Genomic DNA, 41,272 nt, shown 5'->3' on the forward strand with positions numbered 1-41,272 from the left:
GATGAATGTGGGAGGTGTTCGGATAAAGTTGATAATCAAGGGCTGTGACACGCGCCAGTTACCTTTAATGGATATGAGGTGAATGAGGCGATTGTTTTGCTATACTCTCTCCGCACGGGCGATTGGCGCAACGGTTAGCGCAGGTGCTTTACACGCACAAGGCTGGGGGTTCGAATCCCTCATCGCCCACCACTGATTTGATAGGCTCCCAGCAATGGGGGCCTTTCTTTTTTGGGCCCATCGCAGAGGGATTCGAACCCGACAGGGTGCGGAGCTGAGGAAACGCGAAGCGTTTTCCAGCGCAGCACGCGAGGAGCGGAGCGACGAAGCGGGACGCGGGCGGCGCCAGCCGCACGCGGACATCCCTCATCGCCCACCACTGAATTGTTAGGCCTCCAGCGATGGAGGCCTTTCCTTTTTCAGGCCCAGCGCATGGGATTCGAACCCGCCAGCACGTCTGTCACAAAGGCCGTGGTCAAAAAATGGCAAAAATGAGTACTGCTACTTTGTTTGCAACATATAAATAGACAGTATTTGCTTAAGTTACGCAACATATGTCCATTATAAGGACTAACAGTTGGCTCAAAATCGTGCTTTCATCGCCATTTCGACTTGCTATCTGGCCTTATTAGTCCAAAATTGCTGCTACCAAATCGGTAACAGTACTCATATTTGATGTTTTTTGACCAGCAGGTCTCCCTGCCTTAGCAAATCTAAGGCAAAACGGGCTCCAGACCGTTGAATCGTGCCGCATATGGCACACCCGCAGTCCGGAACCCGGTCCAAATTGAGTTATTGCGCCGCGTTAGCCCAAGACACCCGACAGGATCTCGATCAGACTGTCCACGTCGGCTTCCTCGCAGACGAGCGGCGGCAGGAAACGCAGCGTATGGGCACCCGTAGCGTTAATCACGGCACCGGCGGCCAACGCGCGGGCAACAATATCATGCGCATCGCCTGCTGCGTCATCCAAGTCGCAGCCGAGCATCAAGCCGCGACCGCGCACCTCGGTAACGTGCGGTAACTTGGCGAGCTTTGCCTCCATATAGGCGCCTACCTTGGCAGCATGGTCGGCATAATCGCCGCGCACGAGCGCGGAGAGCGTCGCGGCGCACGCCGCGATGGCCAAGCAGCTACCGCCAAAGGTCGAACCGTGATCGCCGGGCTTAAACACGTCGGCGATCTCTTTCTTTGCCACCACGGCGCCCATAGGAACGCCGTCGGCGATGCCCTTGGCAAGACTCATGATGTCGGGCTCCACGCCATAGGTCTGGTAAGCGAACGGTTTGCCGGAGCGGAACAGACCGCACTGGACCTCGTCGGCGATAAGCACGGCGCCCACGTCGTGTGCTAGGTCGCGCGCCGCCGCCATAAACTCCTCGGTCATGGGGTGCACGCCACTCTCACCCTGGATCGGCTCGAGCATCACGGCACAAATTTCGCTCCCCAGCTGCTCAAAGATTGCACACAGTTCATCGACATCGTTGGGCGTGCAGGCCACAAAGCCACCCGGCAGCGGGCGGAAACTATCCTGCAGCCAATCCTGCATGGTGGCGGCAATGGTCTCGAGCGTACGGCCGTGGAAGCCGCCGCGCATGCACACGATAGTGTTGCCGCCGTTACCGGCACGCTTGGCGTACAGGCGCGCAAGCTTCATCGAGCCCTCGTTGGCCTCGGCGCCGGAGTTGGCAAAGAAGGTCTCCCACACCTGCTCGTCCGCAGCCGGGGCACCAAGAGCAGCTGCTGTGGTCTCATCGCCGGCGGCAATGGCATCGGCAAGCACGCGCGCACCATCTACGTCGTCGTTAGCAAGCTTGGACAGCAGCGCCGCGACCTGGCCACGCTGCTCGATGTAGAAGTAGTTAGACACATGCAGAAGCTTTTTGGTCTGTGCCTCGAGCGCCGAGAGCACAGCCGAGTCGCCATGACCCAGGCTGCACACGCCGATGCCGGCAAGAAAGTCGAGGTACTCACGACCATCGTCACCGGTGAGCTTCATACCGTGACCTTCGACAAACTCGACCGGCGAGCGACCAAAGGTATGCATAACGTAATGGGATTCGAGCGATTGTTGAGTTGCAAGTGACATGGGATGCCTTTCGTTGGGCGCCGTACGGCGCAGGGCTATGGATGCAGGGACGCGACAACTGCGGGTCAGCTAGACCGTCTGAAGCTTCTCGACCTCGTCGAGGTTCTCGGTCAGACGCGCAGCAAACGTCGAAAGCGGATGCGGATGCGTATCGAACTCGTAAGCCGTCTCGGTGGAATGAATCACGGTGCCGACGCCGGCATCGGTCAGCAGCTCCAGCAGCAGCGAATGCGGCGTCGTACCGTTGATGATGTGGGCTCGGAACACGCCAGCGGTAAGCGCGTCGACAGCCGCACGAAGCTTGGGGATCATGCCCTTATCGACCTCGCCGCCGTAGAGCATCTCATTGACCTCGTCGAGCGTCAGGTTGGAGATAAGTGAATCCTTGTCGCTAAAGTCCTTGTACAGGCCGTCGACGTCGGTCAAGAAAATCGCCTTGTGCGCGTGGAGCGCTGCCGCAACGGCACCAGCGGCGGTATCGGCGTTGACGTTGAAGAAGCCACCGTCCTCCCCCGCCGCGACCGTGGCGATAACGGGAATGTACTCGCTGTCGAGCAAACGCTCGATATAGTCGGTGTTGACGTGCGTGACCTTGCCTACGCGGCCGAGCTCTGGGTCGAGTGGCTCGGCGATAAGGGTACCGGCGTCGCTGCCCGACACGCCCACGGCCAGGTTGCCATGGTGGTTGAGCGCCGCGACCAGCTCCTGGTTGACCTTACCGCCCAGCACCTCGCGCACGATATCCATGGTGGCAGGCGTGGTCACACGCTGGCCGTTCTTAAACTCGACGGGGATGTCATAGTGGCTGAGCGCCTCGTTGATGGCCTTGCCGCCACCGTGCACGATAACAGGGCGCATGCCGATGATCTTGAGCAGGACGATGTCGCTCATCACGTCACGACGCAGCTGCTCGTCGACCATGGCGGCGCCACCGTACTTGATAACGACCGTCTTACCGGTCAGATTCTTAATCCACGGCAGCGCCTCGAACAGCAGCTGCGCGGTAACTTCGTTGGATTCGCTCGAGCGACAATCGCGTGCGAACTTCATAGTCTGCCTCGTCTTTCGTGTAGCAATCACGCCGCACCTCGTTGCCCGCGATTGCAGCGGGACGCGCGGCACATCGGGAGTCTAGGAACGGTAGTCGCCGTTGATGGAGATGTACTCATGCGTGAGGTCGCAGGTCCACACGGTCGTTGCCGCGTCGCCTGCGCCCAGGTCGGCCGAAATCACGATCTCGGGCGCCTCGAAACGTCGCAAGGCCTCGTCCTCGTCAAAGGGAACAGTCAGGCCATCGCGGCAAACGGGCATACCCATCATGTCGATTGAAACGTCTTCCTGGTCAAACCGCACGCCGCACTTGCCGAGCGCCATGGCAACGCGGCCCCAGTTGCAATCGTGGCCGGCAATGCAAGTCTTAACGAGCGGCGAGTTGGCAACGGCACGGGCGGCGATATCGGCCTCCTCGTCGTTCACGGCGCCGGTAACGTTGACCGTCACGAGCTTGGATGCGCCCTCGCCGTCGGCGGCGATGTTGCGCGCCAGGCTCTCGCACACCTCGTGCACGGCAAATGCCAACTCGTCAAAGGCATCGGAGCCCTCGTCGATAGGCTCGGCATCTGCGGCGGCGCCGGAGGCAAGCATGATACAGGTGTCGTTGGTCGAGGTGTCGGAATCGACCGTTACCTTGTTAAAGGTCTGCTTGACGGTCGAGAGCAGCAGGGCATGAAGTGCCGCCGGCTCAACGGGGGCATCGGTAGTGATGACCGCGATCATGGTGGCCATGTTGGGCATGATCATGCCCGAGCCCTTGCACATTCCTCCTACCGTATAGACATTGTCCTCATGACCCGCAGCCTCACTGACGTAGGACACGGCGTACTCCTTAGAGTGCGTGTCGGTCGTCATGATGGCGCGAGCGGCATCGGCGCCACCGTGGGCGGAGAGCGCCTCGTAGGCAGCAGGAATGGCGGTCTCAAACGTGTCGATCGGCAGAATCTGGCCAATCACACCCGTTGAGGCAACTAGAATCTGCTGGGGCTCGCAGCCGATGACCTGCGATGCGATGCTGCACGTCTCGCGCGCGCATGCAAGGCCGGTCTCACCCGTGGCGGCGTTGGCATTGCCAGAGTTGACCGAAACGCCGGCGATGATGCCGTAGCCCTTGTCGGCACCGCCCAGGTTGGCACGGCTCACCTGCACGGGCGCCGCGCAAAAGCGATTGGTGGTAAACACGCCGGCACCGGGACAGGGTTTATCGGGCACGACGAGGGCGTAATCCAGGCGCTCGGGATTCTTGCGGAACCCAGCGTGGATGCCTGCGGCTTTAAAACCAGCCGCAGCCGTAACGCCACCCTCGATAGCGCGAATCTTGATATCAAACAGCTCGGTATTCATCGTCTTTATGACTCCTTATGTCAAACAAAAAACGGACATCGGTTGGTGCGCCATGCCAGTCGTGATCATGAAACCAGCTTAAGAGTGGCGCCCCACTCGATGCCCGACTACCAAATCGTTAACAATCGAATGTGCTACACCGGGCACGCCACTGTGGGCAAGCCTCGTCGCTCGTCAAAACCAAAGACGATATTGGCGCACTGGACCGCCTGGCCTGCTGCACCCTTACACAGATTGTCGATGGCGCCCGTCGCCACCAGCACGCCCGCGCGCTTGTTGAGCGCGAGGCCGATCTGGGCGGCGTTGGTGCCGACGACCGAAGCCGTCTTGGGCTGCTGACCGGCATCGAATACACGCACGAAGGTGCGACCGGCGTAGAACTGCTTGTAATGGTCGACAACGTCCTCACGGGTCAAGGTATCGATAGCCTGTGGCGTAAGCGGCATCGTTACCGTAGAGAGTAGACCGCGCTTGAGCGGTGCCAGGTGCGGGGTAAAGACGACGCGATCGGTTAGGCCCAAGATCTGCTCAATTTCGGGCGTGTGACGGTGCTTGCCCACGCCATAGGCCTCCAGGTTTTCGTCCGCGCTGCAAAAATGCGTACGGGCGTTACAGGACTTACCGGCACCCGTCACACCGCTGATAGCGTCAACGATCACGGGGCCACTCTGGGCAACCCAGCCGGCGCGCACGGCGGGCGCGGCGGCAAGGCTCGTTGCGGTGGGATAGCAACCGGCACAGGCGACCAGCACGGGTTTGCCGTCGGCATGGTCGGATGCGGCGGTCTCCAAGTCCTGGCAGAACAGCTCGGGCAGACCAAAGGCACGGGTCTTGAGCAGCTCGGGGCTCGTGTGCTCGGCGGCATACCATATCTCAAAGACGGACGGGTCGCTCAGGCGATAATCGGCCGAAAGGTCAAAGCAGGAGACACCCGCGGCGAGCAGCGCAGGCACCTGTGCCATGGCGGCAGTGTGCGGCACGGCAAGAAAGACCGCATCGCAGCTCTTGAGCTCGGGGGCGTCATGCGTGGTAAAAACCAGATCGCTTATGCCAGCAAAGCTCGGGTACACCGCGGACAGCGGCTGGCCAGCATCGGCGTTGGACGTAATGGCAACAAGCTCAAACTCGGGATGGCCGAGAATGAGGCGAATAAGCTCGGCTCCGGCGTATCCCGCCGCACCGACGATTCCAACCTTCAAAGACATTTCAGACTCCTTGTCTGCGATGTAGGCACCGATGCGCATTCCGCAGTCGTCGTTATGAGGTAGGTTGAAACTTTAGCACCAGAGAATACATATTTACGTAAATAGTTTGCGTCTTCATGCATTGAAACACGCCCGACATATTTGCTTGAAGGAATTGACAAATTGGAGCGGGCCCCGTATTGACCGGCACTCCTTACGGCGCCGGGCAATACGGGGCCCGCCCATGCGGATACTAAGTTGTTAAGATGAGCTAGCCTGACTACAGCTCGACCGGCACCCATTCATCGTGGTTGCAGATATACGCCTCGGGATCCTCGACGCTAAAGAAGACGAGCGTGGGGTCGTTAGGCCCCTCATAGTGCTCGCTCAAGCGCTCAAGATGTTTCCATCCTGCCTCGCGCATATCGGGAGCGGCCTGGTCATCCAGACCCGCACGCCCGCGCAAGATCAACCAACCATGGCCCGGCCACCAACTCGTGGCCTCAAAACGCTGATTTTGCAGCAGCTCTTGCCACACATCTTTAGTACGCGCCGTTACAAACCACAGCTTGCCGTCCTGAATCTGTGCAAACGAGAACGGACGCACATGCGGCTGCCCGTCCACACTCGTCGCCAGATACCACGCCGGCACCGACGTTAGATACTCCAACACCGTATTCAATCCGTCCACGGTTCCTCCTGCCACTAGCTAATTTGAGATGGGTAGTTAATTTGGGACGGGGCTATTTTAGCTATCCCTTAACTGCCAATGAATTAGTTGGCCAGGATAATTGTCAACTGGCATATGGGGGTAGCTAAAATAGCCCCGTCCCAAATTAACTACCCCGGAAGCCTGGTTTGTGTGAGCTAGAGCTCCAGGCGCTCCTCGCTGCCGTCGATATCGCAGAAGCGCGCGGCAATGTTGCGGACCGAAAAGAAAGCAAGGCGGCCGTCGTTGGCACTCTCGTGTTCCTCGCCGATGCCCACCATGTGCTTAAAACCCGCTTGACGCACCTTGTCGCTCGCAACTGCGTCGTCCTCAAGTGCGGCCTCGCCGGTCAATACGATCCAACATTCCCCCGGCTTCCAGCCCGAGAGCTCGAACTTGGGATTCGCACTCAGCTCCGCCCACACATCCTTGTCGCGCGACGTGCAAAACCACAGTTTGCCGTCATCGACCATGGCAAACGAAAACGGCCTCACGCGGGGCTGATGTCCGTCGGCCACATCGGTCGTGGCCAGATACCACGCCGGAATGCGCCTGAGATACAAACAGGCGCGCTCAAGCTGAGCCGTGCGGTCGTTGTCGGTCATAGGGACCCCTTTCTTGCGCTCAAATCGCGCCTAAACAAGTTGAAGATTGATGACGATGACGCAGATGAGCAGCAACGCCGTCACCACCGCCGCCAACGCATCGCCGCGGCCAAATGCAAGCGCATGCAGACGTGTGCGGCCCTGCTCGCCATGATAGCAACGGGCATCCATGGCGGCAGACAACGTCTCGGCATGACGGAACACGCCGGTGAACAGCGGAATCGCCACACTGCCGAGCATGCGCACACCGCCGAGCGGACCGCCCGTCACGCGCGCGCCGCGGCTGGCCTGCGCATCGGCCGTCTGTTTCATTTCGGTGGCAAATTGCGGCATAAACCGCAGCGCGATGCCCATAATCATGCCAAGCTCGTGTGCCGGAAGCCCCACACGCGCGAACGGTGCGAGCAGACGCTCAAAGCCCGCGGTGAGGTCGAGCGTCGGTGTGGTGAGCGTAATGGCGCTCATACCGGCCATCATCAAGGTCAGGCGGCACGTCATAAAGGCGGCGGAATGCAGCGAACCCTCGCTTATCTGCAGAAAGCCGAGCTGCCACAGGATGCGCCCGCTCTGATCGGTAAACAAGTTGAGCACCGCGACCACGACGACGATTGCCAGCAGCGGCGCCATCGACGACAGAGCGCGACGAGCCGGCACCCGAGACACGGCATAGATCAGCACAACGAAAATTGCGACCGGGGCCAGTCCGCGGAAGCCACTGACCGTGAGCGTCGTGATCAGAAACACAAAGCCCAAGAGCAACTTGGTTCGCGGGTCCAGGCGGTGGATTGCACTATCGCCGGGATAGTAGCTGCCAAACGAAAACGCCTCCATCAGCAACCCTCCTCTCGCGTGACCGTTTCGGATTTGGCCTTGTCCGAGACGTTAGAAGAACCGTCCGAGCGACCGATCAGCAAATCTGCCAACTCGTCGGCCAACGACTCAACCGTATAGAGCCCGCCGCGACGCAGCGGCACGCCCGCTTCCGCGAGCGCTAACGCCATGCGCTGAGCAGCAGGTACGCCCAAGCCGATCGACTTGAGCTCATCGGCATGCGCAAACACCTGCTCGGGGGTTCCCTCGGCAAACACCGCGCCTTCGTTCATTACGACGATACGGTCGCAGCAATTGGCCAGGTCATCCATGCTGTGCGAAACCATGACAACGGTCAGGCCATCACGGTGAAGTCGATCGATAAGCTCAAGGAAATCCCTGCGCGCAGCCGGATCGAGCCCCGCCATGGGTTCATCGAGCACCAGGACCTCGGGTTCCATGGCAAGCACGCCGGCAAACGCCACGCGGCGCTGCTGGCCGCCCGAAAGCTCAAAGGGACTCTTGTCGCCGACCGTGGAAAGGTCGAGGCCCACGCGCGAGAGCGATGTCTCAACGCGGCGGGCAACCTCGGCCTGCGACAAGCCAAGGTTGTGCGGACCAAACGCCACGTCCTGCGCCACGGTTTCGGCAAACAGCTGACGCTCGGGATATTGAAACACCACGCCGACCTTGGCCTTAACCGCGGCGGCGTCTTTCTTGTTTGACAGATCGAGCCCCAGCGCGCGAACGGATCCCTCCTGAGGGCGAATCAAACCGTTGAGATGCTGGACCAGCGTCGACTTACCCGAACCGGTATGACCTGCCAAGCCCAGGAACTCGCCGCGACGCACCGTCAGCGATACATCGCGCAGCGCCCACGGGCTGCTGGGGTCGTTTCCCCAGAGAGCCTGTTTGCTCGATTTGCCCGCAGTGGCCGAGCGCTTATGCCAGCGGCGGCGCTCGCGCGGACTGAGCGAATAACTGTACGAAACATGGGATAGCTCGATGACGGGCTCCGACGTGTTGCCCTCGTTGTCTACCGGAACAGTGCCGTCAGCGATTTCCAACTGGGATGCGGAAGACTGCCCCGCGATGTCTGCCCCACTTCGCTCGGCATAAGCCTGCGTAATCTCGGCGACCATATCCGCCTCACGCACCTGTGCGCAAACGGGCACGCCCTTCGCACGAAGCGACCTGCCCAGACAGCACGACGCCGGCATATCCAGGTTGAGCTGCGCAAGTTCGTCTGCCCGCGTCAAGATTTCCTCGGGCTTACCGAGCATGGCAACGCGCCCCGCCCGAAACACCGCGACACGATCGGCCTCGGCGGCCTCTTCCATAAAGTGCGTAATCATCACGATGGTCATGCCGCGAGCGTGCAACGCGCGGCAAGCCTTCATGAGGCCCTTGCGTCCACGCGGATCGAGCATCGAGGAAGCCTCGTCCAATATGAGCACGCGCGGTTCCATGGCGAGCACGCCGGCAAGCGCCACGCGCTGCTTTTGGCCACCCGAAAGCGCATGGGTCTCGTGGCACTCAAAGCCCACCAGGCCCACGCCCTTCAGCGCCTCGCGTACGCGCTGCGCAATTTGCGCCGATGGCACGCCAAGGTTTTCGGGACCAAACGCAACGTCATCTTCGACAAGCGTTGCCACCAGCTGATCATCGGGATTCTGGAATACCATGCCCGCGGTCGAACGAATGTCGTAGACCAGCTCGGGGTCGGACGCATCCATGCCGTTGATGCGTACCGTGCCCGCATCGGGCTGCAGTAGCGCGTTCAAATGCTTGGCAAACGTCGACTTGCCCGACCCATTGCCACCGAGGATGCAGAAAAACTCGCCGTCCTCTATGTTCAGATCGACGCCGTCGAGCGCCGGTGCGGCACCGTCATAACTAAAGGAAACGCCCCGACACTCAATCATGCGCGGCCTTTGACCTGGTCCTTTTTAGGCGTGATGAGGTTGGAGACTGCTTTATACACCGCCAGCGTCAACACCGAGTTAAGCACGGTCTTGATAAGGTTAAACGGCAGTACGGCAGGAATCATGAGCGGGGCGATCACATCGACCGAGCCATACCAGAACCAAACGCCAATGGTAAGGTTTGCGACCATAGACAGCGCTGTAGCGGCAACAACACCGAGCACCAGGCCAATCACGGCACCCTTGTAGGTATGCATCTTCTGGTAGACGATAGCCGCGGGGAGAATATAGCCCAACGTAGCAACCAAGTTCATAAGCGCGCCGACCCAGTCACCCGTGGTGAGCGCATGGATAACGATAGCCATAGCGGCAACAGCTGTGCCGGCACCAGGGCCATACGCAAACCCACACACCATCGCCGGCACCAGCGACGGGTCATACGTCAAAAACGGCGCCGAAGGAAGGATGGGTAGCTGCACATACATAAACAATGCGCTCAAGGCACACATCAGCGCCATGGTAACGAGCTGTTTGGTGCTCCACCTATTCGTGTTCTCAAAATGGATATGCTGCGACTGTTCAGACATAAGATCACCTGCCTCTTTCATCCGGACTCTAACCGTTGGTACTGGGATCTCACCAGTTCAGCCGGCATGCGAACCAACGCACACACGGGTCGCGGACTCATCGGCTCGGTCGCAGGCATCTCGCCTGCGCCACGGCGCCCCTTTGACACCGCCCGATTTACCGCCAGTGGGGAATTTCACCCCGCCCTGAAACAGCAATTGCAAGTGTAGCACGAGCGAGTATTCGCGCAAGTATGCCAAGGGTAATTTGTGGCGGGGACCAGTTGTCGCAACAACCACGTCTCCCACTCACCCCAAAGTGGTGCGCTTTTCGCGGCTTTGCCGCGAAACAGCAACCGGGACGCGTATCCCCCACAACCACGTCCTTCTCCGCCCGCCGACCTAAAGGCCGTAAACGCAGGGAATCCGGGGGCGTGACGGGGGCTTCTCTCCGGAACATTCCGCAGGACGCAAAGAGGCTCCGCAGCGCGAAGCGCGATGCGGAGCCTCTTTGCATGTCCGAGGACGTTCCGGAGAGAAGCCCCGTCACGCCCTGCGGATTCCCGGTGGGAGTTCTAGACCTTGTCGGCCTTAGTACATACCGCCGCCCTGCTGACCAGCGGTAGCAGCAGCGATAGCGTCCTCAAGCTGAGTGTTCTTGGGCACATCGGAGACGGTGGCCTCGGTGATGAGGATCAGGCTGGCGACAGAAGCAGCGTTCTGCAGGGTGACGCGGCTGACCTTGACGGGGTCGAGGACGCCCATCTCGATCATGTCGCCCCACTCGCCGTTGGCAGAATTTAGACCCTGGCCAGCGGGCAGCTCGGCAACCTTGTCGACCACGACAGCGCCCTCAAAGCCAGCGTTCTTGGCGATGGTGGCGACCGGAGCGGTCAGAGCCTTCTTGACGATGTCGACGCCGATCTTCTCCTCAGGGTCGTCGATCTCGACAGCATCGAGCGCAGGAGCAGCGTCCATGAAGGCGACGCCGCCACCGGCGACAATGCCCTCCTCGACAGCAGCGCGGGTAGCCTGCAGGGCGTCCTCGACGCGATGCTTGATCTCCTTGAGCTCGGACTCGGTAGCAGCGCCGACCTTGATGACGGCAACGCCACCGGAGAGCTTGGCCAGGCGCTCCTGGAGCTTCTCGCGGTCGAAGTCAGAGGTGGTGTTCTCCATCTCACCCTTGATCTGAGCGATACGGGCGTCGATGGCCTCCTTGGAGCCAGCACCGCCGACGATGACGGTGTTGTCCTTGGAGATGGTGACGGACTTAGCGGTACCGAGCATATCGGCGGTGATATCAGCGACCTTCACGCCCAGCTCGTCCAGAGCGGCCTGGCCACCGGTGAGGACGGCGATGTCCTCGAGGATGCGCTTGCGGCGATCGCCGTAGCCCGGGGCCTTGACGGCGCAGACGTTGAGGGCGCCACGGATCTTGTTGAGGACCAGGGTAGGCAGAGCCTCGCCGTCGATGTCCTCAGCGATGATGAGCAGGCCGCGGCCAGCGCGCTGGACAGCCTCGAGAACGGGCATGATGTCCTGAACGCTGGAGATCTTCTGGTCGGTGATGAGGATGAACGGATCCTTCATCACGGCCTCCATGCGGTCGTTGTCCGTGACGAAGTAAGCGGAGACGTAGCCCTTGTCGAACTGCATGCCCTCGACGGTGTCGATGGTGATGTCGAACGTCTGGGAATCCTCGACGGTGATGACGCCGTCCTTGCCCACGACCTCCATGGCCTCGGCGATCTTCTCGCCGACCTCGGGGTCACCGGCAGAGATGGTACCGACGGAAGCAATCTGCTCCTTGGTCTCGACCGGCTTGGCCTGCTTCTTCATCTCGGCAACGGCGGCGTTGACGGCCTTGTCGATGCCGCGACGGATGGCCAGCGGGTTGGCGCCGGCGGCGACGTTGCGCAGACCGTCGTTGACGATGGCCTGGGCGAGCAGGGTTGCGGTGGTGGTACCGTCACCCACGGTGTCGTTGGTCTTGGTGGCGACCTCCTTCACCAGCTGAGCACCCATGTTCTCGATGTTGTCCTCGAGCTCGATCTCCTTGGCGACGGAAACGCCGTCGTTGGTGATGGTCGGGGCACCGAACGTGCGCTGCAGCGCAACATAGCGACCCTTGGGGCCCATGGTGACGGTAACGGCGTCGGCCAGAGTGTTGACGCCCTTGGCAAGCTTAGCGCGGGCATCGGTGTTAAACGTAATGTTCTTTGCCATGGTAGGTAATCCTCCAAAAGAAATGCGACTCGCGTCGCCGCTTCCGAGTCCTATGCGGCGGGCGCGTTCAAAGACGAATCAGAGATTCTGACGAGACTAGGCCTCGACGACGGCGTAGATGTCGTCGGCGCGCATCAGCAGATACTTCTCGCCGTCGACCTTGACCTCGTTGCCACCGAACTTGCCGTAGATGACAACGTCACCGACCTTGACGTCCATGGGGATGCGCTCACCCTTGTCGTTGACCTTGCCGGCGCCAACGGCAACGATGGTGCCGCGCTGCGGCTTCTCCTGAGCGTTGCTGGCGATATACAGACCAGAAGCGGTCTTCTGCTCGGCCTCGTCGGGCTTGACCAGAACACGATCTGCAAGCGGCTTCAAAGACGACATGCTTGTCTCCTCCTTTTTGGGCCGCGCGGTTATGCCACGCGAATTAACCCTTTTTGTTTGCGTACGCGTTGAATGGTACCCACGAATGGCGGGTTATACAACACGGAGTCAAAAAATCTTATTTTTTGGCACTTAGATTTTCTGAATGCCGGGGGATAACTTAGCAGTGGCTCCCGGGGCGGACCGGAGGGCATGAAGTTTGCTGCTCTACAGTCCTGCGCAAGACGGAAAGCACATTAAGTGCTTTCCTTTGCGTGCGGAACTCGCGACAAACTTCATGCCCTCCGGTCCGCCCCGGGAGCTGGGGTAACTTATCCGGGCCCGGCGTTCAGAAAAGTCAGTGCAGCAAAATGGCGATGCGGATGGGGTTAGTGCTCGTAGATCAGGTTGCCTGCCAGGTAGGTGGCCTGAACCTTGGTGGCTTGGAGTTCTTGGGGGTCGATGGTAAGCGGGTTTTGGTCCAAGACTACCAGGTCGGCATACTTGCCGGGCTCCAAGCTGCCGAGGTTTTGCTCGTCGCCCGCTGCATAGGCGCTGCCCAGGGTGTAGTTGCGCAGAGCCGTGGCCGCATCGATGCGCTCGCTCGGCAGCCAGCCACCCTCGGGCCAGTGGCTTTTGGGGTCCTGGCGCGTGATAGCCGTGTAGAGCACGTTCATGCTGGTAACGGGCGTGATAGGGCTGTCGGTACCGAAGGCTTGGCGAATGCCGCGCTGCTTATAGGTCGCGAACGGCCACATGATGCGGCTGCGTTCCAGGCCCAGGTCGCGCTCCGGACCACCTGGGTCGAGCGTGATGTGGCAGGGTTGGCTCGAGGCAATGATGTTGAGCTTGCGCAGGCGATCGATGTCCTGAGGCAGCAAATTCTCCAGGTGCTCGAGCGTGTTATGGCCGTGCTGGGGCAGGCCGTACAGTTCGGCCGCTTCCTCGAAGATATCGAGCGCGGCATGGATGGCACCGTCGCCGATGACGTGGATGCGCACGGTGTGGCCGCGCTCCGCGGCAGCCAGAACTAGCTTGCGCATGCGCTCGGCGGGAACCGTCAGACGGCCCTGGTCGCCCGGGAAGCGCGGATTGGTATAGGGCTCGGTGAGATATGCCGTGTGTTCGCTCGACACGCCGTCGAAAAACTGCTTAAAACCAGGCGCCGAGAGCAGCGCGTTGTTCGCGTAGCGGGTCTGCAGCTCTTCCAAGCGCGACTGGTCATCCAGCAGCGTGGGGAACAGATGGGCTCGGATGCCCAGCTTGCCGGCTGCCTGTAGTTTGTCGTAGACGTCGTCGCGGATAAAGTCGCAGCCCGGCATGGGCATGAGCGACATATCGCAGATTGAGGTGATGCCTTGCTCTGCCATACGCTTCATTTGGTCGGCGTAAGCGCTCGCGATGCGGTCCTCGCCCAGCCACTCCAGGCAGCGCGGCAGCAGCTGCATGGCAGCCGCCTCGTGCGCAATGCCCGTGAGTTCGCCGTTTGCGTCCTTGTCGTAGTTGCCGCCCGCTGGCGGCTCGCTGTCGCGCGAGACGCCGAGCGCCTCGAGCGCGCGGCTGTTGAGCCACAGCGTGTGCCCGTCGCCCGAATACATAACGCAGGGGCGATCGGGGAATGCCGCATCGAGCGACGCCTTGGTAGGATGCTCGGGCGGGTCCCAACGGTAATCGCGCCAGCCCTGCGTCACAACCCAAGCGTCATCGGGCAGGTCCTGGGAAAACTCGAGCGCGTGCTGTACCAGTGCTGCCTCGGACGTGCCCATATCCATGAGCATGTACGGCGAGGCGCCAACCGAGGTATGGAAGAAGTGCAGATGCGCGTCATGGAAGCCAGGGCAGACAAACTGGTCGCCATAGTCGACGACGGGCGTTGCGGCAGGAGCCGCGGCGATCACATCGTCGGGCTTGCCGACCGCGACGATACGGTCGCCCGCGATGGCAATCGCCAGCTCACGGGCATCATCGATGCCGTCTTGTGCGGTAAAGACGTTCTTGGAGCGGATTATCCGATCGATATGTTGCATGGGCATCCCCATCTCTGGCAGGAAATTCAACACCCCCGAGTGTACTCCCCCACTCTTGTTACTAAACCCCAAGCGGCAAACGGCTGCTTTGCCACGCCAAGTGGCAGGTGGCATACTGGAGGCAGCCTGTACGATTTTGCGATCAACCCAGCAAGGAGCAAATCGATCATGACGAAGACCAAGGCACAGCAGATTATGGCAGCGACCGGGGCGCGAGCGGCTGACGACATCACCGCAGCCATCCAAGATATCGCTACCGAGTTTGAGCCCTATATCATCAAGCAGCGCCGCCACTTCCATAAGCACCCGGAGCTGAGCCTCGCCGAGGAGCGCACGACTTCTGACATCGCCAATCAGCTCGATGCCATGAATATCCCCTATGAGCGCCCCCTTAAGACGGGCCTGGTGGCAACCCTTCGCGGCACCGCGCCCGATGCCTACCGCGAGGACGGCACGCCGCGCCGCCGCATCCTGCTGCGCGCCGACATCGACGCCCTGCCCGTTACCGAGCAGACCGGCGAAGAGTTTGCTAGCGTCAACGAGGGCTGCATGCACGCCTGCGGCCACGACTGCCACATCGCCATGATGCTCGGCACGCTGCAGATTCTGCGCCATATGACCGACGACATCCACGGCGAGGTCCGCATCGTCTTCCAGCCCAGTGAGGAAAACGGCCAGGGCGCCAAGCTCATGATCGGCACAGGTGTGCTCGACGGCGTCGATGGCGCCTACGCCGCGCATATCTGGAGCGAGGTCGATGCCGGCACCGTAAGCTGCGAGCCCGGTCCACGCATGGCCAACACCGACTGGTTCCGCATCGACGTACGCGGCACCTCATGCCACGGCGCCATGCCCCAGCGCGGCCACGACGCCGTTATGGTTGCCGCCGAGATTGTCAACGCCTTGCAGACTATCGTTTCGCGCGAGATTAGCCCCTACGAGCCGGCGGTCATCACCGTCGGCGAGCTGCACGGCGGCACCGCGCGCAACGTTATTGCCGGCACGGCCTACCTCGCCGGCACGGTGCGCACCTACGGCGATTCGACCCACGAGGAAATGCCGGAGCTTATGCGCCGCATCGTGGAGCATACTGCGGCAGCCTTGGGCGCCGAGGCAGAGCTCACCGACTACACCATCGCCAACTACAAGGTCGAAAATGACGCGGCCTCGAGCGAGCGCTGCCGTCAGGCTGTAATTAAATGTCTCGGCCCCGCCGGCCAAGGCCATTATCGCGGCACGCTCTCGGGCGAGGATTTTTCGGAGTACCTGCGCCGCGTACCGGGTGTGCTCGCCTTTGTAGGTACGCGCAACCCCAAGATTGGCGCCACGTACGCCCAACATTCCTGCTTTTACAAGATTGACGAGACCGTACTGGCCAAGGGTTCCATGGTGGCCGCCCAGTATGCCATCGACTTTTTGGCCGAGCCCACGCAAGAGGAGCTCGACGGCCCCACGATCGCCGCGGTTGCCGAGACCAACCCCGACTTGGCCGCCAGGCTGCGCTCTGCCAAGGCGACTGCCGCTGAGGCGCGCGACGCCATGCACGATGCTCGCACCGCCCGCCATGCCGCGATCAAGGGCATCCACGAAGCTCGCGCCGCCGCTCGCCGCGAGGAGAAGCACGACGAGTAGTCGATTCGCGACTATCTCGCAGTCATAGCCGCATCGCGATGTCAAAGCGGGGGCGAACGCTATCTCAACGTTCGCCCCCGCTCATTTGTCAGGCTCTATTTCTACCATTTCTCCCCGTCCCCAAATGGCAGGCGGCAGGGCTACTCGTCCTGAGGGTCCTCGTCGGAACTTGACTCGGGTTCGGGTTCGGGCTCAGGTTCAGGCGTCGGCTCGGTCTCGGGCTCGGGCGCCGGCTCTGGTGCGGGCTCTGGTGCGGGCTCGGAATCAGAGGCGGGCTCAGGCTCAGGCTCGGGCACCGGCGCAGGCTCAGGCTCGGGTGCAGGCGCCGGCTCGGGCGCGGGCGCAGCATCCGGAGCGCTATAGCCCGAAGGAGCGGCCTTCTTCTCAAACGGCAGCACAAACGTCAGGACGTCGTCCTTGTCTTCGTCGGCCCACTCGCTTGCGTAACGCGCCACCCAGTAGCCAACGGCACGGTGCTTGAGCATGCTGCCAAAGACCGTAAGAAATACGGTGACAAAAGCGACCAGCACCAAGAACAGCGCGAGCGTGACGCCACCGCCGGTAACAATTGCCTCAATACCCGTAGGACGATAGTAGTAGCTATACATACCGACAGAGGCAATGGCGCCAAAGACGGCCGTCAAGATCCATGTGATGACGTTGGCGATCAGGCCCGTCAAAAACTCGGGAATAAACGAAGCGCAGAACAGCTTAGTCTTATTGTTCTTAAAGGCCGCCCAGACCTTATCGAGCGAAAACGCGCTCTCAACGCGACCGGTCACCGCAAAGTGCATCACGGCAATGTCGGCGAACATCTTAAAGAAGACGCCCAGGACCGCCGAAGCGATCAGAGCCAGGACAAGCAGGCCCAGCGAGCCAAACAGCGCGGCCTCGAGCGCATAGGAGCCGTAGTAAGAGTACGAACCTGCGGCACCGAGCACAACGCCTTCAATTACCGAGAGCACTACACCAATAACGGGAATGGCAGCAATGACCTTGAGCACGCTCGAGATGACGCCCGAAAAGACTCCGAGACCAAACGACGTGGAGCGCATCAACGGACGGTCGATGCCGTCATCGACCTTGAGAGACAGGTCGCGGCCCCATTCGATGCCAAAGCCAGAACCGCACGCGCTTGCCACACAGGCTGCCAAAAAGCCGATAGCAGCCGCGATACCGCCGATAACGGGAATGAACAGCACGAGCACCGACACGACGCAGATAAGCGCCGGCAAAAAGGCGATCTGGCACACGCGCTGTAGTACGCCCGGCATCTTGGTCATATCCTCAAACGCTTGAGCCACACAGCCCTTGGGCACGTTGACCACGGGCGGCTGCGTCATGACCTGCTGAGGCTGCCCCTGAGGAGCCGCACCGGCCGCTGCATTAGGAGCACCACACGCGCCACAGAACTTGTCGTTATCGCCCATGGGAGCGCCACACTGCGAACAGAACATCGAAATCATCCCTTCGTATCTTGAGCGAATCACCTGGATCGCAAACGATGTCTTGTCATCATTATCACCCAGTGTGAGGACAAATTCTCCTAGATGACGTTTTTGCAACGCGCAGGGCGTTATTTGATTGTTAGACGAGCGCGCTCGCGTTAGTTCGTTCCGCGGAAGCCCTTGCCGACGATCTCGGAGCTGTCAACGATCGTGATAAAGGCACCAGGATCGACCTCGCGCGCGTAGCGACGCAGCTGCACGGCCTCGCGGCGGCTTAGCACGCTCATGATCACCGTCACGCACTTGCCCGAGAAGGCGCCGTAGCCGCGGCTGATGGTCGCCGTACGGTTGAGATGCTTGACGATGAACTCCTCGACCTTAAGGGGTTCGGAGCAAATGATCGTGCAGACCTTACGAAGGTGAATGCTCTCGATGGCCTTGTCGACCACAAGCGTCTTGGCAAACAGGCCGAGCACGCAATACAGGCCGACGCGCGGGCCATACAAAAAGGCCGCGATAGTTACGATGCCGATATCGACCAGCAGCAATGCGCGGCCAATCTCGAGCGTGGTGCGGCGTTTGAGGATCATGGCCAGAATGTCCGTGCCACCCGTCGAGGCGCCAATATCGAAGACGATGGCGCTGCCGAGGGCCGGCAGAATCACGGCAAAGCACAGGTCGAGCCACATATCGCCCGTCATCGAGACATCGGTCGGGATAAAGAGCTCAAACAGCGAAACATAGGCGGAAAGCGCAAACGAGGCGAAGACGCTCCACAGGATTGCCTTACGCTCCAAAAAGATAAAGCCCAAGATGACCAGGACCGCGTTGATAATCCACATAAAGACGCCGACGGGCAGAGTCGGGAACAGCGTAGAAAGAATGACCGACACACCCGAGGTGCCGCCGAAGGCAAAGTGATTGGGCGTTTTGAAAGCCACGATGGCAAAGGCCGTGAGGATCAGGCCCAGGTTGAGCTCGGCAAAAAAGCGCGGAAAGCCTGGTTCCTGGCTGCGCTTGCGGCCGGCGCGTTCGCCTTGCTCAATAACATCGCGATCGACAACGCGCTCCATCGGCACCACCGGAGGACGATGCACCTCCTCGGCAGCACGCGATGCCGCCTCTGCCGCAGCGGCCTCAATCGCCCATGCCTTGCTTTCTGTTTCGTGCTCGTCAGCCATTACGGCAACTCCTCGTTAACAATTTGGAAACAATGCGCCCATTAGGGTAACGCGGAACGCGGCAATTGCAACCCTTAGTTAGACGAGCGGTATGCCCGCATCGGGGGCATACAAAGAACGGCCGGCCGCGCATGTTCCTGCGCGGCCGGCCGTTTGACGTTTTCGCAGATAAAACCTGCCAAAATAAACCTGTCCCTTTTTGGCAGGTTACTCGTGCTGGTTGGTGCGGCGTTCGTACTCCTCGGGGGTGATGACATCCTCGATGCGTAGGTTGACGCCCGCCACCTCAAGGCCGGTCATCGCGGCGAGGCGCTCGGTCACACGCGCCTTAACGTCGTCGAAAATCGCGGGCGCGTAGGCGCCATACTCGATAATGACGGAAATGTTGACGACCACGCGGTTGTCATCGGTGACCTCGACCGTCACGCCCTTGGTCAGGTTCTCGGCACCAAACTGCTCCTGTACAAAGTGCATGAGGTTGCCCTTCATGCCCAAGACGTGCGGCACCTCGCGAGTGGCCATGGCGACGATCTTCTCGATCACGCCGTTAGAATAGGTCAGCGAGTCCTCGGACTCGTCAGCCTCCTCGTCGTCCTCGTCAACCTCGTCTTCGGATTCGGCCTCGACAAGCGCCTCGTCCTCGAGCGTCACGCCTTCGGCCTCGGCGACGACGGTCTCGTCCGCCTCGAGCTCGGTATCGGTCACATCGACCTTCGTGTTAAAAGCCATGGTTCCTCCTTATGCCCACCGCATACGCGGCGGTCGAATACATGCTAGCGACCGCTAAACAGGCGGCCGAAGAAGTTGACGATCCCGTTTTCGCCATCGCGAATCTGGCCGATCACAGCCCCGATCAGCACGAAGAATGCGATGACCAGCGTGTCCCACAGGCCGAGCGTGAGCACCAGCACCGCGAGCACAAAACCCGCGACGGCGCCGAGCGTGGTGTTGGGATGGCGAACGGCATAGCTCCAGATAGCCGCCCCCGTGCCCTTAATGAGACCCATGGCCTCGTCAAAGTCGTCGACGGCCGCGTCACGCGACTCGGTGCCCTCTACCTTGGGATCGACGACCTCGCTTGCCGGCGCGACGCTCTGATCGATAGTCAGGCGCGGGGTGCGGACGGTCTTATCTTGATTGGTATCACTCACCGGAAACCTCCACGGTCTGGACGGTAGTCTTGGACGGCAAAAAACGGACGCGCGTAGTTGTACCCGGCGTGCCGAGCATGGTGTCGCAAGCTTCCTCGATGCGCTGCTGCATCGCGGTAGCCAGAGATGCCACGTCCTTATCGTCAAGCGCGATAGCCTCGACCTTAAAACGGACGTGCGAATCGTCGGAGCCTTGGACGCGGGCCTCGACATGCTCGACCATCACGCGGTCGTCGCGCTCGGCAGCAGCCCTGGCGCACGAAGAAAGCGCCGCGAGGGTAACCTCGATATTGCGCTCCCCCGCCGGATGCACGCAGGACAGTTCGCGACGGGCGAACATCAGGCGGAAGAAGCTTACCAGCACGCCGATCGCCACGACGCCGGCGCACCCCGTGACGACGATGCGCGGCATGGGGTCGCGCATCAGCAACATAAAGCGATACGTATACGGCCCCCAAAACTGGCAGACAAGCGTACCCAGCGCCACGATGGTGGCGGCAAGGTACACGATCGCTAGGGCTCGTTTGAGTACGCGCACGCGGCGCTCCCTTCAAATCTCGGCTCTCGAAATGCAAAACGGTTCGCATCATTATAAAAGAGCCGGGTCCGGTGCTCTACGCACGCGGATCCGGCTCATCTATTCCACGAGGCTTGCATGCTCGCTTCATTATGCCCAGATATGCACGGCTTAACCCGTGCGGGCGCTACTCCTCCTCGAGGGCAGCGATGACCTCGTCGGTCATGTCCATGGTGCTGTAAACATCCTGGACGTCGTCGAGCTCCTCAAGACGGTCGATGAGGCGCTGAACCTTCTTGGCGTCGGCGCCGGAGACCTCGGTCGGGGTGGTCGGGACCATGGTGGTCTCGGAGCCCTTGACCTGGACGCCCTGCTCCTCGAGCGCCTTGGAGACAGCCATAACGTCGTTGGCAGCAGTCCAGACGATCCACTCCTCGCCGGCGTCCTCGTAGTCCTCGCCACCGGCCTCGGCGATGGCCATCATGAACTCATCCTCGTCACCGGCAGCACCGTTGGCGATCATGGTCTCCTTCTTGGCGTTCTCGTCCAGGATCTCCTTGGCGACGACGATCTGGCCCTTGCGCTCAAACTGGAAGGCGACGGAGCCGGAGGTGCCCAGGTTGCCACCAGCGTGGGAGAAGGCGGAACGGACATCAGCGGCAGTACGGTTGCGGTTGTCGGTCAGGCAGTCGACGTAGACGGCGACACCGGCGGGACCGTAGCCCTCGTACACGATGTTCTCGTAGACGGCAGCATCGGCGCCCGAACCAAAAGCCTTGTCGATAGCGGACTTGATCTTGTCCTTAGGCATGGACTGAGCCTTGGCCTTGGCAACGGCAGCGGCGAGGCTGGCGTTGTTCTCGGGCAGCGGGTCACCGCCGAGACGGGCAGCAACGGTGATGTTGCGGCTGAGCTTGGAGAAAAGGGCGGAACGCTTGGCGTCCTGCGCGCCCTTACGATGCTTGGTTGTGGCCCACTTAGAGTGTCCGGACATACGTGTCTCCTATCGGTTTCGACCTAAAGCCCAGCGCAGATGCTCGGGCAATATAAACAAACGTCGTTATGATATACCTACTGGCCTGCGAGATAAACCCCAAAATGAAGGCGTCGTGATGATGCCACCCTTTGGTGCAAAGTAACCTGACCCCAATGCACCAAGTTAGGACCAGAGGAAGTCGCTGCGGGTGACGGTGGCGCCGATGGCGAAGGGCATGCAGGCGATGGCCGGATACAGGTAGCGCATGTAGGTCGAGCCGTTGCACGGGCCAATCAGGCACACAGCGAGCACGCCCAACAGCGGCACCCAGATTGCCAGCGCACGCCATGAATGACGACGCAGCAGGTAGACCACCACGACGATCATGATCCACACATAGGTGGCCGAGCTCATGGTGAGCGAGATAAACGGGATGCGCTGCACCGCCACGCGATACAGGTTGATCAGGTGGTCGCACCAGCGCACAACCTTGCTATCGACCGGATGGAAGTCGAAGTACTTGAGATTATCGGGGCGCGCCATAATCTCGGCACTGCGCGCCGTGCTGTAGACCCACGCATCGCGGGCACTCGGATAAAAGTAGCCGTAATAGTTATTGATGAGCGCCGAGATATAGCACTCAGGATCCTTTTTGAACATCTGGGCCCACACCTCAAAATAGGCCTTGATGTCCTCCTGCGAGGCGTATTCGTTAAAGCAATTTTTGACGGCATCCGACTTATCCGGGTTGTAGCGGCGGCCCAGATTCTCGTACTTGAGCACACGGTCGATCACGGCGCGCTCTTCGTCGGTCACCAAGCCGTCGCAAGGAGCCTCCACGATGGTGCCGTCCTCCTTAACCGTGGGGTTGACGCCCGAGTTGAGGCCGTCGTGCTTTTGGACGAAACGAGCGGTCTGCTGAAACGGAATCGAGAGGATTTCGCGCTTGGAGCCGGGCGTAATGTCGTGCGTCGGCATAAAGACCTTGGTGAAGTACATATTAAAGGCAAGGCAGAGTGCAAGCACCGCAAGAACTCCCACCCAGCGGAAGCGCGAGATGGCGCCCGAAGGCGCAGCACCAGCCTGCTTGGCTGCACGACGAGCCACATGCGCGTCCCATGCGCAAAACGCCGACGCGATTACGCATGCCGCCAGGGGAAACACCAGGCCGCCGTTGCGCAGAAACGTGGAACCCATGGCGCCCAGAGCGAGCAGCAGCCAGTCGTGGCGCGCAAAGAGCACGGGGGCTTTCTCGCCCGCTCGCTCGACATTGGCATCGCGACGGGGCAAGCCACATGCCACGAGCTTGACGGTCTGTACCAGCAGCACCAAAAACGCGTCGGCAAACAGCACATCTTTGGTAAGCAGGGCCGCGTAGTTAGAGAACATCGGCATAAACGCAAAGAACAGCAAGATCACGCCGCGGACCGGCAGGCTCACGCCCAGTTTGCGCAGCGACGAGATGGAATAGGCCATGCAGGCAGCCGTGATGACAAATTGAGTGCAGGTATAGATGATGAGGCCCGCGTTAGCGCTGTTGAACAGCGAAAGCCCCAGCTGAACGCACGAGCCGATAATGGCCGTGTGCACCACGGGGTGATGTCCGTTGAGCAGCACGTTGGGGTTGAGTAGGCGCAGGTAGTCGCTCGTGCCGTTGGGATAGTTGAACCACTGGCGAATCTGCGCACCCGTATCTCCCATAAAAAGGCCGGGCAGCGAAGCGATGAGCGTGGGCGCCCAGGCGATCATAAGCACCAGGAAGGGCCCGGCAAAGGGATGGACCGAGAGTACGGCGTGAGCCACACGCCATATGCGGCCAAAGTGCGCTTCGGAAAACGGAATGCGCCGAGAGCTCAGCCAATCTAGACACTCAAAGGCAAGGTAGAAGGCAACGATCGCCAGGAGCATCCAGCCCGCGCCGCCAATCCAGGCGCAGATGATGCGAGCTTTGTCGCCAAGGACGATCTCGGCCGAGTCGGTGAGGTCGTAGCTGCGGCCGAACACCATGCAGATGGCGAAAAACAGCGACGGCAGAATGATTGATGGGCGCCAGGTGTCGCCGCGGCCAAAGAACACGTAGCGAAACGGCAGCGTGAGCAGGCAGGCAAGTGCAAGCAGCATGACCGCGTCGGTATGGCCGGCAAACGAGAGGAGTACCTCGTAGCACACGTACAGCATGCCCGAGGCTTTGGGGTCAATCGCCAAGACTGCGTTGCTCGACACCGGGGCGGGATCGATGGAAAACGCCGTGGTCGCCAACAGCGCGAGCAAAAATGCGATGAGCGTCTGCTTGGCGGGGTAGCGCTTAAACCAGACGATGCGAGCGGCATCGCGCGCAGCCGTTGTGGAGAGGTCGGAATCCTTCACAGTCCAAAGAGCCTTTCTAGAAACCTATCAAACTCGGCAAAACCACCACAAAGGTGCCTGTCCCCTTTGTGGTGGTATGTGGTGGTTAGGCGTCGAGGTAGATGCGCTGGGGACGGTTGCGGCGGAGGGCAAAGATGACGAGCGCCAGGCCCGCAATCACGAGTGGCAGACTCAACAGCTGACCCATGGTGATGACGCCGCCCAGCAGATAGCCAAGCTGGGCGTCGGGCACGCGCACGAACTCGACGAGGAAGCGGACGATGCCGTAACCCATCACGAACACGCCCATAAACGTGCCTTGGGGCAGTAGCGGCTTTTTGCGGCTGAGCACCTGCAGAATGCAAAAGAGCACGATGCCTTCAAGAAATGCCTCGTAGAGCTGGGAGGGGTGACGCGGCATATCGCCCGCGGTGCCGCCAAAGACCACGCCCCATGGCAGATCGGTCGGCTTGCCCCACAGCTCTCCGTTGACAAAGTTGGCACAACGGCCCAGGCACAGCGCCAGCGGAGCACCGATAACTGCAAGGTCGGCAATGGTCCAGGCGTCGAGCTTATACATGCGGCACACGATGATGCCGCCGATAATGCCGCCGACCAGGCCACCGTGGAAGCTCATGCCGCCCTCGTTGGTGGCAAAGATCTCGAGCGGATGTGCCCAGTAGTAGCCGTCGCCGTAAAAGATGACGTAGAACAGGCGGGCGCCGATGATAAGGCCAAAGACCACACCGACCACGACGCTCGTCAGGTCGTCAATCGTGATGTTAAAGCCCCAGCGACGCTGCGTGCGATACATGACGACCGCCGTGAGCAGAGCTCCGACCACATAGGCCAGACCATACCAGTAAATCGTGATGGGCCCCGCCGAAATCGCGACGGGATCAAGCATATGGTAGAAGTCGTTGAGCATATCGACCCTCCTACTCCCTACATACAAATGCGGCCGCGGGCCTTACGCTCGCAGCCGCATATTTGGGCGTAACGTCTATGCGGAGTATGCCGTCCGCAGCTTTCGCATCTTAGAACGGCGCGTACTCGTCGTACAGGTCGTCGGTCTCGCCGGAGGCATTGACCTGCTCGACACGGGTAACGCCGGGCACATGCTCCTTCAGGATGCGCTCAATACCCATGGACAGGGTCAGCGAGCTCATGGGGCAGCCGGCGCAAGCGCCCTGCAGCTCCAGTTTGACGACGCCCTCGTCGTCAACGCCCACATACTCCATATCGCCGCCGTCGGCCTGCAGGTTGGGGCGAATCTCTTCAAGAACCTTCTTAAGCAGCTCTTCGTTAACAGCCACAGGGGCTCCTTTCTCACAATTACGCGGGCGCGCCCGCGGACAGAAGCTATGTTACTACAGCCGTGTACCCGCTCACGAGCCGTCCATGCGCGCAGACGCGACTTTCACGAGTAGTCAATTTGGGACGGGGCTCTTTTGGCTGCCTTTTGTTGCCAGCTGGCGTTGCCACGCGCTACTGCTGAGCCTGCCCCTCGGTGCCGATGTGAACATCGACGATAACCTGGCGGTAGCTGATGCCGCAGGAGTCGAGGATGCGGCGGCTGATGCGTCCGTCATCGGTGTCGGCGTACTTGTTGTCCAGGTAGACAACCTCGCCCACGCCCACCTGCGCCAAAATCTTGGCGCAGTCGTGGCACGGGAACAGCGTGACGTAGACCGTGGAACCCTCAAGATCTTTGAGCGAGCCACGGTAGTTGAGCACGGCGTTTGCCTCGGCATGCACCACGTAGTTGTGCTTGTCCTGCAACGGGTCGTCGCTCGTGCCCCACGGGAAAAAGTCGTCGTTGAGCGCCGAGGGCGTACCGTTGTAGCCCACCGAAAGGATGCGGTGGTTGGTGCTGGCGATGCACGCGCCCACCTGCGTGTTGGGGTCCTTACTGCGGCGCTGCGCGGCGATGGCCACGCTCATAAAGAACTCGTCCCAGCTAATGACGTCCAGGCGCTTGCCTGACGAAGTTTGATGAAGATCGTCCGACATGGCAGACACCTCCGTAATCGCAATAGTTTGACCCATTGTAGCAGGTGAAAGGTAGGGCGTTTGTCCCACCGGCGCCCTCACATTTACACGCGGCGGGGCTTTTGGTTGATGCGGTACAGCTCGGCGAGACCCCGCAGCGTCAACGCGTCGTCGACCGTCAGGCTGTGGCCGACCAACGCCGCGAGCGGGTCGGCATCGTCGCCGGTGATGACGATGGGCACGTCGCCCTCCCCCGCGGCCTTGGTCGCGCGCATCTCGGCGAGCACCATGTCGAGCATGCCGTCGATGCGGGCCACCTCGCCCAGAACCACGCCCGAACGCATGGCCTCGCGCGTGTTGCGACCGATGACGTGCGTTGGCGCCGAGGGCTCGACCTGTGGCAGACGCGCCGCAGCGGCCGAGAGCGAGCGGGCGCCGAGTGCCAGACCAGGCGCGATGACGCCGCCGACAAAGGTTCCGCGCGCATCGATGACCTCGATATTGGTCGTGGTGCCGAGGTCGATCACGATGCACGGAGAGCCGTAGACGGCACGGGCCGCCACGGCGTCGGCGATGCGGTCGGGACCGATCTCGGCCGGGTCATCGTAGTGCACAGGCATGCCGGTCTTGAGGCCCGGCCCCACGGTGAGCACGCGCCCCGTGCAGGTGCGGGAAAGCGCCGTCTTCCACGGGCGCTCGATCGCCGGCACCACGCAGCTCAGCACGGCAGCCGTGGGCACAAGTGTGCCCGGCATGCCCGCATCGGCCGCCAGCGCGGCCATGACTTGAGCGAGACGCATACGCGCTTCATCGGCCGTAATACGGGTCGGCGTCGTGATCTCGCACGTCGCAAGCGGGCATTCCTGCGCCGCAGCCGAATCCTCGGCAAACAGACCAAAGCGAATGAACGTGTTGCCCACGTCGACCGTCAATATGTATGCGCACCCATTAAGCATCGTCGGCGCTCCTTTCGTCTGCCCAGCAGTATATCGCCTACCCGAACCAGCCATCCCAGGTAGTCATTTTGGGACGGGGCCATTTTAGCTACCCCAATATGTCGGTTGATATTTGCCCCAATCCCAGATAATTCGTCGACTGTCAAAGGGTAGCTAAAATAGCCCCGTCCCAAAATGACTACCTTGCGGCTATACTGATGCGCGGTCGCGCGCGGGCTCACGCGGCGGCCCTTGGTAACCCGACTTCCCGCGCCGTATCCGTAGCGGCGCTCCCGGGGGAAGCGGATATACGCAAAGGAGTTCTATATGAGCAATCCCTCGAACCGCACCTCGATGCGCGGGCAACTCACGCTGCGCGGCGTCGTCATCGGCGTCCTTGGCTGCGTGATCATCACGGCAAGCTCGGCCTATACCGCCCTCAAGATGGGCGCGCTCCCCTGGCCGATCATCTTCGCTGCCGTCATCTCGCTGTTCTTCCTCAAACTCATGGGCAACGCCAGCCTCAACGAGGCCAACGTCACCCACACCATCATGTCCGCGGGCGCCATGGTCGCCGGCGGCCTGGCGTTTACCATCCCGGGCGCTTGGACGCTGGGCTATGCCGACCAGATCAGCTGGCTCGACATGTTTATCGTGGCGCTCGCCGGCACCATCTTGGGCCTTCTGGCAACGGCGCTCATCCATCGCCACTTTATCGTGGACGCCGCGCTGGAGTTTCCCACCGGTAACGCCGCAGCTCAGACACTGCGCGCCACCGAGGCCGGCGGCAAGACCGGCAAGCAGCTCTTTGGCTCCATGGCCATCGCAGGCATCTACAGCGTGCTTCGCGACGCTCTGGGCGTGGTGCCCAGTATGCTGTGCACGCTCAATATCCCCGGCGTGACCTTTGCCATCTATAACTCGCCCATGCTGCTCTCCATCGGCTTTTTGGTGGGCTTCGCCCCGGTTGCCTTCTGGTTTGCCGGTGCGCTGCTAGGTAACTTTGGCATCATCGTGGGCGGCACCGCTGCCGGTCTATTCGACGTTGTGACTGCGCAGGGCATCGTCAAGTCGCTCGGCATGGGCCTCATGATGGGCTTTGGCGTCGCCGTCGTCCTTAAGGACATCCTGCCGCAGGTCACCGGCATCGTCCGCGGTCTTGCCGCCGACAGCTCCACCGACACCGACGAGCAATCGCTCATCTCGGGCTCCCTTAAGCTCGACGCCGGCATCATCGGCCTGGGCGCTGCCGCCATCGCCGTGATCATCGCCATCGTGCTTGACCTTGGTCCCGTTCCGGCCGTCATCGTGACGCTGTTCACCTTTGTCACCACCATCATGAGCGCACAGAGCTGCGGCCAGACGGGCATCGACCCCATGGAGATCTTTGGCCTCATCGTTATGCTCATCGTGGCTGCCTTTGCACAGATTACTCAGGTCAAGCTGTTCTTTATCGCCGGCATCGTAGCCGTGGCGTGCGGCCTTGCGGGCGACGTCATGAACGACTTTAAGGCCGGCGCCGTGCTGGGCACCAACCCGCGTGCGCAGTGGATCGGCCAGGCCATCGGCGGCATCGTGGGCGCCGTGGTCGCTGCCGCCGTCATGGTCGCGCTCGTCACTGCCTATGGTCCGGACGCCTTTGGCCCCGACAAGAGCTTCGTTGCCGCGCAGGCAAGCGTGGTCGCCACCATGGTCTCGGGCATCCCGAGCGTGCCGTGGTTCGCAGGCGGCTTTATCGCCGGCATCGTCATGTACTGGCTCGGCATTCCGGCCATGATGATCGGCCTGGGCGTGTACCTGCCGTTCTATATGTCGCTCACGGCTTTCCTGGGCTCCTGCGTTAAGCTCGCCTACGACAAGTGGGCCGCTCACCGCGACGCCGAGGCCGGTCTTTCGGACGAGGAGAAGGCCGCCAAGGATGCCGCCTTCCAGGAGCAGGGCCTGGTCGTTGCCAGCGGCCTGCTGGGCGGCGAGTCCATCGTCGGCGTTATCCTGGCGTTTGTCTCCGTGGGCTTGAGCCTGCTGGGCTAAGCTGAGCAGCTGCTCGACAGCAACCATATTGCCTACGGCTTGCCCGGCCGGTAGCTTCTGCGGCTGCTGACCGGGCTTTTTGATATCGAAACAAAGAAAGGTCGGCGCGCTGCGTTTAACAGCGCGCCGGCCTTATCGGTTAAGCTATCGAAGCGTTCCTGCTATGAACCGAAGTTCGTTGCAGAATCTACGCTCGAAACGCTACATCTGCTTGCGACGACGATCGCTCAGCGTCACACCAGCGGCCACGAGGGTGATACCGCCGATGACGAACACCTCGCCCGCAAGAGCGGAGTCATCGCCAGTCTGGGCGAGCGCGGCCGACGTGGCCTTCTTCTTGGCGACAGGAGCCTTTGCAGCAGCCTGCGCAACCTGAGGCTTGGCCTGCGGCTCGGCCTTGGGATGATACTTGTCGTACTCGGCCTGCGCGGCAGCCAGGGCATCCTTGGCATCGCCAAGCTCGGCAAGCGCGGCGGCATAGGCGTCGTTGGCATCGGACAGTTTGGCATCGGCATCGCTCAGAGCAGCCTTGAGACCAGCAGCGGCATCGACGGCGGTCTTATAGCGAGCGTAGGCAGCGTTCAGCTTGACCAGCTTCTCGTTGCCCGTCGTGCCCGCGGCAAGGGATGCCTTGTGGTCGACAGCCTCAAGATCGGCCTTGAGTGCCTCATCGCTGGCAAGCTCGGCCTTGGCCTTGACGATCTCGAAGTTCGCATCGACGACGGCTTCGTTGGCGGCCTCGAGCTGCTTCTGGGCATCGGCGACGCCGGCGACGGCGGCGTCATAGGCGACCTTGGCGTCGTCGACCGCTTTCTGGGCTCCAGCGAAGCGCTCAAAGGCCTTGTTCGCGGTGGCCAGCTCGCCCTCGGCGGCCTTGACCTTCTCCTGTGCGTCGGACAGGGCCTGCTTCTTGGCGGCAACTGCCTGCTTGGCGTCCGAAAGAGCGGTCGCGGCGTGCACGTCTGCGGCCTGAGCCTTGTCAACGCCAGCCTGGGCAGCGCCGTCAGCCTTCTTGGCCTCGTCTAGCGTGACCTGCTTGTTCGCAAGGTCCGTCTTGGCGGCATCGCGCTTGGCGGTAAGGTCCTTGACCGAAGCCGTGGCATTGTCATACGCCTCATTGGCCTGTTCGGACTTTGCCTTGGCGGCATCGCGGGCGCTGCGAGCCTTCGCCTTGTGAGCAGCGGCGTCGGCTGCCTTCGTCTTGCTGTCAGCAAGCGTGGCGTTTGCCTTATCGAGAGCCGCCTGGGCAGTAGCGGCCTCGGCCTTGGCGGCATCGAGGTTCTGCTTGAGGGACTCGATGTCGATTCCGCCGAGTGCGTCCTTCGCGGCGTCGTATGCCGTCTTCGCGGCGGCGGTACCGGACTTAGCCTTCTCGTACTCACCCTTGGCGGTGTTCATGTTCACATCTGCTGCGGTGAAAGCGTCCTGGGCGGCATCCTGCCCGTTTACAGCTGCGAAGTAAGCTTCCCTAGTAGTTCCAAAGTTCTTCTGCGCCTCGGCGAGCTTGCCCTGAAGCTCCTTGAGCTGCGCCTTCTGCGCCTGCGTGCCGCCAGCGTTATAGGCAGAGTCGATGTAGTCGTTCACGAGCTTCTTGAACTCGGAGACAGTGAAATCCTTCTGCCCCGTGCTCCCGCTATAGTCGAAAACGGTTACCTCGGAATCGGTATTCTTACCGCTACCGGTCGCGATGCCGATAGCCTTCGCGCCGGCATCGATGATGTTTAGATAGTGCCCGCACTCATGGTAGATGCTGTTGTAGTGCTGGTAGATATAGTAGGAATCATATCGATGGCTTCCAAGTGCGTCACCATACTGCTCGACGTACTTATCGAACGCCTTTTTCTCCTGGGTGTAGAGACCGGTATATGGCCAGCCGAGGGTATCCTCGGTCTCGCCTCCGGTGTATGCCCCGCCGCCGCCTGCAAGATTCTCACCTTGATCGAAATAGCAGTTCGAGTGTCCCCAGATGTTCGATGAATATGATGTATTGAGGGCGGCTGCCGCAGTCATGCGGAGGCTGACGCTAAGCTCAGACTGGCCGTTCGCCTTGCGGAGGTTGTTCTGGGTATCGAGGTAGGTCAGGGCGTTACGCATCTGCTCCAAGGAGAGCGGATTGGTGTCGCGAGACATGTCCTGATCGACGTACTTGTCATACCAGTCCTGTTTCTCTGTCGTCCCCATGAGCATCGACGCGGCGGTACTTGCATTCGACTTCTGCTGGGCGGTGAAATCGCTGCTGTTGCTGATGTAGGCCATAAAGCCGAGCATGCCCTTATTGATGACTTCCTGGTCAACGGTCATGTTGGACTTTAGGTCTGCAATCTGCTGCTCAAGAGCCTCAACCTGGGCATTAGCAGCGTCATAAGCCTTTTCCGCGGCGTTCGAAGCAGCGCAGGCTGCCTCCCACTCACTGCGCTTCTGCTTGCGAACTTCGACAAGCTTATCGTACGCGGTCTTCTTGTCTGCTTCGGCCTGCTGTGCCTTCTCGTATGCGGCCTTGGCGGCGTCGCGCTTGCTGACGGCGGCGTTGTACTCCTTGCTTACCGCATCATATGCAGACTGGGCAGATGCCATGGCAGCGTTGGCGGCGTTGGCCTTCTCCTGTGCGGCGGTGGCGGCAGTCTGCGCGGCCTGCAGGTTCGCCTGTGCGGTGGCGTCTGCAGTCGTCGCGGCTTCGAGCGCGGCCTGCGCGGTCGCGAGCTCGCTGGCGGCAGTGTTCTTGGCGGCCTCAAGCGCACTCAGGTCAACACCCGTACCCGAGACGGCAGCATCGAGCGCGGCCTGCGCCTGGTTGAACTTCTGCTGGGCGTTATCGCGCGCGGTGGTTGCGGCTGCGAGAGCAGCAGCAGTCTCCTGCTTCTTGGCCTGGGCAGTCGTCAAAGCTGCCTCGGTATTCTGCTTTTCCTGCTGGGCGCTGGCCTCGGCAGCCTTGGCCTGGTCCAGATTGGCCTGTGCAGTAGTAACGGCCTTATTGGCGTCATCGAGCTTTGCCTGCGCGTCCTCGACGGCCTTCTTGGCGGCCTCGTACTCGTCCATACCCATGGCCTCGAGCTTAGCCTGGGCATCGTCGAGGGCCTTCTTGGCCTCATCCTGCTTTGCCTTGGCGTCCTTGAGCGCCTGGGTCTTATCCTCGACACTCTTGTTGGCCTGTTCGAGCCGATCGTTCAGGTCGCCCAGCTTCTTCTGCTGCTGCTCGGTCTTTTCGACGGCGGCTTTGAGCTCGTCAATCTTCTCCTGGAGCGCGGCGACTTCTGCTGCGTTCTGCTCGATTTCGTTGTCGCTCACAGCCTGCGAGGCCTGATTCTTTTGCTGCTGCGCCTGCTTTTGAGACTGGCCCGCCGCATCGGCGTTCTTCTGGGCGGCATCGTAGGCGGCCTTAGCGTCCTTGAGCTGCTTTGCCGACTCCTCGGCCAGCTGGGCAGCCGTCTTTACGACCGCTTGGTTACCGGCGGCAACGGTGTTCTCTACAGAACTACCCCCCCCTGAACAGAATCGCCGTTACCGGTTGACGGTGCGGCGATTGCCGCCAGCGGCGACATGAGCGGCTGAGCGATGAGGCCCGCCGTCAAAACGGTTGCGACGGCGCGGTTGGCAACGCCCTTGACATTGACGGCCTTAGCCCGAGGCTCAAAGTGTTGTGGACTGTAGTTTGCCATGGCTTTCTCCCTTTGACACGGATGTATCCATACGCTTCAAACTGTAGGTGCCGATTTTTGAATTCTGTTGCGCAACATTGGTCACCAGCGGATTTTTTGAAATTCGCGCTCTCGTGCTTCACAATTTCGTCACATATGTAGGAGCTGGTGCATCATATTCTTGCGGGATCGAATTGAGCCTGTGATTTGTATTTGCTCCCGCGTCATCCGCCCTATCGGATTCCGCATCCAACAGACACCTCGCCCGCCACGGTGTAGAGTTAAGACAACGGGCGCGTTGCGCGGACCGCGCTGGAACGAGGTGGACATGGAACTCGACAAACAACAGATCAAGCGACTGCGCGAGCGTCATCATCGTCGTCACGGCATCCGCCCCGCTCATAGCGAAGCCATGGAGAACGCCACCCGCTTCCTAAAGCGCGCATTCAACATTCGCGAGGGACGCGCGCCCTACCACGTAATCCGCAAGCGCTTTGTAAACGGGGCACGCCTGACCGGCTCTCACCTGTGCATCCTCATCATCGCCATGCTCATCGCAAGCATCGGCCTCGATATCGACTCGAGCATCGCCATCGTGGGCGCCATGCTCATCTGCCCGCTCATGGGCTCGGTCCTTGCCATGGCATACGGCATCGCCACGCTCGACCGCGAGATTACCGTCGAAGCCGTCGCGGGCTTGGCTCTACAAATGGCCTTTTGCCTGGTCACGTCCACGCTGTATTTTAAGCTCTCGCCCCTTGGCACCGCCACGGCCGCCATCGTCGACAACTCGACGCCCACCGTGTGGGACCTTGCCGTCGCGCTCGCGGGCGGCTTTGCGGGCGGCCTGGGCAACTCGCGCGACCAGGAGCCCTCGACGCTCATCGCCGGCGTGGCCGTGGCAACCGCGCTCATGCCGCCCCTGTGCGCGGCGGGTTATGGCATTGCCATCGCGAGCGGGTCGCTGTTCCTCTCAGCCCTCTACGAGTTTGGCATCAACGTGGTCTTTATCGCGCTGGCTGCCGAAGCCGTGCTGCTTCTTTTGCGCGTGCCGCTCAAGCGCGACCTGAACGGCGACGGTATTGTGACCGCTGAGGAAGACGCCGAGGTCAACGAGCTGTCACGCAAGGTGCGCAGCCGCATCATTGTGGGCACGGTAGTCTTTGCCATCCCCTGCATCGTTATGACGGCGGGTTCCATTGGCTCGGCGCAGGCCGGCGTGCAGGACGGCTACGGCGTGACCGAAACCACGCGCGAGCTTGCGGCGGTGCTGCCAGGCTTTAAGGATTACACCGTCGCCGTCGAGACCTCGGCTACCGAAGGTGACGAGGAAGGCATCGTCGAGCGCGAGATTGTCGCCCATGTGACGACAAGCGAGGCGCTCGGGGCACGCGACCGCCACGTCGCTCGCAAGCTCATCGACCTCAACGTGCCCGAACTCGACCGCGTAGAGTTTGACGTGAAGTAATCCGAGCGCAGGATGAATGCGCACGGGTGCAAGTCACGATGAGGCGCAGACGCGACAAGAACACGCGCAAAAAGCGGGGCCCAGTTCACGACCGCGCCCCGCTCTGTTTTATTGCCGTGAATCAACTGTCCACATCGACATTGCCAGACTCCACCATAAACGCCGGTTTGGTGCTCACCAGATAAAAACGGGTCACCTTGGTATCTCTAAATAGGTAGAGCCAACCCTGATCGCGGCGGCGCGAAATATACGCCACGTGGACCGTACCGATTTTTCGCCGTATTCCCTCGTTAATACCAAAATATTGGGGTCATCCGTACGCTTAAACTGCCCGCCAACGCAGCTACCGTCTTTGTCGACCAGTTGCCACCGATGGCTATCCTCTTCATGAAAGGCCAGAGTTTCCAGACTTGTTTTGTCATCCCGATAGTAACCATCAATGGCAAAGCCTTCGGAAACGCATTCCTGCATATAGGATGTTTCTCGATTTATAGCAAACTGCCCTGCAGCGCCCAGGAGCACAGCCAGGCAGACCACTGCAAGGGTTATCGAAATAGCACGGCGGCTCATGTTAACCAGCCCGATACTTGTTTAACGGAGTGCAAAACATACTTGGTACCTCCGATATCAAAGCAAACGTCACCCGCGGCCCGCCGGAAACTATGTGTTTCTAACATCAAACCATATGGCAACCACTCGCGAGAGGAGTATCGGCGAACGGTGCATTATTTGCGTTCTATTGGGCAAACGTCAACGCGCGCCACAGCTCTTGCTCGACCTATTCAGATCTTGTCGCATACTACCGTAGATCCCCAATGCTTCCGCCCCCGAGTTATTCGGGGCGGCCGCGATGTCGCTCAATCCAGTCCACGGCAAAATCGACAAGCTCGCGCTGGCGCATAAAACGGATCGTCCCGTTACCAAGGGCCGCCGTGTGAACCGGGCATTCACGCTCAAAAGCAGCGCCGATCTCGTCGAAGTCCTCGCCGTCGACAAAAAGTGTGCGGTACTCCTTCCACACGCGCTGGCCGTTTTCCATGATCGCGCTGTGTTCCACACAGTCGTGCTTGCCGGGGTACTGCGCACGGGCATCTGCCAAATGCAGTGACGTATTCTTGTCATAGCCAACGCCCACCAGCAGAACATAGCCGTCCAAATCGTACAGACGCGCGATGGGCGATCCATCGCCAAAGATGTTGCTCAGGTCGTGGTTCTCCGTCAGGAATTGCGCATGCCGGCCGTTTGCCGCCACTGAACGCGCTGGGTGATCGCTGCGAAACGTGCCCGGCCACGTCCGGAACATCTCAGCCACGGCACCCATCGTGTTGGTGGGCGTAATGCGCTTGTCATAGACAGGCCAGTTATCGCGAATCAGCTGCCACCATTCTTGCGGCTCTTGCCAATGGACACCACTCTCGGGGTCCAAGTTTTTCCATGATTGCGTCGGCATCATGATGGTACCGGCCTCGCCCACCATCTGGAGCAGCACCTCGATCACCGGCTGCGCGCCGCCGCACACATATCCAAGCGCGCTGAGCGAGCAATGGACCATAACCGTCTGCCCTGCGCACATACCGACGGCGGAAAGCGCGTCGAGGATATCCTGCTTAAGCACGATTTGCCGATTCATTACCGTTTCCCCTCTATCCCCACACATCAGTTTCTTTTGCGTCATGCGCCGAAATAGCACACGGGCCATGCGGCGCATGACGCTGCAAATGATACGTTTCCCAATGTTGCCGAGGGATCATTTTTTAGTACTTGAAGAAGCCCTCGCCCGAGCTTTCGCCCAGCTTGCCTTCGTCGAGCATCTTCTTGAGGACGGACGCCATAGCCTTAAAGTTGTAGGGCATCATCATCTTCTTGAGCAGCGGGCTCACCAGGCCCGGGACCTTCTGATACTGCATAACGATGTTGTACGCCGTCTGGATGCCCACGGTGTCGAATACGCGGAACGGGCCCTTGGGAGCGCCGGTGCCGCGCGTCCATGCGAGGTCGACGCTCTTGGGATCGCTCACGCCCGAGACATACAGGTCGAGGCCCGAAAGCAACCATGGCACCAGCATGGAATTGAGCAGATAGCCGTTCTTTTCCTTGTTGACGGGCAGGGCAAGCATGCGAATATCGTTGGCAAAGTCGACGAGTTCATCGAAATAGCGCTTGTCGGTTTGGCTTTGGGCCATGACCTCGGTCATGTTGTTCTTCCAGATAGAGTTGGCAAAGTGTAGCGATAGGTACTTCTCGGAGCGGCCGGTGTACTTGGCAAAGGTGCTCGGCAGCAGCGTGGAGGAGTTGGTGACGATGACGGTCTTTTGCGGGAGAACCGGGGCGAGCTTCTTGTAGAAGTCGATCTTTGCCTGGGTGTCCTCGGCCATAGACTCGATGACCAGGTCGGCGTCGGCCACTGCCTTGGCAAGATCGAGCTCCAGCTTGAGTGTGGAGTAGGCGCGCTCAACGGCGGCGAGTGCCACCTCCCTGTCGAAGGTCTGGTCGCTATCGGCGATACCGGCGCACCACTCACCCGTGCCGTCCGCCATGCCCTCGATAGCAGCGATGTACTCCTCGCGCACATGATCGATCTTGGGCTGGGTGCGGCCGATGCTGCCCTCGCTGCGCAGCCAAATCGTTACATCAAAGCCGCAGTAGGCAGCCTGAAAGGCAATCTGGCTTCCCAGCACGCCGCCGCCGGCAACGCAAACGGTCTTGTAGCTCATGAAACGGTCCTCTCTTACGTAATTCCATAGATGTGTTTTTATTCAACCGTATGGAGGCTACGAGCCGGGGGCTGGTTCTACAAACGGACGCTTTTACGCGGTGAACGGCTACACCTGTTCATTAACTCAGGGCTCCGAGGGCGATTTTTTGTGCCACCGAGACGTCGTTTTCGGAAGTGCGGTGAAAAAATGAGTTTCGTCGACCAGACCGACTATTCTAGCAACAAAACCGCAGGTAACGAGAGCCCAAAAGAGGAGTGTGCTCGGGAGGTTCGCGTTTTTCCCCGCACTTCCGAAATCCGAGTCCGCTGAAGGCGTTAACAAGCCCATTTACGCAACATATGTCCAGCAAAAACGGGTGGTAGCCGGCACGGCTGCCACCCGTTTGTCTCATATCCAGCCCAAAGCGGGCCGTTTACTTCTTAATGCCGCGTCCCAGGCGCTCAGCGACCGATGCCACGGCCTCCTCGCTGGCCGGTCCGCAGTTCGCGCAGCCGTCGTGGGCACGCATCTGGCCGGTGACCTCGTCCATCGCGAGCGGCGCCACCTTCTCGAGCTTAAAGCCCTTGCCGGCGCGCATGTTTTCCTTGGCCACGCTGATCATGAGCTTAATGCGGTTGAGCTGGTTGACCTCGGACGCGCCGGGGTCGTAGTCCACCGCGACGATGTTGCTCTCGGGATGCTGGCGGCGCAGCTCCTTAATCACAGACTTGCCCACCACGTGATTGGGCAGGCACGCGAAGGGCTGCGTGCAGATGATATTGGGTGCGCCATGATCGATCAGGTCGAGCATCTCGGCCGTGAGCAGCCAGCCCTCGCCCATGTTGTTGCACACCGAAAGAACCGTACGGGCCTTGTCCGCCATGGTGCCGATGCGCTCGGGCGCCTCAAAGCGGCGGGACTTTTCGAGCATCTCCTCCACCGGCGTGCGCATCCAGTCCACGAGCTTAATAAGCGCCTGCATACCAGCGCGCGTGGTAGCAGAGCTACCCAGCTCGTCCTTCTGCAGCTCGGCGTTGCTCATGGAGTACAGGAAGAAGTCGAGCAGGCCCGGCACCACGGCCTCGCAACCCTCGCGCTCGATGACATCGACCACGTGGTTGTTGGCCGTGGGGTGGAACTTGACCAGGATCTCGCCGACCACGCCTACGCGCGGCTTGGTGCCCTCGCCCACAAGCGGCATGGTGTCGAACGCGCGGATGGCCTCGCGAGCAAGCTTGGTGTAGTTATGCCTGTTGAACTTGGGCGCGAGCTTGCGGGCGCGCGCCATGTACTCCTCGTAGAGCGCGTTGGCGGCACCGGGCGTGGCCTCGTACGGGCGGCAGCGGTAGAGCATCTGCATCATCACGTCGCCAAAGAGCACCGCGTACACAGCCTGCTTAAGCAGCGCCGGCGTAATCTTGAAGCCGGGGTTGTCCTCGCCGAGCGCCACGGCCGAAAGCGAGATCACGGGGATCTCGGGATGACCACTCTCGCGCAGGGCCTTGCGGATGAGCGCGATGTAGTTGGTGGCACGGCAGCCGCCGCCGGTCTGGCTGATGACTACGGCGGTCTTGGACAGGTCGTATCGGCCGCTCTCGATGGCCTCCATAATCTGACCGGTCACCAAAATGGACGGGTAGCAGATGTCGTTGTTCACGTAGCGCAGGCCGGCCTCGACGGCGTCGTGATCGGTCGAGGGCAGCAGCTCCAGGTTGTAGCCGGCACCACGGAACACCTCTTTGACCAGGTCAAAGTGGATTGGCGCCATCTGCGGGCACAGAATGGTGTAGCCCTCGTCGCGCATCTGCTCGGTAAAGGGCACCTTGGGCCATGCAGTCGAGGCGCTCTCACGCTGCGCTTCGAACGTGTACTTACGGCTCGCGAACGCAGGGGCATCCGTGGAGGGCGCCACCGGCGCGGCATCGCCCTGCTCGTAGGCCTCACCCGCAGCGGTTGCCTCGGCCAGACGCTCGGCCTCCTGGTCCTTGAGCGCCGCCATGAGCGAGCGGATGCGGATGCGCGCGGCGCCCAGGTTGGACACCTCGTCGATCTTGAGCACGGTGTAAATCTTGCCGCTGGCCTCCAGAATCTCCTGCACCTGATCGGTGGTCAGGGCATCGAGGCCGCAGCCAAAGGAATTGAGCTGGATCAGGTCCAGATCGTTGCGCATCGTCACAAAACGGGCCACGGCGTAGAGGCGCGAGTGGTACATCCACTGGTCGACAACGCGGATTGGGCGCTCGGGCTTCACCAGATGCGCGAGCGAATCCTCGGTAAAGACCGCAAAGCCAAAGCTCGAGATAAGCTCGGGCAGGGCGTGGTTGATCTCGGGGTCGTTGTGGTAGGGACGGCCGGCGAGCACAATGCCGTGGCCGCCGTGGTCCTCGACCCACTTAAGAGCCTCCTCGCCCATGGTCTGGATATCCTCGTGGAAACGGGCGTCGGCCTCATAGGCGGCATTGACGGCGGCATCGATCTCGGAGCGGGTGATCTTGGGTCCGCGCACGCGACCGCGACCGGCCTCGGCGTCGGCCACGCGGTCGACGGCGAGCACCTGGTACAAGCGGCGCTTGAGCTCGGTCTTATCGTGATAGGGCACAAACGGATACAGGAACTCGATGTTCTGTTCGCGGATCTCGTCGATGTTGAGCGCCAGCGCCGTGGGGTAACTCATGACGATGGGGCAGTTGTAGCAGTTACCAGCCGTCGGGTCCTCCTTGCGCTCCCAGCGCACGCACGGCATCCAGATAAAGTCGACGTCACGGTCGATGAGGTTCATCACATGGCCGTGGCTCATCTTGGCCGGATAGCACACGCTCTCGGACGGCATGGACTCGATGCCCGCCTGGTAGGTCTTCTTGCTCGACTGGTCGGACAGCTGCACGCTAAAGCCCAGGCGCGTAAAGAACGCATGCCAGAAGGGGTAGTTCTCGTACATGTTGAGCGCACGCGGGATACCGACGGTGCCGCGCGGGGCCTCGTCGGGACTCAGGACCTCGCGGCCAAAGAGCAGCTCGTTTTTCTTTTTGAAGAGGTTGGGAGCCTCGGTCTTCTGCTTTTTGTGGCCGGCGCCCTTTTCGCAGCGGTTGCCGGTGATAAAGCGCCTACCGCCGCCAAAGTCGTTGACGGTGAGCTGGCAGTTGTTGGAGCAGCGGCCGCAGCGGACGTGCTTTTGCGTCACAGTGAGGTGCGCGATGTCCTCGGCCGAAAGGATGGTCGAGGTGCCGTCGGCGCCGGCGCGATCGCGGGCGAGCAGGGCCGCACCATAGGCGCCCATGCAGCCGGCAATGTCGGGACGCACGGCGTGAACACCGGTGAGCTGCTCAAACGCACGCAGCGTGGCGTCGGACATAAAGGTGCCGCCCTGGACGATCACCTGACTGCCGATCTCCTTGGGATCGCGCAGCTTAATGACCTTGAACAAGGCGTTCTTGATGACGGAATAGGACAGGCCGGCCGCGATATCGCCCACCGTGGCGCCTTCCTTTTGCGCCTGCTTGACGCGCGAGTTCATAAAGACCGTGCAGCGGCTGCCCAGGTCGACGGGGGCCTTGGCATGGATGGCGGCATCGGCGAACGCGCGCACGTCCATGTTCATAGACACGGCGAAACTCTCGATAAAGCTGCCGCAGCCCGACGAGCAGGCCTCGTTGAGCATGATGTGCTCGATAACGCCGTCCTTGACGCGCAGGCACTTCATGTCCTGACCGCCGATGTCCAGAATGAACTCGACCCCAGGCAAAAACGCCTTGGCGCCACGCAGGTGCGCCACGGTCTCGATCTCGCCGGAGTCGGCCTTGAGCGCCTCGATGAGCAGCGCCTCGCCATAACCGGTGGTGGTCACGTGGCCGATGGTGCAGCCGGCAGGGATGTGGTTGTAGAAATCGGCCATGATGACCTTGGCCGTGCCCAGGATGTCGCCGTTGTTGTTGCCGTACCAGGTGTGCAACAGCTGACCGTCCTCCCCCACGAGCGCGGCCTTCATGGTGGTGGAGCCGGCATCGATACCAATGAACACGCGGCCGGTGTAGCCGTCAAGCTTGCCCTTGGGGACAACCTCGGTGTCGTGGCGGGTTTTGAACTCGGCAAAATCCTCGTCGGTGGCAAAGAGCGGATCCAGGCGCTCGACCTCGGCACCCTGCGTGTCGCCGAGGCTATCGATGGCCTCGATGAGCTGCGGGAACGTGCTGAGCTTGCTGGACTCGTGCGCCATGGCGGCGCCGCTCGCCACAAACAGGTGGGCGTTTTGGGGCACGATGCGGTGCTCCTCGTCCAGGTTGAGCGTGAGGTAGAAGCGGTGGCGCAGCTCGGAGAGATACTGCAGCGGGCCGCCCAGGAAGGCGACGTTACCGCG

The 41,272-nt window shown here is 61.0% G+C and carries 32 protein-coding genes, 1 tRNA gene and 1 riboswitch; of the genes, 4 read left to right on the forward strand and 29 right to left on the reverse strand.

Annotated features, from left to right (window positions below; all coding sequences use genetic code 11):
* The first annotated feature begins 116 nt into the window (after positions 1 to 116).
* Positions 117 to 192 (forward strand) — tRNA-Val (locus DXB98_RS08450).
* 613 nt (positions 193 to 805) lie between these two features.
* Here the strand turns inward: DXB98_RS08450 and DXB98_RS08455 are convergent.
* From DXB98_RS08455 to DXB98_RS08510, 12 genes are all read right to left on the reverse strand, one after another.
* Complete coding sequence (locus DXB98_RS08455; protein ID WP_117743813.1) at positions 806 to 2,089, reverse strand: aminotransferase class III-fold pyridoxal phosphate-dependent enzyme; 1,284 nt, start codon at positions 2,087 to 2,089, stop codon at positions 806 to 808.
* A 69-nt stretch (positions 2,090 to 2,158) separates the two neighbouring features.
* Positions 2,159 to 3,139, reverse strand: a complete 981-nt coding sequence (gene argB, locus DXB98_RS08460) for an acetylglutamate kinase (RefSeq protein ID WP_117743814.1) — start codon at positions 3,137 to 3,139, stop codon at positions 2,159 to 2,161.
* Positions 3,140 to 3,220: 81 nt separating this feature from the next.
* Positions 3,221 to 4,486 carry a bifunctional glutamate N-acetyltransferase/amino-acid acetyltransferase ArgJ gene (argJ, locus tag DXB98_RS08465; RefSeq protein ID WP_199407166.1) on the reverse strand — a complete coding sequence of 422 codons (1,266 nt, stop codon included), beginning with the start codon at positions 4,484 to 4,486 and terminating at the stop codon, positions 3,221 to 3,223.
* A 134-nt stretch (positions 4,487 to 4,620) separates the two neighbouring features.
* On the reverse strand, positions 4,621 to 5,691 hold the full coding sequence (gene argC / locus DXB98_RS08470; protein WP_117743816.1) for an N-acetyl-gamma-glutamyl-phosphate reductase: 1,071 nt from the start codon (positions 5,689 to 5,691) through the stop codon (positions 4,621 to 4,623).
* Positions 5,692 to 5,950: 259 nt separating this feature from the next.
* Positions 5,951 to 6,361, reverse strand: a complete 411-nt coding sequence (locus DXB98_RS08475; RefSeq protein WP_117743817.1) for a pyridoxamine 5'-phosphate oxidase family protein — start codon at positions 6,359 to 6,361, stop codon at positions 5,951 to 5,953.
* Between the two features lie 176 nt (positions 6,362 to 6,537).
* On the reverse strand, positions 6,538 to 6,984 hold the full coding sequence (locus DXB98_RS08480; RefSeq protein WP_117734276.1) for a pyridoxamine 5'-phosphate oxidase family protein: 447 nt from the start codon (positions 6,982 to 6,984) through the stop codon (positions 6,538 to 6,540).
* 30 nt (positions 6,985 to 7,014) lie between these two features.
* Entirely contained in the window at positions 7,015 to 7,815 is an 801-nt protein-coding gene (locus tag DXB98_RS08485) for an energy-coupling factor transporter transmembrane protein EcfT (protein WP_117743818.1), read from the reverse strand.
* On the reverse strand, positions 7,815 to 9,719 hold the full coding sequence (locus tag DXB98_RS08490; protein ID WP_117743819.1) for an energy-coupling factor transporter ATPase: 1,905 nt from the start codon (positions 9,717 to 9,719) through the stop codon (positions 7,815 to 7,817). Before DXB98_RS08490 ends, DXB98_RS08485 begins: the two co-directional genes overlap by 1 nt.
* The gene (locus tag DXB98_RS08495; protein ID WP_117743820.1) at positions 9,716 to 10,306 is read right to left on the reverse strand and encodes an ECF transporter S component; all 591 of its coding nucleotides are present in this window, start codon (positions 10,304 to 10,306) and stop codon (positions 9,716 to 9,718) included. Before DXB98_RS08495 ends, DXB98_RS08490 begins: the two co-directional genes overlap by 4 nt.
* Positions 10,307 to 10,311: 5 nt before the next feature.
* A riboswitch (FMN riboswitch) is annotated at positions 10,312 to 10,504 on the reverse strand.
* A 372-nt stretch (positions 10,505 to 10,876) separates the two neighbouring features.
* A complete protein-coding gene (gene groL / locus DXB98_RS08500; RefSeq protein ID WP_117743821.1) occupies positions 10,877 to 12,514 on the reverse strand; it encodes a chaperonin GroEL in 1,638 nt (545 codons plus the stop codon).
* A 96-nt stretch (positions 12,515 to 12,610) separates the two neighbouring features.
* Positions 12,611 to 12,904: a co-chaperone GroES gene (groES, locus tag DXB98_RS08505; RefSeq protein WP_022094351.1), complete on the reverse strand. Its 294-nt coding sequence runs from the start codon at positions 12,902 to 12,904 to the stop codon at positions 12,611 to 12,613.
* Between the two features lie 368 nt (positions 12,905 to 13,272).
* Complete coding sequence (locus tag DXB98_RS08510) at positions 13,273 to 14,910, reverse strand: amidohydrolase (RefSeq protein ID WP_233505139.1); 1,638 nt, start codon at positions 14,908 to 14,910, stop codon at positions 13,273 to 13,275.
* A 168-nt stretch (positions 14,911 to 15,078) separates the two neighbouring features.
* Between DXB98_RS08510 and DXB98_RS08515 the strand changes: the two genes are divergently transcribed.
* Positions 15,079 to 16,542 (forward strand): M20 family metallopeptidase, encoded by a 1,464-nt coding sequence (locus tag DXB98_RS08515; protein WP_117743822.1) that lies wholly within the window; start codon positions 15,079 to 15,081, stop codon positions 16,540 to 16,542.
* Positions 16,543 to 16,682: 140 nt separating this feature from the next.
* On the opposite strand, the gene DXB98_RS08520 is transcribed toward DXB98_RS08515, so the two are convergent.
* The 11 genes from DXB98_RS08520 to DXB98_RS08570 all read right to left on the reverse strand — a co-directional run bounded on the left by DXB98_RS08520 (position 16,683) and on the right by DXB98_RS08570 (position 27,109).
* Positions 16,683 to 17,999 (reverse strand): zinc-ribbon domain-containing protein, encoded by a 1,317-nt coding sequence (locus DXB98_RS08520; protein WP_158553186.1) that lies wholly within the window; start codon positions 17,997 to 17,999, stop codon positions 16,683 to 16,685.
* A gap of 149 nt (positions 18,000 to 18,148) precedes the next feature.
* Positions 18,149 to 19,171 (reverse strand): YitT family protein, encoded by a 1,023-nt coding sequence (locus DXB98_RS08525; RefSeq protein ID WP_117734269.1) that lies wholly within the window; start codon positions 19,169 to 19,171, stop codon positions 18,149 to 18,151.
* A gap of 207 nt (positions 19,172 to 19,378) precedes the next feature.
* Complete coding sequence (locus tag DXB98_RS08530) at positions 19,379 to 19,900, reverse strand: Asp23/Gls24 family envelope stress response protein (protein ID WP_117734268.1); 522 nt, start codon at positions 19,898 to 19,900, stop codon at positions 19,379 to 19,381.
* Between the two features lie 44 nt (positions 19,901 to 19,944).
* Positions 19,945 to 20,322: a DUF2273 domain-containing protein gene (locus DXB98_RS10485; protein WP_233505140.1), complete on the reverse strand. Its 378-nt coding sequence runs from the start codon at positions 20,320 to 20,322 to the stop codon at positions 19,945 to 19,947.
* Positions 20,315 to 20,860: a hypothetical protein gene (locus DXB98_RS08540; RefSeq protein WP_147330315.1), complete on the reverse strand. Its 546-nt coding sequence runs from the start codon at positions 20,858 to 20,860 to the stop codon at positions 20,315 to 20,317. Before DXB98_RS08540 ends, DXB98_RS10485 begins: the two co-directional genes overlap by 8 nt.
* A gap of 166 nt (positions 20,861 to 21,026) precedes the next feature.
* Positions 21,027 to 21,833, reverse strand: a complete 807-nt coding sequence (locus DXB98_RS08545; protein ID WP_117734266.1) for a YebC/PmpR family DNA-binding transcriptional regulator — start codon at positions 21,831 to 21,833, stop codon at positions 21,027 to 21,029.
* 165 nt (positions 21,834 to 21,998) lie between these two features.
* Positions 21,999 to 24,182 carry a DUF6020 family protein gene (locus tag DXB98_RS08550; protein ID WP_233505141.1) on the reverse strand — a complete coding sequence of 728 codons (2,184 nt, stop codon included), beginning with the start codon at positions 24,180 to 24,182 and terminating at the stop codon, positions 21,999 to 22,001.
* An 85-nt stretch (positions 24,183 to 24,267) separates the two neighbouring features.
* Positions 24,268 to 25,089: a prolipoprotein diacylglyceryl transferase gene (gene lgt / locus DXB98_RS08555; RefSeq protein WP_117743825.1), complete on the reverse strand. Its 822-nt coding sequence runs from the start codon at positions 25,087 to 25,089 to the stop codon at positions 24,268 to 24,270.
* Positions 25,090 to 25,198: 109 nt separating this feature from the next.
* Positions 25,199 to 25,477 carry a NifU family protein gene (locus DXB98_RS08560; protein ID WP_099432127.1) on the reverse strand — a complete coding sequence of 93 codons (279 nt, stop codon included), beginning with the start codon at positions 25,475 to 25,477 and terminating at the stop codon, positions 25,199 to 25,201.
* Between the two features lie 172 nt (positions 25,478 to 25,649).
* Positions 25,650 to 26,174: a dCMP deaminase family protein gene (locus tag DXB98_RS08565; protein ID WP_099432128.1), complete on the reverse strand. Its 525-nt coding sequence runs from the start codon at positions 26,172 to 26,174 to the stop codon at positions 25,650 to 25,652.
* 83 nt (positions 26,175 to 26,257) lie between these two features.
* Positions 26,258 to 27,109 carry a type III pantothenate kinase gene (locus tag DXB98_RS08570; RefSeq protein WP_117743826.1) on the reverse strand — a complete coding sequence of 284 codons (852 nt, stop codon included), beginning with the start codon at positions 27,107 to 27,109 and terminating at the stop codon, positions 26,258 to 26,260.
* A gap of 306 nt (positions 27,110 to 27,415) precedes the next feature.
* On the opposite strand from DXB98_RS08570, the gene DXB98_RS08575 reads away from it, so the two are divergent.
* Positions 27,416 to 29,119, forward strand: a complete 1,704-nt coding sequence (locus DXB98_RS08575) for an OPT/YSL family transporter (RefSeq protein WP_117743827.1) — start codon at positions 27,416 to 27,418, stop codon at positions 29,117 to 29,119.
* A gap of 201 nt (positions 29,120 to 29,320) precedes the next feature.
* Here the strand turns inward: DXB98_RS08575 and DXB98_RS08580 are convergent, their stop codons facing one another.
* The gene (locus DXB98_RS08580) at positions 29,321 to 32,404 is read right to left on the reverse strand and encodes a CAP domain-containing protein (RefSeq protein WP_117743828.1); all 3,084 of its coding nucleotides are present in this window, start codon (positions 32,402 to 32,404) and stop codon (positions 29,321 to 29,323) included.
* A 179-nt stretch (positions 32,405 to 32,583) separates the two neighbouring features.
* On the reverse strand, positions 32,584 to 32,775 hold the full coding sequence (locus DXB98_RS08585) for a hypothetical protein (protein WP_117743829.1): 192 nt from the start codon (positions 32,773 to 32,775) through the stop codon (positions 32,584 to 32,586).
* A 307-nt stretch (positions 32,776 to 33,082) separates the two neighbouring features.
* Between DXB98_RS08585 and DXB98_RS08590 the strand changes: the two genes are divergently transcribed.
* Positions 33,083 to 34,222: a DUF389 domain-containing protein gene (locus tag DXB98_RS08590; RefSeq protein ID WP_117743830.1), complete on the forward strand. Its 1,140-nt coding sequence runs from the start codon at positions 33,083 to 33,085 to the stop codon at positions 34,220 to 34,222.
* 192 nt (positions 34,223 to 34,414) lie between these two features.
* Here DXB98_RS08590 and DXB98_RS08595 read toward each other — a convergent pair whose 3' ends face one another.
* From DXB98_RS08595 to DXB98_RS08610, 4 genes are all read right to left on the reverse strand, one after another.
* Positions 34,415 to 34,792 (reverse strand): hypothetical protein, encoded by a 378-nt coding sequence (locus DXB98_RS08595; RefSeq protein ID WP_117743831.1) that lies wholly within the window; start codon positions 34,790 to 34,792, stop codon positions 34,415 to 34,417.
* A gap of 262 nt (positions 34,793 to 35,054) precedes the next feature.
* Positions 35,055 to 35,852 (reverse strand): aminoglycoside N(3)-acetyltransferase, encoded by a 798-nt coding sequence (locus DXB98_RS08600; RefSeq protein ID WP_117743832.1) that lies wholly within the window; start codon positions 35,850 to 35,852, stop codon positions 35,055 to 35,057.
* Positions 35,853 to 35,976: 124 nt separating this feature from the next.
* Positions 35,977 to 36,936 (reverse strand): 3-hydroxyacyl-CoA dehydrogenase, encoded by a 960-nt coding sequence (locus tag DXB98_RS08605; RefSeq protein WP_117743833.1) that lies wholly within the window; start codon positions 36,934 to 36,936, stop codon positions 35,977 to 35,979.
* A 415-nt stretch (positions 36,937 to 37,351) separates the two neighbouring features.
* Positions 37,352 to 41,272 (reverse strand): acyl-CoA dehydratase activase-related protein (locus tag DXB98_RS08610; RefSeq protein ID WP_117743834.1); only part of this gene is annotated, 3,921 nt, incomplete at its 5' end.

Source organism: Collinsella sp. OM07-12, assembly GCF_003438275.1.
Classification (GTDB): domain Bacteria; phylum Actinomycetota; class Coriobacteriia; order Coriobacteriales; family Coriobacteriaceae; genus Collinsella.

Excerpts from the sequence above, each read along its gene's own strand:
- DXB98_RS08455 (WP_117743813.1), bottom strand. The coding sequence starts at position 2,089 with ATGTCACTTGCAACTCAACAATCGCTCGAATCCCATTACGTTATGCAT.
- argB (WP_117743814.1), bottom strand. The coding sequence starts at position 3,139 with ATGAAGTTCGCACGCGATTGTCGCTCGAGCGAATCCAACGAAGTTACC.
- argJ (WP_199407166.1), bottom strand. The coding sequence starts at position 4,486 with ATGAATACCGAGCTGTTTGATATCAAGATTCGCGCTATCGAGGGTGGC.
- argC (WP_117743816.1), bottom strand. The coding sequence starts at position 5,691 with ATGTCTTTGAAGGTTGGAATCGTCGGTGCGGCGGGATACGCCGGAGCC.
- DXB98_RS08480 (WP_117734276.1), bottom strand. The coding sequence starts at position 6,984 with ATGACCGACAACGACCGCACGGCTCAGCTTGAGCGCGCCTGTTTGTAT.
- DXB98_RS08485 (WP_117743818.1), bottom strand. The coding sequence starts at position 7,815 with ATGGAGGCGTTTTCGTTTGGCAGCTACTATCCCGGCGATAGTGCAATC.
- DXB98_RS08490 (WP_117743819.1), bottom strand. The coding sequence starts at position 9,719 with ATGATTGAGTGTCGGGGCGTTTCCTTTAGTTATGACGGTGCCGCACCG.
- DXB98_RS08495 (WP_117743820.1), bottom strand. The coding sequence starts at position 10,306 with ATGTCTGAACAGTCGCAGCATATCCATTTTGAGAACACGAATAGGTGG.
- groL (WP_117743821.1), bottom strand. The coding sequence starts at position 12,514 with ATGGCAAAGAACATTACGTTTAACACCGATGCCCGCGCTAAGCTTGCC.
- groES (WP_022094351.1), bottom strand. The coding sequence starts at position 12,904 with ATGTCGTCTTTGAAGCCGCTTGCAGATCGTGTTCTGGTCAAGCCCGAC.
- DXB98_RS08510 (WP_233505139.1), bottom strand. The coding sequence starts at position 14,910 with ATGCAACATATCGATCGGATAATCCGCTCCAAGAACGTCTTTACCGCA.
- DXB98_RS08515 (WP_117743822.1), top strand. The coding sequence starts at position 15,079 with ATGACGAAGACCAAGGCACAGCAGATTATGGCAGCGACCGGGGCGCGA.
- DXB98_RS08520 (WP_158553186.1), bottom strand. The coding sequence starts at position 17,999 with ATGTTCTGTTCGCAGTGTGGCGCTCCCATGGGCGATAACGACAAGTTC.
- DXB98_RS08525 (WP_117734269.1), bottom strand. The coding sequence starts at position 19,171 with ATGGCTGACGAGCACGAAACAGAAAGCAAGGCATGGGCGATTGAGGCC.
- DXB98_RS08530 (WP_117734268.1), bottom strand. The coding sequence starts at position 19,900 with ATGGCTTTTAACACGAAGGTCGATGTGACCGATACCGAGCTCGAGGCG.
- DXB98_RS08545 (WP_117734266.1), bottom strand. The coding sequence starts at position 21,833 with ATGTCCGGACACTCTAAGTGGGCCACAACCAAGCATCGTAAGGGCGCG.
- lgt (WP_117743825.1), bottom strand. The coding sequence starts at position 25,089 with ATGCTCAACGACTTCTACCATATGCTTGATCCCGTCGCGATTTCGGCG.
- DXB98_RS08565 (WP_099432128.1), bottom strand. The coding sequence starts at position 26,174 with ATGTCGGACGATCTTCATCAAACTTCGTCAGGCAAGCGCCTGGACGTC.
- DXB98_RS08570 (WP_117743826.1), bottom strand. The coding sequence starts at position 27,109 with ATGCTTAATGGGTGCGCATACATATTGACGGTCGACGTGGGCAACACG.
- DXB98_RS08575 (WP_117743827.1), top strand. The coding sequence starts at position 27,416 with ATGAGCAATCCCTCGAACCGCACCTCGATGCGCGGGCAACTCACGCTG.
- DXB98_RS08585 (WP_117743829.1), bottom strand. The coding sequence starts at position 32,775 with ATGGCAAACTACAGTCCACAACACTTTGAGCCTCGGGCTAAGGCCGTC.
- DXB98_RS08590 (WP_117743830.1), top strand. The coding sequence starts at position 33,083 with ATGGAACTCGACAAACAACAGATCAAGCGACTGCGCGAGCGTCATCAT.
- DXB98_RS08595 (WP_117743831.1), bottom strand. The coding sequence starts at position 34,792 with ATGAGCCGCCGTGCTATTTCGATAACCCTTGCAGTGGTCTGCCTGGCT.
- DXB98_RS08600 (WP_117743832.1), bottom strand. The coding sequence starts at position 35,852 with ATGAATCGGCAAATCGTGCTTAAGCAGGATATCCTCGACGCGCTTTCC.
- DXB98_RS08605 (WP_117743833.1), bottom strand. The coding sequence starts at position 36,936 with ATGAGCTACAAGACCGTTTGCGTTGCCGGCGGCGGCGTGCTGGGAAGC.